This window comes from Streptomyces atratus (genome assembly GCF_900119365.1).
In the GTDB taxonomy this organism is placed as follows: Bacteria; Actinomycetota; Actinomycetes; order Streptomycetales; family Streptomycetaceae; genus Streptomyces; species Streptomyces atratus_B.
In genome coordinates, this window is record NZ_FPJO01000010.1 from 213,816 (window position 1) to 269,764 (window position 55,949).

The window sequence follows — 55,949 nt, forward strand, 5'->3', positions numbered from 1 at the left end:
TGCATCGTCATTTCCGGGGCTGCCTTGTTGCACGCAGCATAGGCGCCTGATGGGGCGGATTCCGGTCGGGGCGACCGACGCCCCGACCGGAAATATTACTAGCCAGTACACCCAGTGGTTCACCCATGAGCAAGCGCTCGGAACTGTGATATGCCCAACGTCGGCGCCCATGTGCCGCCTGGGCGGGATCAGTCTCGCAGAGCGTTGAAACGGCCCTGGTGATAGAGCAGCGGACGACCGCCTCCGGCCGGGTCGCCGACCACGGCCTGCGCGATGACGATCCGGTGGTCCCCCGCCGGGACACGGGCGACCACGCGGCAGACCAGCCACGCGAGTACGCCGTCGAGCACCGGCACTCCTTCGGGCCCACTGCGCCAATAGGTGGACGGGCCGAAGCGGTCGGCGCCGCTGCGGGCGAAAGTGGCGGCCAGCTCCTGCTGGTGCTCGCCGAGTATGTGGATGCCGACATGCTCGGCCTCGGCCAGGACCGGCCAGCTGGAGGACGAGGTGCCGACCCCGAAGGAGAGCAGCGGCGGCTCGGCGGCGACGGAGTTGAGCGAGGTGGCGGTGAAGCCGACCGGCCGGTCACCTGCGGCGGTGATCACGGCCACACCGGCGGCGTGCTGCCGGAAGACGGAGCGGAGGAGTTCGGGGGAAGCCTGGCGTGTGGTGCCGAGCTCGGGCGAAGCCGTCATGGAGATGTCCTTCCACGGAAGAGGCGTACGGGGCCGTTGTTGCTCAGGCACCCGGACAGCGCGCACTCGCGTTGCGGGCGAGATCCACGTGGACCCGGCCGTAGAGAAGGGGTTCCGGCGGCATAGCGTCAGACTGACGATGCGTGGTGGGTGCAGTCAAGAGTGTTCCGCCATGTGGGAGATGCGTCACGGTCCGTCACATCGCCTGCCCCAGCGCGGCGACCACGTCGACGGTGCGTGGCTGCCCGACCGCCCGGCGGACGATCCGGCCGGCCGCATCGAGGACCAGCACGGTCGGTGTCCGGCTGATCCCCAGCTCCCGTACGAGAGTGAGATGCGCCTCGGCGTCGATCTCCACATGGGCCACGCCGTCCACCATGCGCGCCACCTCGCCGAGGGTGCGCCGGGTCGCCCGGCAGGGCTGGCAGAACGCGCTGGAGAACTGCACGAGGGTTGCCCGCTCACCCAGTTCGGCGCCGAGCCTGGCCGCATCCAGCGGTCCCCCACGAGTCTGCCCGTCCACCCTCGGCCTCCTGTCAGAGCTCATCGCAAGAGGTCAGCGCCACCGGCCCGCGAGACATTCCCGGAGGTTCCACGTGACGAGAATCTCGCGCCCCGAGCCCTCGGAGACTGGCCACCGCGTCGCGCATGGGGCACGATCGGCGCAATGCCGCAAACCTACGGCTGCGTAACTTCCGCCGGGAGAACCCTCCTCAGGCGCTGAAGAAGGGTCTTCCCCAGATGGCAGAACTCGTCTATCGGCCGGTCATCGGCGCCGCTCGTACGCTTTTCAAGGCGCTTGACCTGAAGATCGACACCCAGGGTTCCGAGCACATCCCGAAGACCGGTGGCGCGGTACTGGTGAGCAACCACATCAGCTATCTGGACTTCATCTTCACCGGGCTCGCGGCCCTGCCGCAGAAGCGGCTCGTCCGCTTCATGGCGAAGGAGTCGGTCTTCCGCCACAAGGTCTCGGGACCGCTGATGCGCGGCATGAAGCACATCCCCGTCGACCGCAAGCAGGGTGAGGAGGCGTACGCGCACGCGCTCGCCTCGTTGCGCTCGGGCGAGATCGTCGGTGTGTTTCCCGAGGCCACCATCTCGGAGTCGTTCACGCTGAAGAGCTTCAAGTCGGGCGCCGCCCGGCTGGCCCAGGAGGCCGGCGTACCGCTGATCCCGATGGCGCTGTGGGGGACGCAGCGGCTGTGGACCAAGGGCCGGCCGAGCAATTTCAAGCGCAACCACGTGCCGGTGACGATCCGGGTCGGCGAGCCGGTGGAGGCGCCCACAGACCAGTACGCGGGCGCGATCACCCGGCGGCTGCGGGAGCGGGTCCAGGAGCTCCTGGAGGCGGCCCAGCGCGCCTATCCCGTGCGCCCGAAGGACGCGAGCGACACCTGGTGGGTGCCCGCGCACCTCGGCGGTACGGCCCCGACCCCCGCCGAGGTGCGGGAGAAGAGCTGACGCGGCCGAAACGTCACTCCGGGGCGCGGACGCCGATCCGCGCCCCGGGGTGCCGTCTCCCCGGCTCGGAGCGCCGCGGGAAGGGTGCGCCACAACTGCGGGCGGTTCTCGGCGGACCGCGATCAGCCCGTGCACGGGGCCCGGGCCCCGTCGTCGTCGGCGAGCGCCTGGTGGCAGTGGGCGGTCGGGATGCCCGCCGCGCGCAGGAGGGCGGCCAGGGCGTGGGACTTGGCATGCCAGATGCCATTGCGTGTCGCGAGGACGTCGGAGGCGCGCCAGGCGACCCGCATGTCACCGGAATCGGCGGAGTGCGCAATGGTGTCGCGTACAAAGACATAGGCGGCATCCGCGTATGCATATGCGTCGGTGGTGTCACCGTGAAGCTCGGCGACCGTCTCCTGCACCAGCGGATGCTCGTGGTCGATGGCCTCGTCGGCGGCGAGACAGGCGGAAATTTCCGGGACCTGCTGGATCAGCTCCATGGCCGCCGAGCGCAGGTATGCGGCCGACCAGCTTCAATGACCTTCCGATCGACCGCATACCTATTCAGCTTGGCTACTTCGCCATCTCTTCCTTCAGCGCGAGGACGAACGCGTCGACGTCGTCCTCCGTCGTGTCGAAGGCGCACATCCAGCGCACATCGCCGGCCGCCTCGTCCCAGAAGTAGAAGCGGAAGCGCTTCTGCAGCCGCTCGCTCACCTCGTGCGGCAGCCGAGCGAAGACAGCGTTGGCCTGGACGGGGTGGAGGATCTCCACACCGTCCACCGCGCGCACGCCCTCGGCGAGCCGCTGAGCCATCGCGTTGGCATGCCGGGCGTTGCGCAGCCAGAGATCTCCGGCCAGCAGCGCCTCCAGCTGTACGGAGACGAAGCGCATCTTCGACGCGAGCTGCATCGACAGCTTGCGCAGATGCTTCATGGCGCGGACGGCATCCGGGTTCAGGACGACGACGGCCTCGCCGAAGATCGCTCCGTTCTTCGTGCCGCCGAAGGACAGGACGTCGATGCCGACGGTGTTGGTGAACGTACGCATCGGTACGTCCAGCGACGCCGCGGCGTTGGCTATCCGGGCCCCGTCCAGATGGACCTTCATGCCGTGTCCGTGGGCGTGGTCGCAGATGGCGCGGATCTCGTCGGGGGTGTAGACCGTGCCCAGCTCGGTGTTCTGGGTGATCGAGACGACCTGCGGCATGGCGCGGTGCTCGTCGTCCCAGCCGTACGCCTGCCGGTCGATGAGCTCGGGGGTGAGCTTGCCGTCCGGAGTGGGCACGGTGAGCAGCTTGAGGCCGCCCACCCGCTCCGGGGCGCCGCCCTCGTCCACATTGATATGGGCGGACTCGGCACAGATCACGGCGCCCCAGCGGTCGGTCATCGCCTGGAGGGAGACGACGTTGGCACCGGTTCCGTTGAACACCGGGAAGGCTTCGGCGGTGGGGCCGAAGTGACTGTGCATGACGCGCTGGAGGTGCTCGGTGTACTCGTCCTCGCCGTAGGCGATCTGGTGACCGCCGTTGGCGAGGGCGAGTGCCGCGAGGATCTCCGGGTGCGTGCCCGCGTAGTTGTCGCTGGCGAAGCCGCGGATCTGCGGATCGTGGTGGCGCCGCGCGTCGGTCCTTACGGTTGTGGGGTCAGCCACAGGCGCTTTCCGTTCACTTCCGGGGCGGGCCGGTCCCAGACGCCGGCGATGGCATCGGCCAGTTCCTTGACGTCGGTGTAGCCCGCGAATTTCGCATTCGGGCGCTCGGCGCGCATCGCGTCGTGCACCAGTGCCTTGATGATCAGGATCGCAGCCGCCGTCCTCGGCCCTTCGTCGCCCCCCGCCTTGCGGAACGCGTCCGCCAGCGCGAGCGTCCAGGCCTCGGCCGCCGCCTTCGACGCGGCATAGGCCGCGTTTCCCGCGGTGGGCTTGCTCGCCCCGGCCGCGCTGATCAGCACATAGCGACCCCGGTCGCTGCGCTGCAGACCTTCCTGAAAGGCCAGCGAGGTGTGCTGGACCGTACGGATCAGCAGCTTCTCCAGCAGGTTCCAGTCGGCGAGGTCGGTCTGGGCGAAGCTCGCGCTGCCGCGCCAGCCGCCGACGAGGTGGACCAGGCCGTCGATCCGGCCGAATTCCTTCTCGGTCCTGTCCGCCCATTCGCGGGTGGCATCGAGGTCCAGCAGATCGACCGTGTCACCGGTGACGGTGGCGCCGCCGTGGGCGTAGCGCGCGGCGTCGACCGCCTCGGCCAGGCGGGCGGCGTCCGCGTCGGAGGCGACGACGGTCGCACCGGCCTCGGCGAGCCTCATCAGTGTGGCCCGGCCGGCCGGGCCCGCGGCCCCGGCCACCGCGACCACGGCACCTTCGAGAGCACCGCTCCCGTTGCCCCTGCCGTTTCCGTTCATGGCCACCGCCTCCTCAGACCCGGCGCTCACGCGGCTGCCTGCTCGGCATCCGCGGCGGTGATCCCCTTGGTCGAGGCGATCACATTCTTCAGCTTCTTGGACAGCGCCTCATAGAACATGCTCAGGGGAAACTCGTCCGGAAGCACATCGTCGACGAGCTTACGCGGCGGCTGAGACAGGTCCAGGGCGTCCGGGCCCTTGGCCCAGCGGGAGCCCGGGTGCGGGGCGAGGTAGGTCGAGACCAGATCGTACGCGGCGAACCAGTGGACGAGCTTGGGGCGGTCGATGCCGTCGCGGTAGAGCTTCTCGATCTCGGCGCAGAGCTGGTTGGTGATCTGCGGGGCCCGGTCCCAGTCGATCTTCAGTGTGTTGTCGGTCCAGCGGACCACGTCGTGCTTGTGGAGGTACGCGAAGAGCAGCTGGCCGCCGAGGCCGTCGTAGTTGCGGACGCGCTCGCCGGTGACGGGGAAGCGGAACATCCGGTCGAACAGCACGGCGTACTGCACGTCACGGCCCTGGGCGAAGCCGTCGGCCTCCAGCTTCACGGCCTCCTTGAAGGCGGTGAGGTCGCAGCGGAGCTCTTCGAGGCCGTACATCCAGAACGGCTGGCGCTGCTTGATCATGAAGGGGTCGAAGGGCAGGTCGCCGTGGCTGTGCGTCCGGTCGTGGACCATGTCCCAGAGCACGAAGGCCTGCTCGCAGCGCTGCTGGTCGGCGACCATGTCGCGGATGTCGTCGGGCAGTTCGACGCCGAGCAGTTCGACCGAGGCCTCGGTGACCCGGCGGAAGCGGGCCGCCTCGCGGTCGCAGAAGATACCGCCCCAGCTGAAGCGCTCGGGGGCTTCGCGCACGGCGATGGTCTCCGGGAAGAGCACGGCGGAGTTGGTGTCGTAACCCGAGGTGAAGTCCTCGAAGGTGATGCCGCAGAACAGCGGGTTGTCGTAGCGGGTCGCTTCGAGCTCGGCCAACCACTCGGGCCAGACCATCCGCAGCACGACCGCTTCGAGGTTGCGGTCCGGATTGCCGTTCTGCGTGTACATCGCGAAGACGACCAGGTGCTGCAGTCCGTCCGTGCGGTCCTTGGCCGGCTGGAAGGCGAGCAGCGAGTCGAGGAAGTCCGGCACACCGAAGCCGTCCGCGGCCCAGCGGCGCAGGTCCGCGGCGAGGGCGCGGTGGTACGCGGCGTCGTGCGGCAGCAGCGGGGAGAGCTCCTCGACCGCGGCGATCACACGGTCGAGCGTCGACCGGGCGGCCTTGGGGGACGGCGCACCCTCGGCCTCGAAGTCGATGGAACCGTCCTTCGACTGCCAGGGGCGGATCTCCTCCACGGCGCTCTTGAGCGCGGGCCAGGCGGGATGATCGACCACCCGCTGATCCGTGGCTATGCCGCTCGCAGTGGCGTCCTGCACAAGAATTTCCGTCATAACACTTCCTCCACAGGAGAACCTCGCGTTAAGCAACCGTATCCATGTGCGGTTCCTTGAGACAAGTGGGCCCCAGAAAATTATCCTGCCGACCCCCATGGTCACCGCGATTCTTCCTGCACGGACCGTTCCCGGCAGCTACTTCCGTCGGCCGGGTGCGCACCGCAGGTGTCCGCCCCTCTCCTCTTCCCCGACGCCGTTAGGCTGCCGAATCGCCGTATGCCGTAGCGCCTCGTGGGTAGGAGCCGCGCGCGGGAAGACGCCGTCGACGGAAGCGGGTTGCCTTGTCTTTTCTCACCATCGGACATCGCGGAGTGATGGGTGTCGAGCCGGAGAACACCCTGCGCTCGTTCGTCCACGCCGAACGGGCCGGAATGGACGCGATCGAACTGGACCTTCATCTGACCGAGGACGGCGCACTGGCCGTCATGCACGACGCCGATGTGGACCGCACGACGGACGGCACGGGGCCGATCAACGAGAAGACCCTGTCCGAACTGCGGGAACTCGATGCCGGACAGGGCGAACGGGTGCCGGTCTTCGAGGAGGTGCTCGACGCCGTACGGTCCCCCGTGCAGGCCGAGATCAAGGACGCGGCCGCGGCCCGCGCCCTGGCCGAAGTGATGCTGCGACGCGGTCTCACCGACCGGGTCGAGGTGTCCTCGTTCCATGACGAGGCGGTGGCCGAGATCGCCCGGCTGGTGCCGGGGGTACGGACCGTGCTCATCGCCAGCCGCTGGCAGGGCGACGTGGTGGACCGGGCGAAGGCGGTGGGTGCGGCGACGCTGGCGCTGAACATCCGTCGCCTCACCCTGGAGGTGACCGAACTGGCGCACGCCGAGGGGCTGAAGGTCATCGGCTGGGTGGTGAACACCCAGGACCATCTGCGGCTGGCACGCGCCCTGCGGTTGGACGGCGCGACCACCGACTACCCGGAGATCCGCCGCGCCGGCCGCTTCACCGCCTGATCGGAGCAGGGTCCCGGAGCCGTCTCTCGGCTCAGACCAGGTCCTTGACCAGCAGTTCGAAGGCGAGGTCGTCGCGCTGCGGAATACCGAAGCGCTCGTCGCCGTACGGGAACGGGCTGAGCTTTCCCGTACGGCGGTAGCCGCGCCGCTCGTACCAGGCGATCAGCTCCTCGCGCACCGAGATCACGGTCATGTGCATCTCACACACGCCCCAGCTCTCCCGGACGGTGCGCTCGGCCTCGGCGATGATCACCTTGCCGAGCCCGGCCCCCTGAAGTCCGGGACGGACCGCGAACATGCCGAAGTAGGCGGCGTCGCCGCGGTGTTCGAGCTGGCAGCAGGCGATGAGCGCACCGTCGCGCTCCACCACGAGCAGCCGGCTGCCGGATGTCTGAAGGACCTGCCGTACACCGTCCGGGTCCGTCCGCTGCCCCTGCAGGATGTCCGCCTCGGTGGTCCATCCGGCCCGGCTGGAGTCCCCGCGGTACGCCGACTCGATCAGCGTCACCAGCGCGGGCACATCGGCGTCGGCGGCGTCGCGGAAGGTCAGCTGTCCCGGATCCTGGGCGGGGGCTGTGTCCATGGCGGTGGCTCTCCGTTTCTGTCCTGTGGCCGTGCCGGAGCAGCGTAACCCGGCTGTCCCGAACTAGATTCGGGCACATGGTTCATGTGCTGAGCAGCCGGATCCTGTTGCGCCCGGCCGACCCCGAGCGATCGCGGATCTTCTACGGGGAGTCCCTCGGACTGCCCGTCTACCGGGAGTTCGGCACCGGCCCCGAGCGGGGCACGGTCTACTTCCTCGGCGGAGGCTTCCTGGAGGTGTCCGGACGCGCCGCCGGACCGCCGGTGCCCGGCCTCGAACTGTGGATGCAGGTGGCGGACGTGCGGGCGGCGCACGAAGAGCTGTCGGCCCGCGGCGTCGAGGTGCTGCGGGAGCCGGTGCGCGAGCCCTGGGGGCTGGTCGAGATGTGGATCCGCGATCCGGACGGGCACCGGATCGTCATGGTGGAAGTACCGGCGGACCATCCGCTGCGGTATCGCCCCTAGATCCACTAACGGCTTCGCCGCGCGCAGTCGACGAGCACGGGCAGGGCCTTCTCCAGGCCGCCGTCCCGGTCGGCGAACGGGAGCCGCACGTGGTGGCGGAAGCCGTCCACGGCGGAGAAGGCCGGGCCGGGGACGATCAGCACGCCGGCGCGACGGGCCAGCTGGGCGGTTGCCTCGGCGTCGGCGCCGGGGATCTCCACCCAGAGCGCGGAGCCCCCGTCGGGCCGTTCCCATCGCCAGCCGGTGTGCTGGTCACGCAGGAGCCGTTCGGTCTCCGCCAGGCGTTCGCGCAGCCGGGAGCGGCGCCGGGCCCGGGCCTCGGGCAGTTGCCGGAGCAGGTTCACGGCCAGCATCTGGTCCACCACCGGGCAGGACAGGTCCACGGACTTCTTGATGTCGGCCAGGCGGCGGATGACGGTGGTGGAGGCGCGGATCCAGCCGAGCCGGAGGCCGCCCCAGAAGAGCTTGGACAGGGTGCCGACGGTGGCCGTGGCGGCGGGCGGCAGCAGGCCGGCCAGGGAGACCGGCGCGGCGTCGTGGTGCAGGGACAGTTCGGCGTAGGCGTTGTCCTCCACCGTGTACAGGCCCTGTTCGGCCAGTACGGCGGCCCAGGCGCGGCGGGTGGGCTCGTCCATGCCGAGGCCGGTGGGGTTGTGGAGGGACGGCTGCAGATAGACGAGGCGCGGGCGGACATGGCCGGCCAGCCGGGCCAGTGCGCGGGCGCCGTGGGCCCCGTCGGCGGGCAGCGGGACCAGCCGGGCGCCGCGGGCGCGCAGCGCTTCGAGGGCGCCCCGGTAGGTCGGGTCCTCCACGATCACCGTGTCACCGGGCTCGACCAGGCCCTGGGTGATCAGCCAGACGGCCTGCTGGGATCCGGCAGTCACCAGGATCTGTTCCGCAGCGGTCGGCAGGCCCGCCGAGCGGTGGTACTCGGCGATCCCCTCGCGAAGCTCGGGCAGCCCGTACGGGAGGTAGCCGTCGCCGGCCAGCGCGGCGGTGAGGTCGTCGGCGGACAGGTCGCCGACCGCCGCCGCGACCGCGGACAGGCCGTCCAGCGCGCCGCTGGACAGGTCGATGCCGCCGTCCCTGGTCCCGAAGCTGGCCAGCCGTCCCTCGGTCGCGGGTTCGCCCATCGAGCCCGAACCCCGCAGCCGGGAGCCGCTGCCCTGCCGGCTCTCCAGCCACCCCTCGGCCTCCAGCAGGCCGTACGCGGCGGTCACCGTACTGCGGCTGACCCCCAGCGCCGTCGCCAGGGCGCGCTGCGAGGGGAGCACCGTGCCCGGTGCCACGTCTCCGCGCTGCGCCAGTTCGCGCAGCGCCTCCGCCAACAGCTGCGGCATCGCGCCCGTGCCTTCCTTGGACCACCCGGTCAGCAGGCGGGACAGCCGGGTGGGAGGAATCCGGTCCATGCCCCCCATCATCGCCCGCCGCAGGCCAATTGCCGTCAAGTGGTCTTTGCCACCCTCCGGCGGCTCGCACATGATCGGGAGAACGCCGTTGCAAAGGAGCAGGAACATGGCGACCGTGGTGCTCGTCGGGACACTGGACACCAAGGGGGCGGAGTACGCGTGGCTCTCGGCGCGGCTTCGTGAATCGGGATGCGACGTGGTGCTCGTGGATGCCGGGGTGATGCCGTCACCCGTCGGCAGCCCCACGGGTGACATCGACGCCGCGGCCGTCGCGCGCCGCGCCGGGCACGGTCTGGAGGCGCTGCGCGCCGCCGGGGACCGCGGTGCGGCAGTGACGGCCATGGCCGAGGGCGTCGAGCGGATCGTCGGTGATCTGCACCGGGAAGGGCAGCTGCACGCGGTGCTGGCCGTGGCCGGGAGCGGTGGGTCCTTCATCGCCGCGCGTGCCATGCAGGCGCTGCCCATCGGCGTTCCGAAGGTGCTGGTGTCCACCATGGCCAGCGGGGACGTGTCGCCGTACGTGGGCAGCAGCGACATCACCATGATGTACAGCGTGGTCGACGTGGCGGGGATCAATTCCGTGTCGTCCCAGATCCTGGGCAACGCGGCGGCCGCGGCGGCCGGCATGGCCATCCACCACGAGCAGAGCCTGAAGCGGTCGGAGCCCCACGGGCGTCCGCTGATCGGCGCCAGCATGTTCGGCGTCACCACGCCCGCGGTCGATGCCGCCCGCCGGCGGCTGGACGAGCTGGGCTACGAGGTCCTGGTCTTCCACGCCACGGGCGCGGGCGGGCGGGCACTGGAGAAGCTCGCCTCGGGCGGGTTCCTCGCCGGTGTCCTTGACCTGACCACCACCGAGCTCGCGGACGAACTGGTCGGCGGCGTGCTGAGCGCCGGCCCCGACCGGCTCACCGCGGCGGGCCGGGCGGGCCTGCCGCAGGTGGTCGCGCCCGGCGCACTGGACATGGTCAACTTCGGCGCCGCCGACACCGTCCCGGAACGCTTCGCGGACCGCCGCCTCCTCGTACACAACCCCACCGTCACCCTGATGCGCACCACGCCCGACGAGATGGCCGAACTCGGCGCCTCCATGGGGCACAAGCTGGCCTCGGCGCACGGTCCGACGGCGGTGCTCTGGCCGCTGGGCGGTGTCTCCGCCGTGGACGCCCCCGGCGGCCCGTTCCACGACCCGGAGGCCGACGCGGCCGGGCTGACTTCCCTGCGCACGGCCCTGCGGGGCAGCGCCGTCGATCTGCGTGAGATCGGCGCCCACCTCAACGACCCGTCGTTCGCCGTCGCCGCCGCCGACCACCTGCACCAGCTGATCACCACCCAGAGCCGTTCGCACCCGGACGTCTGAGCCCTCAGAGCCCGAGCCGCGAGAACACACCCACCGAACAGGAGCCCATCAGTGAACCGCAAGGAAGCCCTGGCCCGCCTGACCGAGCAGGTCCGGACCGGCCGGGCCGTCATCGGCGCGGGCGCAGGCACCGGCCTGTCCGCCAAGTGCGCGGAGGCCGGCGGCGTCGACCTGCTGATCATCTACAACTCGGGCCGGTACCGGATGGCCGGCCGGGGCTCGCTGGCGGGCCTGCTGCCCTACGGCGACGCCAACGCCATCGTGCTCGACATGGCGGGCGAGGTCCTGCCCGTGGTGCGGGACGTCCCCGTGCTCGCCGGGGTGTGCGGCACCGACCCGTTCCGGATCATGGGCAACTTCCTCGACCAGCTGAAGACCATCGGCTTCACCGGCGTACAGAACTTCCCCACCGTCGGGCTGTACGACGGCAAGTTCCGCGAGAACCTCGAAGAGACCGGTATGGGCTTCGGCCTGGAGATCGACATGATCCGCCAGGCCCACGAACGCGATCTACTCACGGCGCCCTACGTGTTCGACCCCGAGCAGGCAGCCGAAATGGCGCGGGCGGGTGCCGATGTGCTCGTCCCGCACGTCGGGCTGACCACCAAGGGGTCCATCGGCGCCTCGACCGCGCTCACGCTCGATCAGGCCGCCACCGCCGTGCAGGAGATGCACGACGCGGCCAAGCGTGTCAATCCCGACATCGTCGTGCTGTGTCACGGCGGGCCGATAGCCGAACCCGAGGACGCCCGCTACATCCTGGACCACACCTCCGGGATCGCCGGGTTCTTCGGCGCCTCGTCCATGGAACGACTGCCCACGGAGCGCGCCATCACCGAGCAGGCACGCGCCTTCAAGTCCCTCACGCTCGGCTGACGAGGGGCGGAAAGCACAGCGCGCGGCGGGAACACTCCCTCCGCGCGCTCCCCTGTACCTCAGTGCGCCGCGTACGACGGCCCCTGCCCGGGCATCGATCTGGAGCGTGCGGCAATTGGGGGTGGTGCGCTGTGCACGGACCGGCGGTGTCGGGCTGGCTGCTGATGGCGTTGTGCGCGATCACGGGTGCGTACTGCCTGCTGCGCACCCGCAGCGATGCCGGGGAGGGGCGCAGAACGGCGCGTGCGGAGGCCCTGATGGGATTCGGCATGGCCGCCATGGCGGTGCCTGCGGCCGTCGTGACACCCCCCGCGTGGGCATGGGCGGTGTACGCGGTGCTGTTCGGCGCGGCTTCGCTCCGTGCGCTGTGGTTCTCCCGGCGCAGCAGGCACCATCTGCACCACCTGGTCGGGTCCGCGGCGATGGTCTACATGGCGCTGACGATGGCACCCGGCGGCGCGGCACACGGCGGGCACACGGGCCACGGGGTCGCGGCGACGGCGGGGGGCGTACCCCTGCTGACCGGGCTGCTGCTGGCCTACTACACGGTGTACGTGCTGCGGTCGGGGGCCCGGTTGATACCCGTGGCCGCCGGGGGTGCCGCGGCGGCCGGCGGCGGTGGCTCTGCCGGGGGCTCCTGGGCTGCGCGGCCCGAGCTGGCGCTCGCCTGCCGGCTGACGATGGGGATGGCCATGTTCGCGATGCTGCTCACTTTGTGAGACAGCCGGCCGGGCAAACCGTGGTGTGCGTCACTTGCCGTGCACAGCCATACCCGTGGGTACCGCGCCCCTCATAGGCTGACGTCATGTTGGTCTCCCTCGCACTGCTGCTGCTCGGTGCACTGGCCGCCGTCCTGACCCCACGGCTGATGGCCAGGGCCCGGTGGCCGGAGCGCGAGCCCGTGGTGGCGCTGTGGGTGTGGCAGTGCGTGGTGGCCGGGGTGCTGCTCTCCTTCGCGCTCTCCATGACGTTCAGCGCTGCCGCCGCCTGGCAGGCGGTGCGCGGCCATGTGTTCGCACCGGCGCCGCGGGCCGTGGTGGAGGCGTACGCGCTGGGCGGGCACGGGCGGTGGTCGGCCGCCATGGCCGTGCTGCTGGCGCTCGGCGGGGTGTGGTCGGCGGTGATGCTGACCAGGGAGATCCACCGGGCCCAGGTGCGTCGCAGGCAGCGGCGCGCCGAACTGCTGGTGCGTGCCCCGTTGCTGCCCGGCGAGGAGCCCGGCAGCGGGCGTCTCGTGGTGCTGGAGGGAGAGCGTCCGGATGCCTGGTGGCTGCCGGGTGCCGCGCCCCAACTGGTCATCACCACCACGGCACTCCGGCGCCTGAAAGGCCGTCAGCTGGACGCGGTGCTGGCCCATGAGCAGGGGCACGCGAACGCGCGGCACGACTGGCTGTTGCACTGTTCCGGCGCGCTGGCGACCGGGTTTCCGCAAGTGCCGGTGTTCGCGGCCTTCCGCGACGAGATGCACCGGCTGGTCGAACTGGCCGCGGACGATGTGGCGTCGAAGCGTTTCGGACGGCTGACGATCGCCCTGGCCCTGGTGGAACTCAACGAGGACCGGGGCGTGTTCGGCCCCTGCCCGGCGCCGGACGCACAGCTGCCGCTGCGGGTGAACCGGCTGCTGACCCCGGCGGACCGGCTCACCGCGGGCCGTCGGCTCCGGCTGACCGCGGCGGCCGCTCTGGTGCCGGTGGTTCCGCTTCTGGTGGCCTTCATTCCGGGACTCAGTGCGCTGCGATAGCCAAGGGCGGCGGCCGTCCGCGAAGATCACCCCATGCCGTCCCCACAACTCTCCCCGCCCGCCCGCACCCGTTCCCGTGTCACACCTTTCGGGGCGGGTGCGGTCTGTGCGGTTCTCGCACTGGTCGTACTGATCCTCGTCGCGGTGCGCTGGTCACCGCTGATGGCGCTGGACCGTGACGTCGCGGACGCCCTGCACCGCAGGGCGGTGACCGAACCCGGCCTGGTGCACGTCAACCGGATCCTGACCGACTGGGCATGGGATCCGTGGACCATGCGCGCCCTGATCACGGTGGCCGTGGTGGTGCTGTGGTGGCGAGGGGCGCGGGTGCCCGCGGTGTGGGTGGCGGCGACGAGTGTGCTGGCCACCGTGGTTCAGCAGGGGCTGAAGTCGGCGGTCGGCCGGGAGCGTCCGCACTGGCCCGACCCGGTGGACTCGGCCCACTACGCGGCGTTCCCCTCCGGTCACGCGATGACGGCGACGGTGAGCTTCGGTCTGCTGCTCTGGCTGCTGCGACGGTACGGCGCCGGGCCCCGGCTGTGGCGGACCGCGCTGGTCGTGGCGTGCGTCTCGGTCGTCGGGGTGGGCCTGACCCGGCTCTATCTGGGTGTGCACTGGTTGAGCGATGTACTGGGCGGCTGGCTGCTGGGGGCGGCCCTGGTCGCCCTCTCGATCGACGGATTCGCCCGGTACGAGCGGCGCGGCGGCCCACGCCGGCCCCGTAGTTCCTGAACCGGCGCGGTACGACCCCGCCCCGCCGCGCCCGTACCGGGACCGGCCCGCCTTGCCGCGGCACCCCCGCACCGGGGAGGATCGCAGCCATGCAGATCAAGGGTGTGCTCTTCGACTTCTCCGGGACCCTCTTCCGCATCGAGCCGGTCCGGTCCTGGTTGCGCGCGGTCCTCGCCGAGCGGGGGGTGACGGTGGGCGAGGCCGACTTCGAGCGGTACGTGAGCGAGCTGGAGGCTGCCGGGGCGCTGCCGGGCGGCCCGTCTCCCCGGCACGTCCCCGCCCGGCTCGCCGCCGCGTACGCCACCCGTGACGAGAGCGCGGAACTGCACCGGGAGGCGTACACCGGCCTGGCCCGGCAGGTGGAGCTGCCGGATCCCGGGCTGTACGACGCGCTGTACGAGCGGCACCGGACACCCGCCGCCTGGCGGCCGTACCCGGACGCGGCGGAGGTGCTCGGCGCGCTGCACGACAGCGGCACCCGGATCGGGGTGGTCAGCAACATCGGCTGGGACCTGCGGCCGGTCTTCCGGGCGCACGGCCTGGATCACCTGATCGAGGCCTATGTGCTGTCGTACGAGCACGGCGTACAGAAGCCGGACTCACGGCTCTTCCACACGGCCTGCACATTTCTCGGGCTGGATCCGGCGGAGGTGGTGATGGTCGGCGACGACCGGCACGCGGACGGCGGGGCCGCCGCACTGGGCTGTGACGTGCGGTTTGTGCAGCATCTGCCGGTGGAGGAGCGGCCCGGCGGACTGCGGACGCTCGGACTGGTGCAGGGCGTTGCCTGACAGACATGTGAGAGATGTCCCTGACGCCCAATGGGTCTGATTGTCACATCGGGGCCTTAGCCTGTAGGTATGTCCCGTTCTCCCTGCTCCTCCGACTCCACGCGCACTGCCGCCGAGGTGAACAAAGAGATCCGCGACCTGTGGCAGCGCTCGGGCGGCCGCCTGTCCCCGGAGGACGAGGAGCAGTACCAGCGCCTGCTGGTGGAGTGGGCCGCGGCGACGGGCGGCACCGCCAGGACGGCCGCCTGACGCGGCGCGGCGCCCCGCACAGCGGGGGAACCGCCCTGCGGGACGCCTTCGGGTGCTCTGTGGAGCCGGCTGTCGCCGGCCGGGTGGAGGATCCGGCCGGTCAGCGGTCGAAGTACTCCGGCTGCGTCTGAACATTGAGCTCGTCCAGCCGCACCCGCTTCGCCGGATCGGTCCGCCGGTCGTCGAGCTTCAGGACGTCGAAGCCCTTGGCTATGTCGTTGGAGTAGATGTAGCCGTTGTAGTAGTACGCCGACCAGGGGCCGGCCGTGGTGACGGCATCGGTGCTGACCGGGCCGCGCTCGAAGTAGCCGATCTCCTTCGGCTTCGACGAGTCGGTGAAGTCCCACACCGACACCCCGCCCTGGTACCAGGCCTGGACCATCAGGTCGCGTCCCTCGACCGGGATGATCGAACCGTTGTGGGCGACGCAGACCTCGGTGTCGGCCTGCGGACGGTCGATCTTGAAGTAGCTGCGGAAGACCAGCTTGCGGTGGTCTCCCCTGCCGGCGATGTCGTAGATGCCGTTGGCACCGCGCTTCGGGCCGATCTCCTCGTTGCAGGTGGCCGCGCCACCGCCGCCGAGCTCATCGGTGAAGACGACCTTGTCCGTCGTCCGGTTGAACGTCGCCGAGTGCCAGAAGGCGAAGTTCACATTGTCCTGCACCCGGTCGATGATCTTCGGGTTCTCCGGGTCCTTGATGGAGAACAGCAGGCCGTCTCCCATGCAGGCACCGGCGGCCAGGTCCTTCGAGGGCAGCACGGTGATGTCGTGGCAGCCGGTGGTCTTGGAGACGCCCGGGTTCTGCGGAGCACCCGGGTTGCCGCCGTCCGGGAAGAGCACCGGGAAGTTCACGACCGCGGCCTTCTCGGGCGCGTTGCGCGGCACCTTGATGACGGAGATCCCGTCGTGCGGCGGCCGGCAGTCGGGGAACGCCTCACTCGGTGAGTACGAGGAGACGTACACGTACACGTTCTTGCGCTCGGGGACCAGGGTGTGGGTGTGCGATCCGCACGCGGTCTCGACGGCGGCGACGTACTTCGGGTTGCGCTTGTCGCTGATGTCGAAGACCTTCATGCCCTCCCAGGAGGACTTCTCCGTGGCGGGCTGGGTGGTGCTGGTGCAGGAGTTGTCGCTGCGCGAGGAGTCGGTGGACAGGAAGAGCAGGTCGCCCGAGACCGAGATGTCGTTCTGCGAGCCGGGGCACAGGACCTGCGCGACGGTCTTCGGGGACCTGGGGTTGCCGATGTCGAAGATCCGGAAGCCGTCGTAGTTTCCGGCGAAGGCGTACTTCCCCTGGAAGGCCAGGTCCGTGTTGAGGCCCTTGAGCGCGTCCTTCGGAACGTTGGCCAGGTGGGTGATGTTGTCGCTCTGGACGATCTCGTCCACGCCGGGCACCTCGCCGCTCCTGATGGCGGCCGTGGCTTCGGCCCGCTGGGCGGCGGAGACCTCGGTCCGGGCCGCGGCGGTGTCACCGGGGTCGGGCGTCGCGGCCGCGGGTCCGGCCATCAGCAAAGTGGCCAGCAGGCCGGCGGCGGCCGTCGCCACACCCAGGCGTCTGCGCCGCACCGGGCTCGTGTGCAACGAATTCACTGCGTCCTCCCATGGATCCGAACGTAGTTGAACGGTTCACGGACCTCGGCAGTATCGTCCTTCCCATGGTGATCCCGACAGATGGCAACAGAGACGTGATGAGAGTTTCCGATCACCGCAGTGCGGAAGCGTGTCAGGACGATTGACAATCGCCCATATGGCCATGGAGGTCCACTTGTTGATCCGCCGTCAGACCATGTGTGTACGCAGATCCGTTCTCATCGCGGCGGCCGTGTCCGCCACCCTCGCCCTCACCGCGTGCGATGCGGGGGACGGTGGGAGCCGCACGAAGGCGCAGGCCGGCGGCGGTCCTTCGGTGGTGGCGCCGGGAAAGCCGGGCGAGCCCGCACGGACTCTCTCCGCCGAGGAGGCCGCGGAGGCCGCCGGGGACGACACCCCCAACTCGGCCGACCACCGCTATGCGCAGATGATGATCCAACACCACGCCCAGGCACTGGAGTTGACCGCACTCGTCCCGTCCCGCTCCGACTCGTCCTCGGTCAAGCGGCTCGCCGAGCGCATCACGGCCGGCCAGAAGCCGGAGATCGGCGCCATGGAGGGGTGGCTCACACACAACGGCGGCGACCGGCGGAAGTCCGCCCATGACCACTCGGCGATGCCCGGCATGGCGACCCCGGCACAGCTGAAGGAGTTGCGCGAGGCGGACGGAGCGGCCTTCGACAGGCTCTTCCTCAAGTTGATGATCACCCACCACCGGGGAGCGATCACGATGGCGACCGAGGTGCTCGCGGAGGGAAACAACGTACAGATCGAGGAGATGGCCGGGGACGTCGTCGCCCAGCAGACGGTGGAGATCGACAGAATGCGCACGATGTCGTCCTGACGCGGCCCGGGCGCGCCTCTCCCCCGCTCCGCCCGCCGGTGCCATGCTGGAGGGGATCCTCCGGGAAGAGGTGCGCCGTGCTCCGTGTCGCCGTCGTCGGCTCCGGCCCCAGCGGGGTCTACACCGCCCAGGCCCTGGTCACACAGGACCGGGTTCCCGATGTCCGGGTCCATGTGCTGGACCGGCTCCCCTGCCCGTACGGCCTGGTGCGCTACGGAGTCGCCCCGGACCACGAGAAGATCAAGTCGCTGCAGAACAGCCTGCGGACCGTACTGGAGCACGAGCGGATCACCTTCCTCGGAAACGTCGAGGTGGGCGGCGGCGGGATCCCGCCCGAGCGGCTTGGCGAGCTCTACGACGCGGTGGTCTACTGCGTCGGGGCCGCGACCGACCGCGCGCTCGCCGTCCCCGGCGAGGATCTGCCCGGCAGCTGCTCCGCCACCGAGTTCGTCTCCTGGTACAGCGCGCACCCCGACGCGGCCGCCGACGGCTTCGCGCTCCGGGCGCGTTCGGTCGTGGTGATCGGGGTCGGCAATGTGGCGGTGGACGTGGCGCGGATTCTCGCGCGCAGCGCGCAGGAGCTGCGTCCCACCGACGTACCGCACGGTGCGCTCGGCGCGCTGGCCGGCAGCAGCGTGCACGAGATCCACATGGCGGGCAGGCGCGGGCCGTCACAGGCCAGGTTCACCACCAAGGAGCTGCGCGAGCTGAGCGGGCTGCCACAGGCCCGGGTCGTGGTGGACGAGGCCGAGCTCGCCCGCGATCCGGCGTACGCCGATCCGTCCGCCCGGGTCCCGGCTCCGTCCTCGCCTCCGAACGCGCCGCCTCCGACGGCGGCGGCGCGGCGCAATGTGGAGGTCCTGCGCGGGTGGGCCGCAGCCGGCGACGCGGGGGCGGGCACCGGCGGGCATCCGGTGCGCACCATCCACCTGCGGTTCTTTCTGCGTCCCGTCGAGCTGCTGGAACGGCACGGCCGGGTGGCCGGGGTGCGCTTCGCCCGTACGGTGCCGGACGGCAGCGGGGGCGTGCGCGACGCCGGTACGTACGAGGACATCCCCGCTCAGCTCGTGCTGCGGGCGATCGGCTACCGCGGGATTCCGCTGCCCGGCCTGCCCTTCGACCCGGTGCGCGGGACGGTGCCGCATCTGGCGGGGGGGGTGCTGCGGGACGGGGTGCCGTCGCCCGGGGAGTACGTCGCCGGGTGGATCAAGCGGGGGCCGACCGGGGTCATCGGCTCGAACCGGTCGTGCGCGAAGGAGACGGTGGCTTCGCTGCTCGACGACGCCCCACTGCTCGCCGGGCGCGCCTCGGCGCCCGATCCGGTGGCGGCGCTACGGGCGTGGGGGCTGCGTCCGGTGGAGTGGGACGGCTGGCTGTCCATCGAGCGGGCGGAGACGGCGCTGGGCAGGTCGCTGGGCCGGGAGCGGGTGAAGATCCCGGACTGGGCGGGGCTGCTGAGTGCCGCGCGGAGTGGCGGCCGGGGCGGTGGGTGAGGCTATCGGTCCTCGCCTATGCGCTGGACCTGGCGGTTCGCCGCGTCGAGGACACGGCTGAGGAGCCCGGGGAACAGCGCCTCCAGATCGTCGCGCCGCAGGCCGTTCATCTTGGCCGTGCCTCGGTAGATCTGCTGGACGATCCCGCTCTCGCGCAGCACCCGGAAGTGGTGCGTGGACGTCGACTTGGACACCGGGAGATCGAAACAGGAGCAGGTGAGTTCGGACTCGGCTGCGGCCAGCTCGCGGACGATGCGCAGCCGCATCGGGTCGGAGAGCGCGTGGAGCACCCCTTCGATACGGATCTCGTCCCGCGTGGGGTGGTCGAGCACACGGCCGCCGGCCTCGGTGGCGCTGGCGGCAGGGGCGCTGGCGGGGGTCACGACGGCTCCACTTCCTGGGACTGTTCCAGTCTTCCATGATACGAGACCCCTCGTAGTTCGACATTCGCCGGACGGTGAGCCCGTCGCGCCTCAGCCCGTGCGGCCCGTACACGCTGCCGCCTCGCGAGCGTCGATGAGCCCGATGCCCCTCGCCACCACCGCACGCACATCGGGATCGCGAGGTCCTGAAGAATCGACCGGGCCTCCCGTCACCCGCGGAGCAGGTCCGGGTTCTCGGCGAGCGAGGCGAGATGGGCGGCCGGGTCGGCGACCAGCTTGCGGGCCGTCAGGTCGAGCATCCCCGCCACGCCCGTGACCTCCGCCGCGACGGTGCCGTCCTCCTTGAGGATCTGCTGCGCGACCGTGAACGTCTTCCCCTCGCCGTATTCGAACCGGCAGGTCACCCGTACCCGGTCGCCGCCGCGGAGCTCCCGCAGGAACTTCACCGTCGTCTCCAGTGCGACCGGGCCGACGCCGCTGGCCAGCAGCTTGTCCTGCGGCAGGCCGGCGGCGCGCAGGAGCTCCCAGCGGGCGTGCTCGGCGTACTGGAGATAGACGGCCTGGTTCAGATGTCCCTGTGTGTCGAGCTCGTAGCCCCGGACGGTCACGTCAACAAAGAAGGTCATGAACGCCCCAACTCCGTTGGGCCTTCCGTCATTCCCCGTGTCCGCGCCGCCCGCGCCGCACCTCATTGGGTCGCCGCACCCGGCAAGGGCGATCTGCGCGTGTACGTCTCTCCTCGACGTTGTCGAAACCGACGACGGCGACGTCCTCGGGGAGTTCAGCGAGCCGATCTGGTTGATGAGGTTCTGGATGACGGCCGGCAGCAGTACGCCCCAGAGGGGACCGCTGATCGACCCGGCGCCGCCGGCGAGGAGGGTGCCGCCGATGACGACGGCCCTCGACTCGCTGGCCGCCCTGCTCCTGCTCCGCGGGAGGCGGGCCGGGGTGGACCTCATGTGCGCGATCACGGCGACCGATCTGGCGGCCAACTGGTATGCGGCGTACGGAATCCAGCACATCGGCGTGTCCGCGCAGCCGGGTTTGCTGCGCCTCGCCGCGTTCACCCTGTTCGTTCTCGTGACGGGCCCTTTCGTCCGCGCCCGCCTCGCGCCCGCCCCCGGGTGAAACACGGCGCGGACATACCGCACCTGACATACCGCACCGGCCCGGGGCCCGTGACGCTGCGCGTCGTGCGGGGCCGGCCGGGCCGGTGCGGCAGGAGTGGTGGTCCGAGTGGTCAGACCGCGCGGAGATACTGTTCCGGCTTGCGGAGTTCACCACCCAGCTCGCGGGCCGCCTCCTGCGCCCACGACGGGCTGCGCAGCAGCTCGCGCCCGAGGAGGACGGCGTCCGCCTGCCCCTCGGCGAGGATCTTCTCGGCCTGCTGCGGCTCGGTGATCAGGCCTACCGCCGCCACGGGCAGCGAGGTCTCGGCCCGGACCCGCTCGGCGAAGGGGACCTGATACCCCGGCCCGGTCTCGACGCGGGCGCGCGGGGCGTTTCCGCCGCTGGAGACGTCCAGCAGATCGACCCCGTGGGCCCGGAGCAGCGCGGCCAGCCGCACGGTCTCGTCGACGGTCCAGCCCTCGCGCTCGTCCTCGTCGTTCTCCGTGAGCCAGTCCGTCGCGGAGATCCGGAAGAAGACCGGCAGCTCCTGCGGCCAGACCTCGCGCACCGCGTCGACGACCTGCAGGGCGAGGCGGACGCGATTCTCGAAGCTGCCGCCGTACTCGTCGGTGCGCCGGTTGCTGTGCGGGGAGAGGAACTGTCCGATGAGGTAGCCGTGGGCGCCGTGCACCTCGACCACCTCGAAGCCCGCGTCGAGTGCTCGGCGCGCGGCCTCGCGGAACCGGTCGACGACGCCCTGGATCTCGTCCGCGGTCAGCTCGTGCGGCACGGGGTGACCGTCGTCGAACGGCAGCGCACTGGGGGCGACGGGCGTCCAGCCGTGCGCCTCCGGCCCGACCGGATGGCCGCCCAGCCAGGGGGCCGCCGTGGAGGCCTTGCGCCCGGCGTGCCCGAGCTGGATGCCGGGGACGGACCCCTGCCCCTTGATGAACTGCGTGATCCTGCGGAGCGCGGCGACCTGGGTGTCGTTCCAGATACCGAGGTCACCGGGGCTGATCCGGCCCTCGGGGCTGACGGCCGTCGCCTCGGTGAGGATGAGCCCGGTTCCGCCTATGGCCCGCGCCGCGAGGTGGGCGAAGTGCCAGTCGGTCGCGACACCCGCGTCCGGCCCGTTCGGTGCGGCGCTGTACTGGCACATGGGCGCCATCCAGATCCGGTTGGGAATGACGAGCGACCGCAGGGTGTAGGGCTCGAAGAGGGCACTCACGTCGGACTCCGTTTCGACGGGTACGGAAGAATCGCTAGTACGATACATCCCGTACTACGACACCCGTCAAATTACGACGTCTCCCGTACAAGGCTCGGGCCGGGACGGTTTCGGCGGGGCAAGTGGGGTCGGTCAGTGGCTCCCGCCGCGCCGCCGGAGTGTGATCTCGGCTTCCGCGTCATAGCCCTGGGTCCAGCTGCGGCCGGCACCCGACTTCCAGGTGACGTGGGCGGTCGCCCCGTCGACCCTGATGTCGTCCACCGTCATGGCCCGGTCACCGTCCCGCACGTCCCCTCGACGCAGCTCGCGCGCCCGGACCGTGACGGGCTGCGCCGACGCCGCACTGTCGGCCTCGTCCGCCGCGAGGGCGAGCGCCGCCGCCAGCTCGCGGGCGCGGGCGGGGGTGCAGATCAGCGACAGCTCGCCCGAGGGCGCCGTGGCCCTGATCCCGACCCGCGCTCCGACGGGGTTCACCTCCAGGCCCGCTCCGCACCCCTGGGCGTCCTCGATCCCGCTCGTCATCGCTCCATCGTCCCTTCGCCCGGTTCGTCCGCCCGGCACACTCGCGGCCGGCGTCGTGCCGACTCCTCGGTGAAGTATCCGGTGCCGACGGCGCGGCGCGCGGAGCGCTTCGGGCGGGATCGTCGACGTGCCGGAGGACCCGGTCGAGGTGGGCGAACGCCTCGGGCGTGGCAGTCTCGAACACCGAGGAAGTCATGGGCGCCAGCCGTTCGAAGGTGGCCGCCACCTGGGCACGGGTATTGCGTTGCGGGCCGGCCGAGGCGCTGCGTAACGTCGTCGGCCATGACGACCCTTGCCCTGCGCACCGCACGACTGCGCCTGGTGCCGTACACGCCCGCCGACGAGGAGGACTTCGTCGCGCTGTTCCAGGACACCCGGGTCTCCCGCTGGATGGGGGAGGGACCGCAGACCGAGGCCGAGGACCGCGCGCTGTTCGGACGGATCTTCAGCAAGGTGTACGCACAGGACCTGTTCGACGTCTGGGCGGTCCGGCACGAGGACCGGTTCGTGGGCCATGCGGAGATCAAGCCGTCCCCGGAAGCGGGCGGCCACGAGATCGTCTACGCACTGGCCGCCACCGCGTGGGGGCAGGGGTTCGGCACCGAGATCGCGCAGGCACTGACCGGGTACGGGTTCGACAGGCTCGGGCTCACCGAGGTGCATGCCACGGTGGCCGCCGAGAACGCCGCGTCCCTGGTGCTGCTGGAGCGGATCGGTTTCCGGCACGTCCGGGACATCGCGGAGGACGACGGCGGCACGACCCGGGTCCTGATCCGCTCCCTCGCGTCCGAAGCCGCCGGAGCCGGTCAGCCCCGGTAGACGTCCAGGCGGCCGCACATGCCGAACTTCCCGTACGCGGAAGGCTGTTCGGAGTGGACACAGGCGTCGGCGAGATAACCGCCGTCGCCGCGTGCCACGGCGTCCAGCTGCTCGCCGGTCACCTCCGACGCTGCGGCGGCCCCCCGCCGCCAGCGCTCGCGCCAGTCCTCGGCCCTCGGGCGTACGAGTGCGGCCGCGGCCCGGTGGAAGGCGGCGAGCGGCTCGGGGTCGCCCGCCTCGGTGGCCCGGCGCAGGGCGAGAAAGCCCTCCACGGCGAGATCGCGGCGGGCGCGGGCGGCCCGTTCCTGCTCCGCCTCCGAGCCGTCGGCGGGCAGGGCCACCGCCGCCCGATAGGCATCGGGGTCCGCCAGGCGGTCCGGCGGCAGGGTGAGCACGGCGTCGCCCGCCTCCGGCAGCCCGCTGTTCTCCATGAGGACGACGATGCGCAGCCCGCCCCCGTTGACGAGCCGGTGGATCGTGCCCGGCGTGAACCACACCAACGCGCCCGGCTCCAGCGGCGTCTGACGGAATCCCGAGGCGGTGAGGGTCTGCACCGAGCCGGTGCCCCCGACCACCACGTACCCCTCGGAACAGGTGAGGTGGAGATGGGGCGTCCCCCCGCGCAGGCCGTCCGCGGTGGGCCAGTCGTACACCCGCAGGTGGGACACGGCGACGGCGCCGGGCAGCCCTTCGAAGGTCGGCACAGCTGCTCCTCGGTCTCTCTGCCATGAGGCCCACGTGTGGTGCGCATGAGGGACCATCAGTTTCGGCAAGCGCTTTCTACTCCTGCTGAACCGTACCCCCGCCGGCTTCGATGCAACAGGGTCCGGGTGTCAGGCGGCTGCCTTGCGGGCCACTGTCAGTGGTCGGGTGCAGACTGGCCCTTATCCGACACAACGGCGTTTCGGGAGGTCCGGTCATGACCGACGTACTGCTCACCGTGGGCACCCGCAAGGGACTCTTCATCGGCCGCAGGCACGGTGGCGCGTGGGAGTTCGACGGCCCGCATTTCAATGCCCAGGCGATCTATTCCGTCGCCATCGACACCCGCAGGCAGGTCCCACGACTCCTGGTCGGCGGTGACAGCGCGCACTGGGGCCCGTCCGTCTTCCGCTCGGACGACCTGGGCAGGACCTGGGTCGAGCCACGACAACCGGCCGTGAAGTTCCCCCGGTTCACCAAGGCCTCGCTGGAGCGGGTCTGGCAGCTGCATCCGGCCGGCCCCGAGGCGCCCGATGTGGTGTACGCGGGGACCGAGCCCGCCGCACTGTTCCGTTCCGAGGACGGCGGGGAGTCCTTCGAGCTGGTCCGCCCGCTGTGGGAGCACCCGACGCGTTCGAGATGGGAGCCCGGCGGGGGCGGTGAGGGGCTGCACACCATCCTGACGGATCCGCGGGATGCCCGCGCCGTGACCGTCGCGGTCTCCACGGCCGGGGTGTTCCGCACGAAGGACGGAGGTGCGAGCTGGGCCCCGTCGAACAAGGGGGTGTCCGCGGTCTTCCTCCCCGACCCGGATCCGGAGTTCGGTCAGTGCGTCCACAAGGTGGCGAGGGACGCGGTCGATCCCGACCGGCTCTATCTCCAGAACCACTGGGGAGTGTTCCGGAGCGACGACTCCGGGGACAACTGGACCGACATCGGGCAGGGCCTGCCGTCGGACTTCGGTTTCGCCGCGGCCGCGCACCCGCACCGCGCGGACACCGCGTACATCTTCCCGATCAACGCCGACGCCGACCGGGTACCCGCCGAGCACCGCTGCCGGGTGTTCCGCACCGGCGACGCGGGCCGCACCTGGGAGCCGCTGTCGGCGGGCCTGCCCGAGGAGGCGCACTACGGCACGGTGCTGCGCGACGCGCTCTGCACGGACGACGCCGACCCTGCAGGCGTCTACTTCGGCAACCGCAACGGCGAGGTGTACGCAAGCGCGGACGACGGGGACAGCTGGCAGCAGCTCGCCTCACATCTGCCGGACGTCCTGTGTGTGCGGGCGGCGGTGATCGGCACCTGAACCCGATCACCGGCCCGCGGTCCGCCTTGGCGTGTTCCGGTCGGCCATCGGACCAACTCGGCTCCCCGAAGCATCAGTTCCGCGTCATCTGACGCGGCATGAGGCAACCCCTGAGCTTCACTCTCCGTCCTCCGGGAGTGGGGGCCCGGAGATCTCCGGGGAGTTCGAGAAGGCCGATGACCAGGAGGACCACCTTGATCCGTGTCTCGCGCACGGTTACCGCCGCACTGGCGGTACTCACCCTGACCGTGGGATGGCCGGAGCCGGCGCGCGCATCGCCGCAACCGGCTCACACACAGCGTTCCATCGATTCCATATCTTCCGCGGCGCCCTCCGCGCCGCGGCAAGAGCCGGACGGCCGGCTCCCGGCGGGCTGGCGGATCACCGGTACGGGAGCCGGGAAGCAACTCGTCTGGACCTCGCCCGACCCCGTGCCCATGGGTGATGCCCGGGTCGAGTTCTACGCCGGGGACAAGCTCCTGGGCCGGCCGGTGGCCACGCGTGACCGGCGGGCATTCCGACTGAGACTCGACGGCGCGCGCATCGCACCGGCGACGGGTCTCAAGGTGCTGGCGGGCGGTCGCCGTCTCGACGCGTCCGGAGCGCGGCGGGCCCCGGACGCCCGCAGGACCACCGAGGCGGCGCAGCCGGCGGCGCCCCTTCCGGCGAACCCGGTCGACCCCGGCGTACCGGGCAAGTACCGGACGGTCAGCGGTGAGTACGCCCTGAAGTCGGTGCGGATGCCCGGCTTCGCCGCTCCGGTGGAGATGCGCGCCGCGGTGGTGTCACCGGTCGGCGCGCCGGGACGGCGTCCGCTCGCGCTGTTCCTGCACGGCCGGCACTACACGTGTTTCGACGCCGAGGGCGAACAGGGCACCTCCTGGCCCTGCGAGGCGGGCACGCAGCCGGTGCCGAGCCATCGGGGCTATCTGCGCGACCAGAAGCTCCTGGCCTCCCAGGGCTATGTCACGGTGTCCATCTCGGCCAACGGGATAAACGGGCAGGACGACATCGTCGACGACGGCGGCGCCCAGGCCCGCTCGTCCCTGGTGCGGCTGCACCTCGCCCATTGGGCGGACTGGGCCCAGGAGCGGACCGGGGCCCCCGCGGCCGTGCGCGCCGCACCGCCCGCCGACATGTCCAAGGTGCTGCTCATAGGCCACTCCCGGGGCGGAGAGGGCGTCAACCGGGCCGCGCTCGACAGCCTCTACCGGCCGCCCGCGGACCAGGACGGCTACCGGGGCCCGGTGCGCTGGCGGATACGCGGCACCGTGCTGATCGGTCCCACGATCTTCGGGCAGAACCCCGTTCCCGATGTGCCGTCCATGACCATCCTGCCGGGCTGCGACGGCGACGTGTCCGACCTCCAGGGCCAGATCTACGTCGACGGCACCCGCGGCGTCAGCCGGGGCGCCGCACTGCACAGCGCGGTCTACATGGTCGGCGCCAACCACAACTTCTTCAACAGCGAGTGGACGCCGGGGCAGGCGAAGGCGCCCGCCGAAGACGACTTCTGGGCCGGCGACACCCCGGACCCGGTGTGCACGCCGGGCAAGAAGGCCCGGCTCACCGCCGCCCGGCAGCAGGCCGCCGGTGCCACGTACATCGCGGCGGCGGCCCGGCTGTTCGTCGCGGGTGACGACCGCGTACGGCCGCTGCTGGACGGCTCGGACCGGCGCGCGCCCTCGGCCGGCCCGGCGCGCGTGCTCAGCCACGCGGTCGGCGGGAAGCGGACGCCCGCGTTCCTGCCGGACACCTCGATGGCCGTGAGCGGTGGCCGGGTGTGCGCACAGGTGGATCCCGATCCGGGCCGTGCCTGTCTGCCGCCCGAAGGGAGCGCCGTCTCCCCGCACTTCGCCATGTGGGACACCGCGCGGGAGCCCGGCCGTTACGCGGTCGCGATGCGCTGGTCGAAGCCGGGCACCCCGGTGAGGATCAGCCCCGCCCGTCCGGTTTCCGTGGCGGGTTCCGAGTCGCTGGCGCTCCGGGTGATCGTGCCGCCCAACACCGACGGCACCCGCCTGGACGTCGCACTCACCGACACCAGGGGCCGACGGGTGACGCTCGGCGGGACCCGGATCGACGGACTGCCGGGCAGCGACCGGACCGCGTCCCACTGGGGCCGCGAGATCCGGGTGCCGCTCTCCGCCGCCGTGCGGAACAAGGTGGACCTGAAGCACGTGAAGACCCTGGAACTGACTCCGCGCAGCAGGTCGGGGCAGGCCTGGCTGGTCGACGCATGGGGCTGGCGCCCCGGTACGCCCGCGGTCCGGGCGGCCTCGCTGCCACGGGTGGACATCGGCCATCCGACGGTCGAGGAGGGTGACTCCGGGGTCCGTAGCTATCGCATCCCGGTGCGGGTCTCCGGACACAGCAGCGGCCGGGTCCGGCTTTTCGTCGCCGAGCCGGGCCAGGACGGGCCCGACTACCGGACGGTGACGGTGCGTCCGGGCAGCCACGCCCTCGATGTGCCGGTCGAGGTGCGGGGCAACACCCGCTTCGGCTACGACATCACGCACAGCGTGTTCGTCAAGGCGGTTCGCGGCGCGGTCGTCGGCTCCCACCTCGGCGGGCTGACCGTGAAGAACGACGATCCGATGCCCGAGGTCGAGGTGAAGCCGGTCGCGGACCAGGTCACCGAGGGGCAGAGCCTGCGCTGGCGGATCTCGCTCTCCGAAACCGCCGATGTCGACATGGGCTCCGTCGGTTTCGACATCGTGCCGGTCGGACAGGGGGCGGAGCTGTCCACCCTGGATGTCGACGGGTCATGGCTGCGGGACACGTTCGGCGAGTCGCCGAGCCCGGCCCGGCCGCTGTCCAAGGTGGCGGAGATGCCGTATCTGCCGGTCAGCGTGCCCGCCGGTGAGCTGAGTACCGAGTTGACCGTGCCCACGGTCGCCGACGGGCTGAAGGAGCCGGAGGAATCCCTGCGGCTGCGGATGATCACCTACGACGACTCCTGGGAGCCGCAGGAGGGGCCGGTGTTCACCGGCACGGTGCGCGACGCGTCCTGACCCGGGACACACACGGCGCGCCGTCCGTGAACGTGGCACCGGCCCCGTGCAGGAGCCGGTGCCACTCGGGAATCGACGAAAGTGTGTGATGCCCGGACCGCTGACCCTAGGGCAGCCGCCAGTCGACTTCCTGGGCCCCCTGGCGCAGCAGGAGTTCATTGGTGCGGCTGAACGGGCGCGAGCCGAAGAAGCCCCGGTCCGCCGACATGGGCGAGGGGTGCGCGGACTCGATCGCCGGGAAGCCGTCGAGGAACGGCCGCAGGTTGCGGGCGTCGCGCCCCCACAGCACGGACACCAGCGGCTTGCCGCGTGCGGCCAGGGCCCGGATGGCCTGTTCGGTCACTTCCTCCCAGCCCTTGCCGCGGTGCGCGCCGGGTTTGCGGGGCGCTGTGGTGAGTGCCCTGTTCAGCAGCAGTACGCCCTGCCGCGTCCAGGGCGTCAGGTCGCCGTTCGACGGACGCGGAAGCCCCAGGTCCGTGTGCATTTCCCGGAAGATGTTCTCCAGGCTGCCGGGAACCTGAGGCACCTCGGGGGCCACGGAGAAGCTCAGCCCCATCGCCATTCCGGGTGTCGGGTAGGGGTCCTGACCGACGATCAGGACGCGTACCTCGTCGAAGGGCTGCTGGAACGCGCGCAGCACGTTCGCCCCGGCCGGCAGATAGGTGCGTCCCGCCGCCACCTCCGCGCGCAGGAAATCGCCCATCGCTGCGATGCGTCCGGCGACGGGGGCGAGTGCCTCGGCCCAGCCGGGCTCGACTACTTCATTCAACGGTCGTGGTGCCACGGAACGTCACTCTACCGGCGTACACGAACCGCCTCCGACCTCGAACTCGTACTCCCCCGGCCCGGGCTCGCGGTACTGGGGATAGGCTGCCGCCGTCCTTCCCCTTCCTTCCTGGAGTCGGCCCATGAGCGCACCGCGGCGATCACCGGAAAGCCCTGCCGCCGGCGTGCGCGCGGACGGGACGGCGGCCGCATCGGGGCCGTTTGTGCTCGGCGTGGACTCGGGGGGTTCGGGGCTGCGCGTGGCGCTGGGCGCCGTCGGCGCGTCCGGCCCGGTGGCGACGACGGTCTGCGCCCGCCCGGTGCGCACCGGACCGGCCGGGATCGACGCGGGCCACCTGCTGGAACAGCTGCTGCCCGCCGTCCGCCGGCTGCTGGAGCGGTGCGGCGGCCGGGACGGTTCCGTGATCGACGCCGTGGCGATCGGCGCCGCCGGCATGGCGACGCTCGGCGGACAGTTGCGCGCGGAGCTCCCGTCGGCCCTGGAGGACGCGCTCGGGGTGCGGCGGCTGGCGCTGGCCGCCGATGCGGTGACCGCGTACGCCGGGGCGGTCGGTCAGCGCCCGGGGGCGGTCGTCGCGGCGGGCACGGGCATGATCGCGCTGGGTACGGATCTGACGGACTGGCGACGGGCCGACGGCTGGGGTCATCTGCTGGGCGACAGCGGCGGCGGGGCCTGGATCGGCCGGGCCGGTCTGGACGCCGCGATGCGTGCCCATGACGGCCGGCGCGGCGGGTCCGACGCTCTGCTGTCCCGGCTGGAGGCAGTGTTCGGGCCGGCGCCGGAGCTGCCCGGGCTGCTGTATCCGCGTACCGACCGGCCTGCCGTACTGGCCTCGTTCGCACCCGAGGTCGCCGCGTGCGGCGGCCACGATCCGGTCGCCGCGGGGATTCTGCGCGAGGCCGCGGAACACATCGCGGAGGCGGCCGCGGCGGTGTGCCCGGAGGCGGGCGCCGATGGCGAGCCGTGCGAAGTGGCACTGACGGGTGGCCTGTTCCGGATGGGCGAGCCGCTGCTCGCGCCCTTGCGCGAGGAGTTGTCCCGGCAGGTCCCGCAGGCACGGGCGGTCCCCGGTTCGGGTGATCCATTGACCGGTGCACTGTCCATCGCCCAGGCGCTGGCGACCGGGGATCTGCGGCTGCCCCGCCACCCGACGCTGCTCCGGGTCCTTGAGGAAGGGCCTGGGCAGAAGCCCGAGTAGACGCCGACAGAGCAGGACAGTCGACCAGTAAGCCGCCCATCGGATAAAAGCGGACAGATAACGCCTGTCCGGGCCCTCCCCGAACAGAGCCGCACCCAAAACCAGTAGCATGCGGCGCCATGAGCACCCCCACTGGGCCCGCTTCCGGCCTGCCTGTACGAATGCCGCGACCTCGCCAGTCCGGACGGCACCGCCGCCCGGAGCCCGTGGTCGCACCCGAGGGCGCTGCCGCGCTCGTTCTCGCCGTTCCCGGTACCCCCTCTCCGGCCACCCGCAGTCTGGCCGAAGAGGTGATCAGCATCGCCCGTTCCGAGCTGCCCGGCCTCAATGCCCGGATCGGCTACCTCGACGGTGACGACGCCGAGTACCCCACGCTCTCCGCCGTCCTGTCCCACTGCGCCGCCGAGCGCGTCGCGCGCTTCGAGCAGGCGCAGGCCGCGGGCCGTGAGGTCGCCGAGCCCGAGGGGCCGTCCGCCGTCGTCGTGCCGCTGCTCGCGGGGCCGGACAGCGCCCTGATCCGGCGGATACGGCAGGCCGTGATGGACAGCGGTACGCAGGTCGAGCTGACCGATGTGCTCGGCCCGCACCCGCTGCTCGCCGAGGCGCTGCACGTGCGGCTCTCCGAGGCCGGTCTGGCCCGCGCCGACCGGGCCAGGCTCTTCACGGTGGCCACGGCCGCCGACGGCATCGTGCTGGCCACGGTGGGCGGCGACGAGGCGGTGCAGGCGGCCGGGATCACCGGCATGCTGCTGGCCGCCCGGCTCGCGGTTCCGGTGATGGCCGCGGCGCTCGACGTCGAGGGTTCCGTCGCGTCGATCGCCGAGCAGCTCACCGACTCCGGCTCGGCGCAGCTCGCGGTGGCTCCGTACCTCGTCGGCCCGGAGGTGGCCGAGGGGCTGCTGGACGCCGCCGCGAAGGAGGCGGGCTGCGCGACGGCCGAGCCGCTCGGCGCGTACCCGGCGATCGGCAAGCTCGTGCTGTCGATGTACATGACGACGCTCGGCATCACGCCGGTCGCGCCGCAGGGCGCCCAGGCGCACTGACGCGTCGCCGGGTGCGCCCGGCGGACCGCCGGTCCACGAACGCCGGACGAGCCCGGAGAACCGGGCCCGTCCGGCGTTCGTGCTGTGCGCGGCACGACGTCAGGCGAAGATCACGCAGGATGCGGCAGGGGCGTCGAGCGAGCCCGCGCGGCTCGGAATGCCGCTCTCCGGGTCGATGTCGAACCAGGTGACGTCGCCGGACCGCTCGTTGGCCGCGTACAGCCGTCGGCCGGTGGGGTCGAGTGCGAGATCGCGCGGCCAGTGCCCGCCGCAGTCCACGGTCGTGACCAGTGCCGGCTTCTCGCCGGTCGCGTCGAGTGCGAGAACCGAGATGCTGTCGTGCCCCCGGTTGGCGGTCCAGAGGAACCGTCCGTCGTGCGAGACGACGACCTCGGAGGGGTAGGTCGCCGCGTCGTCGTCCTCCGCTCCCGCCGGCAGCACGGACGTCTCCCCGATCGGCTCCAGGACGCCCGCGGCGGCGTTCCACCTGCATGCGGTGACGGTCGGTTCGAGTTCGTTCAGGACGTAGGCGTGGCCGCCGGCGGGGTGGAAGGCCAGATGGCGCGGGCCCGTGCCCGGCCGCAGTGCCGTCTCGCCGTGCAGCCGCAGCATCCCGGTCGTGGTGCCGAGTGCGCAGATCCGTATGGAGTCGGTCCCGAGGTCCACGCTGAGCACCCAGTTCCCCGACGGGTCGGGCAGCACCTGGTGGGCGTGCGGGGCCCGCTGCCGGTCGGCGTTCGGACCGCTGCCCTCGTGCTGGAGCACGGAGGCGACCGGGCCGAGGGAACCGTCCGGCCGTACGGGCAGGACGCTGACGCTGCCCGCGTCGTAGTTGGCGGTGAGCAGATGACCGCCGGCGAGCGCGAGATGGGTGGGGCCGCCGCCGTCCACCGGCCTGATCCCGTCGATGGGCCGCGGCACGTCGCCGGTGATGTCCAGGGCGGCTGCCGCGCCGTGCTCGGTCTCGCTGACCGCGTAGAGAGCGCCGCCACCCGGCCCCGGTCCGTGGCCCAGGGCGAGATACGAGGGGTCGGGGACCGTGTCCGTGGCGCCGAGGACGGTCAGCGCCCCGGTCCCGTCGTCCACGGCGGCGACGGTGATTCCCCGTCCGCCCGCCGAGGTGAACGACCCGATGAATGCCCGTACCGCGCCGTTGTCGCTGCCCACCGCACTGCCGGTCACCGCGTTTCCCCTCTCCGCCGACTGATCACGACGGTCCGTGCCGTCGTGATCTTCCTCGGCGACGGTAGCAGTCACCCGTCAGGTCCAGACCAGTGCCCCGGCTGCCGGCGGCGCCCACGAGAACGTGTCCGAGGGCGATTCACACGCCGATCAGCGGAGCTCGCGGGTCGCTGCGCAGCGGTGCGGCGAGTCCGGCCAGCGCCCGTTCCAGGCCGTGCAGATGGGCGAGCGCGGGCTCGGCCGCGGCCGTGTGCGGCGGGACGTCCGGTACGCCCGCCCGGTGCCGCGGGTCGGGGGCCGTCAGAGCCTCCACGGATGCCTCGACCCGCCAGCAGGCGGCGGCGAGGCGGGCGTCGTGGGATGCCTCCGGGTCCGCCGCGACGGAGGCCAGTCCGCGCACCTCGCGTGCGCAGTCGTCCAGCAGGGCGAGGACCTGACCGGCACGGGCCTTGCGGGCGCGCAGCGGGCTGAGCGGGTGCACCAGCGGGGCCAGCGACATCCGCACCCGGCCGAGCAGTGCCTCCAGCTCGGCGATCCGGGGTGCGGGATCGGCGGTCGGCGATCCCGAGAGCCGGGCGGCGGCTTCCGCGGTGCAGGCGTGCACACAGCGCAGGGCCCGCTGGATCCACGCGTCGGTCGTGGCGTGTGTGGTGACCGGCAGCACGAGCAGCACCGCGAGCATCGCGCCGAGCGCGCCCGCGCCGGTCTCCGTCAGACGCAGCACCAGCAGGGCGGGGTCCAGCACGCCGAGGAGTCCGTAGAGCGCCCCGGCCATCACCGTCACCGAGAACACCATCCAGGTGTAGGAGACCGCGGCGGTGTAGAAGATCCCGAAGACGCCGGCCGCGACCACGACCGCGGTGGGCACGGGCGCACCGTGCAGCGGTACGACGACGGCCAGGCCGATGGGTATGCCGACCAGTGTTCCCAGCACTCTGCGGAAGCCGCGCACCAGCGTCTCGCCGCGCGAGGCGGTGTTCACGAAGACCCACCATGTGGCGCCCACGGCCCAGTACCAGCGTTCCTCGGAGAGGACGAGTCCGGCCATCAGTGCGAAGGCGGCGCCCGCGGTGGCCTGGATCGCCTGGCGCGTGGTCGCCCGGCCCAGCCCCGTGCCGGTCACGGGGGCGGGGACGACGGGGGCGGGCTGCCGCCGCTCGTAGCACCACAGCCCGAAGCGGACGGTCGACGAGACGAGCAGGGAGAGCGCGACCGCCGAGTACAGCTCGGGCAATTGGCCGGGCAGGGTGTGGAGGAACTGCGTGGTGAAGAAGGCCATGAACGCGAACACGCCGAGCGAGTGGCCGCGCGGCCCCCATCGCCGGGCGTACACGCCCGCGCCGATGACCGCGAGGAAGGCCACGTCCCGGGCCACCGGGTAGTCGTGCAGCCCAGCCGCGAGGGCCAGCACGGGAAAGCCGGCGACGGGCAGCAGGGCCGTGGTGACCACCTGCCCCCGCACGGTGGTGTCCAGCACCGTGAACAGGGCCAGCAGCGCGGCGAGGCCGCCGGTGACGGCCGCGACGAGGGAGTGTCCGGCCAGACCGCACACCGCCACGGCCAGTCCGATACCGAGGACGGCCCGGACACTGCTGCGCAGCCTCGTCCGGCCCGGGTCCGGGGCAACGAACATCCTCTTCAGCACCAACTTGCTCCCGCTTCCGCGCACCGGCCCTGTACACCGGCTCCGTACACCGGCATGAAAAAGGCGCCGCGGAGATCCGCAGCGCCATCGACGGGTACATCACAACATCCTTGCGGCCCATGGCTCAACCCGGACAGAGATCACTGAGCCATTGGCACAGCAACCGTCGGGTTTTCTGCGCCATGAGTAGGCCAACGGACCGGCGGCCCACCGGCCGTGGCCGGTGGGCCGCACCGCCCCGCGGCGGCTGCCTACTCCTCTCCCGACAGGGGTACCCCCTGCTGCTCGACGGGGGTAAGAAGCCGGGTCAGATGACGGGCCGAGGCGTCCCAGGACCAGGACTCCCGGACCCACTCACGGCCCGCGGCGCCCATCGCGGCCCGGTCGGGGTCGAGGAGAATCCCGGTCAGCGCCCCGGCGACGGCGGCGGGGTCGGTGCCGTCCACGACCCGGCCGGTCCTGCCGTCGAGGACGGTGTCCGGAGCGCCGCCCGAGTCGCCGACGACCACCGGCAGACCGCTCGCCGCCGCCTCCAGGAACACGATCCCGAGCCCCTCCGCCTCCAGCCCCGCCCGCCGGGTGCGGCACGGCATCGCGAAGACGTCCGCCGCGGCGTAGTAGGGCGGTGTGTCGGTGTGCGAGACGCCGCCCGCGAAGCGGACGGCCCCCTCCCCGTGCCGCGCCGCCAGCTTGCGCAGCCGGGCCTCGTCGGGCCCCTGGCCGACCACCACGAGCACGGCGTCGGGCACCTTGTCCCGGATCAGCGGCAGGGCCCGGATGAGGGTGTCCTGGCCCTTGCGGGGGACGAGCCTGGCCACGCAGAGGATGACGCGCTTGCCGTCCAGCCCGAGTGCGGTGCGCGGATCGGGTCCGGCGTCGGCGCGCGGCCGGTACACCTCCGGGTCGACCCCGGGAACGAGTCGGCTCATGCGCGCCCGCGGGCCCAGTGCGGGCTCGATCCGGGCGCGGGTGTACTGGCCCAGATAGGTGACCACGTCGACACCGCCGCCTATCCGGCGCATGAGCCCGCGCGCGCCGGGCGTTCTCGCCCACCAGATCTCGTGGCCGTGAGTGGTCGCCACGATGCGCCGTACGCCACCGCGGCGCAGGGCCGGCGCCATCAGGGCCAGCGGTGCGGCGGCGCCGAACCAGACCCGGTCGCAGCCGTGGGCCCGGGCGATCTCGACGGCCCTGCGGGTCACCCGGCCGGTCGGCAGCAGCATGCGGCTCGGATCCCGTACGACGGGGAACGGCAGGCCCGCGTCGTAGGCGGTGTCACCGGGTTCGTGCGAGGTGTAGACGACCACGTCGTCGTCCGGTACCCGGGTGGCCATCGCGTGCACAAAGGTCTCGATGCCGCCCTGACGGGGTGGGAAGTCATTGGTGATGACAAGGGTGGAGCCCATGGACTGTTCGGTTCCTTCGGTTGGTCGGAATCGGCCGGACCGCCGGGAGAAGGCAGCCGGATGCCCGGTCGCGGGCATGGCGGCTCGCCGAGCGGGCCTGGGCCGTCCGGTCGGTGTGTCGGTTCTGTACGTGTCGGAGCCGCACCGCTCCCGCCGTTTCCGGTCGTGCGGGAGCCAATGGCGGGTGCGGACGGGGTGTTACGCGGGTGCGGACCCGGTGTCGCGCGGGTGACGGGGCCGGATCAGTAGCCGGTCGGGCGGACCAGGCCCGTCTCGTAGGCGTGGACCGCGGCCTGGGTGCGGTCGCGCAGTCCCAGCTTGGACAGGATCCGCCCCACGTGGGACTTCACGGTCTGTTCGGCGACCACGAGACGCTCGGCGATCTCGGTGTTGGACAGGCCCTGCGCGATCAGGGCCAGCACCTCGGTCTCACGTTCCGTCAGTTCGCCTGTGCGGGCCTTCAGCTGGGCGCGCGGAGCGGCACTCACCCGGGCGAACTCGGCGATCAGCCGCTTGGTGATGTTCGGGGCGAGCAGGGCCTCGCCCTCCGCCACCACCCGTACCGCATGGGCGAGTTCTTCGGCCGAGGCGTCTTTCAGGAGGAACCCGGACGCGCCCGCGCGCAGCGCCTCGTAGACGTACTCGTCGAGATCGAAGGTGGTCAGGACGAGCACCCTGACGGTGGCGCCCTCGGCCCCGGTGACGGTGCGGGTCGCCTCGATGCCGCCGAGCCGGGGCATGCGGATGTCCATCAGGACGACGTCCGGGTCGAGTTCGGCCACCTTCTCCACGGCGTCGGCGCCGTCCACCGCCTGGCCGACGACCTCGATGCCTGTTTCGGCGTTCAGCAGCACCGTGAGGCCCTGCCGGACCATCATCTGGTCGTCGGCGATCAGAACGCGGATGGCCGTCATCGGATGTCCTCGGCAGGCTCGGCGGGACCGGTCGGCTCCGCGGGGGGCAGTGCGGGCAGTATCGCAGTGACTTCGTACCCGCCGTCGGGAGTCGCTCCGGTGGCGAGTTCGCCTCCCAGCATCGTGGTGCGCTCGCGCATGCCGAGCAGGCCGTGGCCCTCGCCCGGGGTGGGCGAAGCGGCCCGGTCCGGCGCGGTGTTGGTGATCCTGGCGGTGACCCCGGACTCCTGGTGACGGATCTCCACCCGCACCCGCGCGCCCGGTGCGTGCCGCATCGCGTTGCTGAGCGCCTCCTGGACGATGCGGAACGCCGACAACTCGACGCCCGGCGACAGCGGACGCGGCTCCCCGGTGGTCTCGGCGGTGACCGTGAGCCCGGCGCCGCGCGCGTTGCCGATCAGCTCGTCCAGCCGTTCGAGGGTGGGCTGCGGGGCGTGCCGCGCGGCCTGCGGCAGGGGGTCCTCGGAGCGCAGTACGCCGAGCACCCGGCGCAGTTCGGTGAGCGCGTCGACCGCGTTCCTGCGGATGCCCTCGACGTTCTCCCTCAGCTCGTCGGACGGGTTCTCGACCAGGTGCGGGACGACCTGCGCCTGGATGGAGATGACCGACATGTGGTGCGCGACCACGTCGTGCAGCTCGCGTGCGATGCGGTTGCGCTCCTCCAGCAGGGTGCGTCTGGCACGCTCCTCGGCGGTGAGCTCCTCCTGCTCGACCAGCCGGGTACGGGCCACCGCGAGCCCGCGCAGCGCGATGCCCATCACCACCGCGATGACGAGGACGCCGATGGCGAGGCGGATGTCGTTGGCGCTGCGCCAGGGGGTGCTCGCTCCGCACAGGAGCCCCGCCAGCACGGTGATGGTCAGGGTCTCGGCGGCGATCCGGGGGCGCAGCCGCAGCGCGAGCAGGAACAGCACCCCGGCCTGCATCGCGATCCCGGCCCCGCTCCAGGGGAACGCGCCGCTCCACGGGACCCGCGTCCCGAGGCCGACGTTGGCGGCGAACGGGGTGAGCAGCACCATGACGAGCATCGACGCCCACCAGGCCTGGAGCGGGCGGTACAGGGCAATGACGATCGCCACCGACTGGACCCCGGCGAACAGGACGCCGAGCTGAATGCCCATCCCGAAGTCGAAGGCGTACTGGTTGCTGCCCGCGACGAGCACCCCCACCACGACCATCACCAGCGGCACCATGATCACCGGCCGCCACTCCAGCCAACGCGGTTTCCCCGACTGCCCGTTCGGGTCGACCGCCGTGGTCGCGAGGTCCTCACGCAGGGTACGGGGCAGTGCCCGCAGTACCCGCGCCGAACGCTTCACCATGTCCCCCCGGTTCACAGCTCGCACCTTAGACACGTCGTGCCGCCATCGATCCGGCGGGGCGCCCCTCGCGGACTACCAGCTTCTTCGTCCGCGTCGGCAGCTGCCGTTCGTAACCGCGGAACGCCAGCCAGCAGATCAGCAGCGCCACGGCGAACACCGGCAGCCAGGCCAGCCGGGCAAGTACCCAGCCGGGTCCGTCGGGCAGGGTGTGCAGGCCCGGCAGCACCCCGCCCGCCGACAGGCCGGTCGCGGTGACCGCGATCATCGCGGTCTGGTGCCACAGGAACACCGTCATCGCCGAGAGGTTCACCGTCGCCACCGCCGCCCACAGAGCGGGGCGCCTCAGCATCCGGCGCAGCGGGCCGAGCAGCAGCAGCGCCGCCCCGCACTGCGCGAGGCCGAAGGTGACCACGGCGAGGGTCGGCGGGTCGAGATTGGAGATCTCCACACCAGGCACTCCTACCATGCTCGCGGGGTAGCCGCCCCACCGGACCAGTGCGGCGGTGGCCGCGGCTCCGCCGAGCAGCAGCGTCCAGCCGGTGCGGCGGCCGAGCAGTTCGCCCCGGGCCCAGGCCGCGCCCAGGCAGTACGGCACGAGCCAGCCGGCCGCCACGTTGACCGAGGCGAATCCGCCGGGCGCGTCCAGGCCGAAGCGGTAGAGGTCGACGACCATGACGACGGCGAACGGCCACAGCGGATGGAGCCTCGCCACCAGCGGGGTCGCCGCCGTCAGCGCAGCGAAGACCACGATGAACCAGAGCGGGGACCACACCAGCTTGCACAGTGCGCGCACGGTGTCCTGGTCCACCCCGGCGAAGAGCATCGCGCACGCCGCCACGGACCATACGACCGGCACCACGGCCATCGGACGCAGCAGCCGGCCCATCCGCGCACGGAGCCACCGGCCGTAGCCCTCGCCCCGGGCGCGGGCGGCGGCATGACTTCTCGCACCGACCAGTCCGCCGACCAGGAAGAAGACCGCGAGGGTCTGGAACAGCCAGGAGACCGGGGTGAGTCCGGGCAGGTACCGGAGCGGGCTCGCGCCGTGCACGGTGCCGCTGTCGACGACCAGCGCGGTCACCAGCCAGTGGCCGAGGACGACGCCGAGGATGGCGATGGCGCGCAGTGCGTCGACGGCACGGTCGCGGTCGGCGGGGGTGGCGGATTCGATCCGCCGGGCGAAGTCACGCATGGCGCTCTCCCGGGGTCTTGGCGGATCCGGCCGCGCCGGCCACGATCCGGGCGATGTTCCTCAGCGGTTCGGAGCCGGTCTTCAGGTAGTCGCTGTGGCCGCCGGAGCCCGCCGCGAAGATTTCGGCTCCGAACCCGGGCGAGACCGGGTCCGTTCCGAACCCGATGTCCACGAAGGGCAGTCGGAGCTCGACGTGCGGTACGTCCGCGATCCAGTCGTCGCCGCCCCGGCCGGCCCAGACGGTGGCCTTGGTGCGCAGGGCGGTGGCGTTTCGGTAACCGGTGCCCGGGCTGCCGTACAGCACGATGTCGGCGACCCGTAATCCGTGCGCGGCGCGTGCGCAGACGACGGAACCGTAGGAGTGACAGAGGACGGTGGTGCGGGCCGCAGGCTTGATCTGCCTCAACTCCCTCATGAATCGCACCAGTTCGGGGGCCGCCTCGGTGGCGCGCCCCGAGGTGAGGGAGGCCGGGCTGACCGTCGCCGGCGTCCGGTATCCGAGCCAGGCGATCACCGCGGACCGCTCCCCCAGTTCCTTGCGCAGGGCGAGAGCACCGTTGCGCAGGCGCCAGTAGTGGTCGATGCCGATGCCCGCGCCGGGGACCAGTACGGCGATCCGTTCCGCGTGGGACAGATCGCCGACGACCTCGACGCCACGGCCGCCGTCGCGGCCGTCGAAGGAGAGGAAACTGCGGGCCGGGCCGGCCATCGTGTGCAGCGCGGCAGCCCGTTTGTGGTCACCGTGACGGGCCGCCGCCCGCTCGGCCGCCCCGATGTCGGCCCGCGTAGCGGCGTACCGCTCGGCGAGTGCCTCCGGTGCGGCGGTACGCAGTGGGCCCCGGACGGCCGGAGCCGGCGCGGGTACGGCCGCGGGGCCCGCCGCGCCCGAGAGCGGAACGGCCACCGAGGCGGCCACCAGCGCGGCGAGCAGGCCGCGGCGCAGGCGGGATCTGCGCGGATGGGACGGCATGGTGGGGTTGTTCCTTCCGTACCTGATGGCTTCGGTGCTTCGGGTACAGAAGGTATGGACGGGGTCCCGTAGTCGGCGTCCCACCGGGGTGCGAACCTTTTTCGTAGCTCTCAAGGACTACGGGTATGACACGCGGCCAGTACCGGGCCGGCTCGCTCCGAACGGGCCTCGGCTGTGCCGTTGGTACAGTCGCAGCCCGGATCGTCGTACCAGGAAGAGGCCAGCGGACCATGGCGGTGGACGCCCTCGACACCCGTATCCTCCGGCTGCTCATCGAGCAGCCGCGTACCAGCGTCCGTGAGTACGCGCGCATCCTCTCCGTCGCCCGGGGCACTCTCCAGGCCCGGATCGACCGGCTGGAGCGGGACGGTGTGATCACCGGGACCGGGCCGGTGCTGTCCCCCGCGGCGCTGGGCCACCCGGTGCTGGCCTTTGTCCATCTGGAGGTCACCCAGGGGCATCTCGACGAGGTCGGCGAGGCGCTCGCCGAGGTGCCGGAGATCGTCGAGGCCTTCTCGACCACGGGCGGCGGGGATCTGCTGGCGCGGGTGGTGGCCCGCGACAACGGGCACCTGGAGGATGTGATCCAGCGGCTGATCCAACTGCCCGGAGTGGTCAGGACACGCACCGAGGTGGCGCTGCGGGAACGGGTGCCGCACCGGCTTTTGCCGCTGGTCGAATCGGTGGGCCGTACGGCGGCGGGCGGCCGGAAGTGATCAGCGGCTTGGCATGCTCGGCGCCATGAGTTCTCCGCATCTCCCCCTGACGGTCGTCGTCTTCGGTCTCGACGCCACGCCGGCGGACGGCGAGCCGCGCATGCGGCGGGCATGCGCTGCGCCGCGATTTCCCAGGTGCCCGCGACGGCCGCCGGCGATCCGCGAGTTCACCACGCAGGCCGCGCAGGACTGGCTGTTCAAGGAAGTGGCGGCGATCGAGGATCCCGGTGAGCGCGAGCGGGTCTTCCAGGAGCGGGTGGCCGAGTTGTACGAGCACGGCAAGGCGGTCAACGCCGCGGCGGCGCTGGAGATCGACGCGGTGATCGACCCGGCGGACTCGTGTGCCTGGATCCTCGCCGCGCCGGACGGCTGGGCACCGGAGGACACCGCACCGCCCGGCGGTCGACGCCCGTTCGTCGACACCTGGTGAGAAGGCCGCGGCCGCACGGGAACCACGCGGTCGGCGGCCGTCCGCCGGAGCCCGGAGCCGCGAGGTCCGGCGGCCCGATATCCTGATCTTGCCGCGCGCCCCCCACCTCGCCCCGATCCCGGTCGGGTCGCCGCCCGTGGCAGCAGAAGCGGCCCACAATTCGAGATTGGTGCACAGGTGCTGGTAGCTGGTCGGTACCGGTTGATATCCCCCATCGGCCGCGGCGGCATGGGTGAGGTGTGGCGTGCCGCGGACGAAGTGCTCGGCAGAGCGGTCGCCGTGAAGCTGCTGCTGGGCGGCCACGCGGACGAGTCGGCCACCGCCCGGTTCCGGCTGGAGGCGCAGACTGCGGCCCGCCTGAGCCACCCTCATCTGGTGGCCGTGTTCGACTTCGGGGCCTGGGAGGACCGCTTCTACCTCGTGATGGAGCTGGTCGAGGGCAGGAGCCTGGGCGCTCTCCTCACCGCCGAGGAGCGGCTCGGCGCCGAACAGGTCGCCCGGATCGCCGGGCAGGCGGCCGCGGGACTCGCCGCCGCCCACCGCCAAGGCATCGTGCACCGTGACATCAAGCCCGGGAACCTGATGCTGGACGCCGAGGGGTCCGTCAAGATCGGCGACTTCGGCATCGCCCAGTTCGTCGACGACCCGTCCGCCGCGCTGACCACCACCGGACAGATCGTCGGCACCAGTCTCTATCTCGCCCCGGAGCGCGCCCTGGGCCGTACCGCCGGTGCGGCCTCCGACATGTACTCCCTCGGCTGCGTCATCTACCAACTCCTGCTGGGAGACCCGCCGTTCCGCTCGGACACGGCGACCGCCACGCTCTATCAACATGTCGATACGGCGCCCGTGCCGCTCAGACAGCGGGGCGTCGACGTGTCCCCGGCCTTCGACTCCTATCTGCTGGGGATGCTCGCGAAGCAGCCCGAGGACCGGCCCGGCGCCCAGCAGGTCGCCGAGTGGTTCCAGAGCGATGCCTGGCGCGGGCAGCCGGAGCCCCTGCCGCTGTACGCCCCGGCTCCACCCCCGGCGAACGGTGCACCGCACGCTCCCGCACCGGCGGGGACGGGCATGCCGCGCACCCCGGCAGCCGCTCCCCCGTACGGCGCCGCCCCGGCGCCCGGCTCCACCGAGCAGAGCGCGGGCGTGACGACGTACCGGCTGCCGCAGTCCGGTGGCCGCAGACGCCGTCCGGCGGACCGGTCCGCCCCCGCCCGGCGGCGTACCGGCGCCCGGGAGGCGATCAGGCGCCGGCCCAGGGTGGCGAGCGCCATCGCCGGTACGGTCGCCTTCATCGCGGCCGTGTACCTGGGGATGACCCTGTTCTCGCCGGATTCCGGCTCTACCGACACCCCGGACTCGGAGCCGACCGCATCCACCGGGCCGCAGTCGGCCGCCCCCTCGGCCGCGCCGGAGCAGCCGGCCCGGCAGGCGCAGGACGAGGAGGGCGACGAGGAGGACTGACCCCGTCAGCCGGCCGGCTGACGGAGATTCTCCTCGACCTGTCCCCGCAGTTGTTCGGGCCGGGACCAGGGCAGCCAGTCCCCGGACGCGTCCCGGCCGGGGCCGACCTTGGTGGCGATGACCAGGTCGTCCGGGTAGGGCCCCAGTGCCCGGTTGATCAGCTCGTTCGCGGAGCGCAGCGACGAGAAGTAGAAGGCCGCCGTGTCGATGTGGTTGACGCCGAGCTCCACAGCGCGGCGCAACACGGCGAGGGCCCGGCCGCGGTCGCTCGGGGCCGCTCCGTCGTCGAACACCGCACCCGTCTGCGTCAGGCGCATGGCGCCGAATCCGAGCGGTTGACGGTGAGGCCGTCGAGCCGCCAGGTGCCCGCCGCCGCTGCCGCAAGGGTCTGCGTGGTCATGATCCGAGCCTTTCCGTCCGTATCGCGCAGTGGGCTCCGTCGGGACGGAAGAGCTCCACCCGCGAAGCAGACTTGCAATCAATCCCTTCTACCGATAAGCTACTTGTGATATCTGTCTTCTCGTCAAACTTTGCCATCCTTGCAGGGTACTGGCAGCCATCTGTCCTGTACAATCCCGCACCGGTCAGCGATCCGCGTGTCAAGCAACCGTCAGGACCCTTCGCCCCGGCGTCAGCGCTTCGTCAACAGACACCGGCGGGACCGGCGGTCACGCATAGTGTCACTGCCATGCGACGCCACATCACCCGCAGCACCCCCGGCCACCGCATCGGCCCGTGTCCGCCTCTTCCCGGCACGACAGCTCACGACCAGGGCTGGACCGCCGATCTGCGGTTCGCGATCCACTGCTCCGTGGCGCTCCTCGGGCTGCTGCTGGCCGTCGACACGGCGGCCGGCCGTCTCGGCTGGCCGCGCGTCCTGCTGTGGACCGGACTGGCCGCCCTGTTGTGTGCGGTCCTGGTGCCGCCACGGGTCCGCGCGGGTGCCGGATGGCTCTCTTCCCGGGGCCTGTTGCGCGAGCGGACCGTGCGCACCGACCGGCTCGTCTCGGTGCGCTGGTCGGACGGCGTGGCCCAGCGCATGGTGCTCCTTGACGCCGACGGCCGCCGGGTCGAGGTCGACCCGGCGGTGTTCCTCGCGAACCCGGCACTGTGGCACCGGCTGAACGAGGATGCCCGCGGCTGCGTGGAGCGCGGGACGCTGCGGTGCGGGGTGACTGCACTGCGGCAGCTGGCCGACCGCATCGACCGCAGGCACGCGCGCACGGTGTTCACGATCTCCGGACTGGAGTAACCACCCCGCACAGTGGCGCCGTTGCGGGGGCATGACCCGGATACGGCTGACGCACCCTGAATGGGCCCGCGCCCTCCCTCACGGCACCGGCGGCTCCGGCGCACGAGGAATCACTACCAGGGAAATACAAGGGGGCCGTGCGCCTGCACGCGACTCGGGCGCCGCCAATTCATCCTCATCGTTTTCGTTTGACACCGTGTCATCGAGCGCAGTGACGACACCACCAACAGGTTGGTCGATGAGGGTTTCTACCTCTACGGGTTCAAGGCGGTCAACTCCTCGACCGGTGGCGACAAGCCGCTGGTCTGGTTCGTCACCGACGACTACGCGACGACTGCGGACATCACTTGGCAAGAGGAGTACCAGGCCTACACCTCACGCAGAGAGATCATCCCCGAAGGCGCGATCAGCGGCATCAACAGCTACGACATCGCCCTCGGACAGACCCTGACGGTCGACAACATGTCCGGTACCGGCACGATGGGGGCAGTCCAGGCTCGTCGCGCCGCATCACGGTCGACAACGAAACGACCCGGCCCCTCACATCCGTTCAGGAGCCCGGGGTCATCCCGTGGCGGGTCTGCGGCGCATCCGGGTCACGCCCCTTGTGCGATCCCACCACCGCGGCTTGACCAAACTTGCCAAGTCCCCGTACATTCCCCGCACTTCGTTGACGAGTCCATTCGACGCGGGCACCGGCAAGGTGCTCGACAGCTACGACGACGTCAAGGCAGGCACCGGCAACAGCCAGTGGAACGGCCCGTCTCCGCTGGCCATCGACACCACCGCCTCGGGCAGCAGCTACTCGCTGCGCGACCCGAACCGGCCTGGCCTGAGCTGCGCCGACTACAGCACGGGCAGTGTCTTCACCAAGTCCAGCGACTCCTGGGGCACCGGCAACGCCTCCAGCAAGGAGACCGGCTGCGTCGACGTCATGTGGGCGGCGCAGCACGAGTGGAACATGCTCAAGGACTGGCTCGGCCGCAACGGACACAACGGCAACGGCGGCAGCTGACCGGTCGAGGTCGGGCTGAACGACGTCAACGCCTACTGGGACGGCTCCTCGGTCTCCATCGGGCACAACAACGCCAACCAGTGGATCGGCGCGATCGACGTGGTGGGCCACGAGTTCGGCCACGGCATCGACCAGTACACGCCCGGCGGCGCCAACAACGAGTCCGGTCTCGGTGAGGCCACCGGCGACATCATGGGCGCCCTGACCGAGGCGTACACCAATGAGCCGGCCCCGTACGACGACCCCGACTACACCGTCGGCGAGAAGATCGACCTGGTCGGCAACGGGCCGATCCGGATCATGTACAACCCGGGGCAGATCGGCGACCCGAACTGCTACAGCTCCTCGATACCCAACACCGAGGAGCACGCGGCGGCCGGTCCGCTCAACCACTGGTTCTATCTGCTGGCCGAAGGCTCGAACCCCGGCGGCTCCAAACCCACCAGCCCCACTTGCAACAGCTCGTCGGTCACCGGTGTCGGCATCCAGAGCGCGGGCAAGGTCTTCTACGGCGGAATGCTGCTGAAGACGAGCGGGATGACGTACAAGCGCTACCGTACGGCCACGCTGACCGCGGCGAAGAACCTTGCTGACCATCCGTCATGTTCCTTTTACCGCACGCGAGATGGGGCGTTCCGGGCGCGTGTGCCTCGGTGACCCGGATGATTCACCCGGGAGCCGCATGAACGGGTCGCCCGCCGGGCATATGACGGATGAGCGACAGGGGGTGGTGGCAGTGGGCCGCATCAGGATCGTCCGACGACCGCAGCTGCCGTCCCGGCCGCCGCCCCTCGACCTGAGGACCCCGTCCGGCCGCCCGCTGCCGTACTGAGCACGGGTCCATCCGCTGTCCGGGGCTACGGATCGCCCGCCCCGCTCGTCGGAATGCCAGGGGCCTCCTTCGGCGTGATGATGGGGCAGGAAGTCGTCGCGGCGGGCGGCAGCAGCCGGAGGCGTCGCGTCGGCCGATGCGGAAGGGACGGCCGCCATGCACGCATCCCCGACGAGGAGACCGGCCTCGGTGCCGACGCTCGCGCTGGCGCTGCTCATCGGGGCAGTGGCCGGCTGCGGGGGCGGCGGGGGCACGGCCTCCTCGCCCAGCAGCGCCGTGCCGCCCACGTCCGCCGGAGCGCGCGCCCATGTGCTCGCCGCGAAGGTCGACAACGTCGGTCCGGCCCGCCCGCAGACCGGGCTCGACAAGGCGGACATCATCTACGTGGAGCAGGTCGAGGCCGGTCTCAGCCGCATACTCGCCGCCTATTCCTCCCGGCTGCCGTCGGTGGTCGGCCCGGTGCGCAGCGCCCGGGAATCGGACCTGGAGCTGCTCCGTCAGTTCGACCGGCCGACGTTCGCCTTCTCCGGGGCCCAGTCCAAGCTTCTCCCGGCCATCGCGGCGGCCCCGCTGGACCCGCTGTCCCCCGCGAAGGACCCCGACGCCTTCTTCCGGGGCAGCGGCCACGCGGCCCCGCACAACCTCTACCTGCGCCCCGGCAGGACATCGCAACCCACCACCGGGGTGAACGCGGCCGAGGACATCGGGCTGCGCTTCGCCACCGCCGCGCCGGGCGGCAGGTCCGTCGCCGCCCGTACGGTCCGCTACCCGGCGGCGAGCTTCGCGTTCACCTGGTCCGCCGAGCGGGGCCGGTGGCTCGTGTCCATGGACGGCGCCCCGGCCCTCACGGCCGAGGGGGCCCGGCTCGGCGCGGCCGATGTGGTGGTGCAGTACGTGACGGTACGCCCCTCGCTGTTCCGGGACCGGTGGGGCAGCACCTCCCCGTACACCGAGACCGTGGGCTCCGGCTCCGCCCTGGTGCTGCGTGACGGCAAGGAGTACGACGTCCGCTGGTCGCGGCCCGCGGCCGAATCCACTACCTCCTTCACCACCCGGGACGGCGAGCGGATGACCTTCGCTCCGGGCCAGGTCTGGATCGTCTTCGCCCAGAAGTGAAACGGCCGGCGGGCCCGGCCGCACCGGAGTTACGGGAAACCGCAGGGTGGCGGGTGCGGAGAACAGCATCCGGTTCGGCGGCAATCCCCGTACCGGCGCCGGTCGCCGATTCCTAGCGTTGCCGGTGGGGCGCGGCGGACTTCCCGCGCCTCATCACAACGGCCGGGAGTCGGTTCATGGAATTCGTCATTCTGGGTCTCCCCCAGGAACCCGCGGGCGGTGTGGCGGGCTGGGCAGCCGGCCTCGTCGACACCATGGGAGGTCCGGGAGCGGGCCTCGCCATCGCCCTGGAGAATCTCTTTCCGCCGCTGCCCAGCGAGGTGATTCTCCCGCTGACCGGGTTCGCGGCGGGGCAGGGTGTCATCGGTCTGGCCTCCGCGCTCTTCTGGACCACACTGGGTTCGGTGGTGGGCGCGGTGGTTCTGTACTGGATCGGAATGCTCTTCGGCCGCGACCGCATACATGCGATCTGGGCGCGGCTTCCGCTGGTGAGGAGTTCCGATCTGGAGCGTACGGAACAGTGGTTCGCCCGGCACGGCACCAAGGCCGTCCTCCTCGGCCGTATGGTGCCGATCTTCCGCAGCCTCATCTCCGTGCCGGCGGGCGTGGAACGCATGTCGCTGCCGCTCTTCGTGGCACTGACCGCCGCGGGCAGCCTGGTGTGGAACTCGGTGCTGGTGATGGCCGGTTACTGGCTCGGGGACCGGTGGGATCTGGTGGAGACCTATGTCGGGGTGCTGTCCAAGGCCGTTCTCGTCCTGGTCCTGGTGGCCTTCGCCGGGTACGTGGCGATGCGGTTGCGGCCCCGCGGCCGGGCACAGCACCGCCGGGTCCCGTGAGCCCGGCGTCCGGGGCCCGCGCTCCGGCGGTCTCCTCCGCCCGGTCGGAACGATCTTGCCGTGATCATGCCGCGCGGTTAGGGTCGGCAGGTGTGGAGGGGGACTTCGCGGACGGTGCGACCGGTCATGTTCCGGGGCTGACCGGCCCGTGGCGCGAGGAGGCGGGGGACGCCGTGGCGCACCCGTATCCATGGCCCCGGAGAGCCGCGGGCGCGCTGCTCGGCTGCTTCACCGCCCTGGCCGGGCTGCTGTACTTCGCCGTACCGGGCGCGCTGTCGCTGCCGTTCGCGCTGTGGCCGCGTACCCGGCCGCGCGCCCTGGCCCTGCTGAGCGCCGGGGCGCGTGGGCTCACCGGTCTGGAACGGGTCCGGCGCAGTGTCTTCTACGGTGACGTGTTCCCCGCGCACCATGCCTGCGACCGGGACGTCCTTCGCTATCTGGCCGCCCGCACCGGCGCGGGAATCCTGTTCGCCGGGGTGGTCGCACTGCTGGGGTACGGGGCCGTACTGGCCGGACTGCTGGCCTCGGGCATCGCCCGCGACCCCGCCGACTGGCTGCGTCTGCTGCCCCAGGCGGCACTCGGCGGTCTCCTGCTCTTCCTCGACCTCCAGGGGCTCTTCTCGCTGAACGCACTCGACGCCCGGCTGGCACGCGATCATTTCGGGCCCTCCGAGCGGGAGTTGCTGAAGCGGCGGATCGCCGAACTGGCGGACAGCCGGGCCGGGGTGCTCCGGGCGGTCGACGCGGAACGCAGGCGCATCGAGCGCGATCTCCACGACGGTGTTCAGCAGCGGCTGGTGGCGCTGGCCATGCTGCTGGGCCGGGCCCGCCGCAACCGGACGCCCGAGCAGGCCGAGGCGCTGCTCCAGCAGGCCCACCAGGCCTCCCAGGAAGTCCTCACCGAACTGCGCGAAGTGGCCTGGCGCGTCTACCCTTCGGCCCTCGACGACCTGGGCCTCGAAGAGGCTCTCGGCGGGGTGGCCCAACGCTGCGGCATACCCCTGCACATGGAGTTCGCGCTGCCTCTGCCACTGCCCCGGCCGGTGGAGACCGCCGCCTACTTCGTGGTCTGCGAGGCCGTGACCAACGCGGCCAAGCACTCCGGGGCCACCCGCATCCGGGTGGCCGTCGAGGGCGACGGGGGCCAAGTGTCCGTGTCCGTGCGGGACAACGGCACCGGTGGCGCGGACCCGCTGGGCGGCGGACTGTCCGGGCTGCGCAGCCGGGTGGACGCGCTGGACGGCCGGCTGCGCATCGACAGCCCCTGCGGGGGCCCCACCACGATCACCGCGGAGTTGCCGTGCGCGTAATGCTCGCCGAGGACTCGACCCTGCTCAGAGAGGGCCTGGCCCTGCTGCTCGCGGAGGAGGGGCATGAGGTCCTCGCCTCGGTGGGTGACGGCACCGCTCTCGTCCGGGCGGTCGAGGCGGACCCGCCGGACCTGGTCGTCGTGGACATCCGGATGCCGCCCACCCACACCGACGAGGGGCTGCGGGCCGCGCTGGAGATCCGCGAGCGCTGGCCCCTGGTCGGTGTGCTGGTGCTCTCCCAGCACGTGGAGCGCAACTACGCGGTCCGGCTGCTGTCGCAGAACGCCGAGCGGGTCGGCTATCTGCTCAAGGACCGGGTCGCGCAGGTCGACGAGTTCCTGGAATCGCTGGAGCGGATCCACGCGGGCGGGGCGTCCATCGACGCTGAGGTCGTACGGCAGTTGGTGGTCCGGACCACGCACGTCGACCCGTTGGCCAGGCTGACTCCTCGGGAGCGCAGCGTCCTGCAGGAACTGGCGCAGGGCCGCAGCAACGCGGCCATCGCCCAGCAGCTGCACATCTCGCTCAGTTCGGTCGAGAAGAACCTCAACGCGGTCTTCGAGAAGCTCGATCTGCCGCGCGCCACCGGCTACAGCAGACGAGTGCTGGCGGTCCTGCGCTATCTGGAGTCGTGACAGCGCCCTCCGGGGGCCGGCGCCGGCGCGCTCAGCTCCGCCGGGCGGCGGCGTACCGGCTCAGGAAGAGGGCCTCGACATGGGCCATGTGCTGGATCTCGGTGGGGTCGACGCTCTCGTTGGGGGGCGTGGATGAGGCACTGCGGTTCCTCCACGCCCATCAGGATGATCTCGGCCCGCGGGTACGCGCCGGCGAAGACGTTGCACAGCGGGATGGAGCCGCCCTGGCCGAGGCCGGCCATCGGGGACGAGGGCGGCGAGGGCGTCCGGGGCCGGCCCGCCGAACATCCCGGAGTGCGCCTCTCCCCGGAGCGTGGACACGGTCACCACCAGACTGGCGAGACCCCGCAGGGAGGTGGTCACGGTCGGCTGTCCCACGGCGGCGTTGCCCGTGTCGCAGATCAGCAGGGCGTCGGCCAGGAACTGCTCGCGGTGCCGCTCGACGTACGCCTCCATACCGCCGGCGCCCTGTTCCTCCGAGCTCTCGGCGACGAAGCGCAGCCCGACGGGCAGGTCGTCCCCGAGGGCCCGCAGTGCGGTGAGGTGCATGACGATGTTGCCCTTGCAGTCCGCGGTGCCGCGTCCGTACCAGCGGCCGTCGCGCTCGGTGAGCGTGAAGGGCGGCGAGGTCCAGGCGGCGTCGTCGAGCGGCGGCTGGACGTCGTAGTGGCAGTAGAGCAGCACGGTCGGCGCTCCGGGCGGCGGCGGGCGGTGGCCGAGCACCGCGGCGCTGCCGTCGGGCGTCTCGGCGAGGTGCACGTCGTGGAGGCCCGCCTCGGTGAAGGCGTCGGCCACCCACTGGGCCGCCTTCCGGCACTCCTCGGGCGGGTACTGGCGGGGGTCGGCGACGGAGGGGATCGAGACCAGTTCGGTGAGATCCGCCTTGGCGCGGGGCATCAGGGCGGCGATCCGGTCGGCCAGTTCGTGCTCGCTCATCATTGTCTCCCGGTCGTCGGGTCCGGACCGGGTGGTCCGGTTCTCGTGGTCCTTCGGGCGTCGTCCTTCGGGGCGTCCGGGTTCAGCGCCGGACGGTGTTGTCGGTCCTGAGCCGGTCCACGGTCCTGTCGAACGCTTAGATCGTCATCGCGAACTGGCACCACACGGCGAGGAATCCGAGCGGCTTCGACAGCCTCTCGCTGACCCATCGGTAGACACCGCCGTTCCACCCCGACGCCAGCTCGGCGGAGACCAGTGCCATCGGCATCAGGAACACGATCGCCGGGACGATGTACGGCACTCCTTGCGGCGGCAGAGCGGTGCTGGCGGGAAGGGGCGACGGAACTCATGCGGCACGCGTGCGGTCGCGTACGCCGCGGAGCCCGGGTGTACGGCCGCCCGGCGGGGCCGGGTGACGCGGCGTCGGCCGGTGCGGCGGCACCGGCGTGCCCTCGGGGAGGCCGGGATCGTGCAAGGGTCTTCGACTCGCCGTACGACGCTCCATCAGACCGTCCCTTTCACCCGAGCGGCTGGCCGGCAAGGGTAAATTGTCATGGTTTCAGCACGTTCGCATCTTGGGCTTCCACCCGGAAGGGGCCGGATTTCCGGACCGGGTTCCGCGTCGGCCGTGCTTGATCGATGATGAAGCGGATGGCTGCCGTCCCCGGTACGGCACCGGTTCCAGGAAGGGGTTCCATATGCGGGAAACGACGCCGGACCGGTCTCCGTCGGACGTCCGGCCCGACCACGGCCCTGACGAGGAGGCCCAGGTGATCGTGGTGGGGGCGGGGCCCGCGGGATCGGCCGCGGCCTTCCACCTCGCCAGGGCGGGTGTCGATGTCCTGCTGCTGGAGAAGTCCCGCTTCCCCCGGGAGAAGGTGTGCGGGGACGGCCTGACTCCGCGTGCGGTGCACCAGCTCATCAGGATGGGCGTCGACATCAAGGCTCCGGGGTGGACCCGTTCGCGCGGCATGCGCTGGGTGGCCGGGGACCATCAGGTGCACATCGACTGGCCCGCGCTCGGCCGCTACCCGGACTTCGGCCTCTCGCGCAGCCGGCACGATTTCGACGACATCCTCGCCCGGCACGCCGTCGCCGCCGGGGCGCGGCTGCGCAGCGGTGTGAAGGTGACCGAGCCCCTGACCGACCGGGCCGGCCGCATCACCGGTGTCACCGCCACGACCGCGGAGAAGGAGCCCCTGGCCTTCCACTCGCCGATCGTGATCGCCGCGGACGGCGCCTCCGCCCGCCTCGCCCTCGCCATGGGTCTCCAGCGGGACAGGAACAGGCAGATCGCGACGGCCGCCCGCCGCTACTACCGCAGCCCCGAGCGCTCCCGGGAGGAGTATCTGGAGCTGTGGGCCGACCTCCGGTTCCCCGGCGGCGATCACTTCCTGCCCGGCTACGGCTGGATCTTCCCGATGGGTGACGGCCGCGTCAACGTCGGTCTGGGTGCACTGCCGCACCGGCGGCACGGAAAGGCGGACCTGCGTGCCACCTTGGACGAGTGGCTGGCCCGTACCCCCGAGGCCTGGGGACTGCGCGAGGAGAACGCCGAGGGCCCGGTCCGCAGCGCGGCCCTTCCGCTCGGCTTCAACCGCCATCCGCTCTACACCCGCGGACTCCTGCTCGTCGGAGACTCCGGAGGCATGATCAGCCCCTGGAACGGCGAGGGCATCGGCCAGGCCATGGAGGCCGGCGAGGTCGCCGCCGAGACCGCCACTCTGGCCCTCGCCCTTCCGCGGGGGCCCCGGCGCGAGCAGGTGCTGCGCGGCTACCCCGTCGAGATGAACCGCCGCTGGGGGCGCTACTACCGCCTCGGCAACACGGCCGCCGACCTCGTCTTCAGCCGGTCCGGCTTCCAGCCCGTCCTCAACCGTTACGTCATGGGGTCGCCGTTTCTGCTGAACACCCTGGCCCGGCTGCTCACCAACCTCACGGACAAGCCCTCGCACGACCTGATCGACCATCTGCTCAACGGCGTCGTGCGCCTCGTACCGGAACCGAAGGTGCGGCGCAGGCGCTGAGACCGCGCGTGCGAACGGCGTACTGGGGAGGGCCCGTCGGCGCTCCCCGGTTACACCGCTCACCCAGCGGGCCGTAGCTGCCGTCGCGGTTCGGGTCGGTCAGCACCGCCTGGGCGCCCCAGCGGCCGCCCGCCCCTCTTTCAAAACCGCGGCAATGCCGCTCGGCAGGCAATCCTTCTGGACGTAGCCGCGCAACCCGACGACGCCGACGTGCGCGGCCGAAAGGCCGCTGACGGGGAGTTCCGCGGTCAGCTTCTACCGTCTTTGGGTGGGGTTCATCAGCCAGGTCACCGTACGGCTGACGTCCGACAGCGACAGGATACCGACGAGTCCGCTCTCGTCCATCACCAGAACCCGGTACTCGGCACCGGGCTCCATGCGGGGCAGCAGATCCGCCAGCGAGTCGTCCGGACCCGCGACGCTGGTCCGCGACAGCGGCACCATCACCTCGGACACCGTCACCGTTCCGCTCGTCTCAGGCGGCACCTGCCTGGCGCTGTCCAGCGTCACCAGCCCGACCGGTGCCGCGTCCTCGTCGGTCACCGGGAACGCCGAGTGCCGGTACCGGTAGCGCGGATTGGCCAGCAGTTCCGCGACCGTCAGGTGCGCGGGCACCGTGAGTGGATCCTTTGTCATGGCGTCCCGCACGGGGACACCGGCAAGCACGCCGCGCAGCTGCGCCTGCCGCCCCTCAGCGGTGGCGGCCGCGACGAGGAACCAGCCGATCAGGGCCAGCCAGAGGCCACCGAACCCTCCGCCCCTCATGAACACCACAAGCCCCAGCGCAATGAGCAGCCAGCCAAGGGCGCGTCCCGCCGCAGTGGCCCCCGCAGTCGCCCGCAGCCGGTCTCCCGTACGCCACCAAAGGAAGGCCCGCAACAGCCGCCCGCCGTCGAGCGGAGCGGCGGGAAGGGCGTTGAAGACGGCAAGCAGCAGATTGATCCCCCCGAGCCAGGCCACGACTTCGACCAGAAGCCCGGGTGCGGACGCCAGGGTGAGCAGCCAGGTGCCCAGCACGAAGAGTCCACCCAGCAGAAGACTGACCAGTGGGCCGACACCCGCGATCCGCAGTTCCGCCGCCGGGCTCGACGCCTCCGATTTCAGCCGGGCCACCCCGCCCAGCAACCACAGCACGATGTCGTCCACGACCACCCCGTTGCGCCGCGCCACCACCGCGTGTGCCAGTTCGTGGGCGAGCAAAGAGGCGAAGAAGACCACGGCAGCCCCCAGGCCCGCCACCCAGTACAGCACCGGGGCGTGGCCCGGATACACCTGGGGAAGACGGCCCTGTGCGAGGCCGAACGCGATGATGCCGAAGATGAACAGCACGCTCCAGTGGACCCCGACCCGGACCCCCGCGATCCGCCCCAGCGTGAAGGTCGCCCGCACAGCGTCTCTCCCCTGCTCGAATCCTCCCCAGGACAGACCGGCGGTGACCGCCCCCACCGGGTGCGTCCATCACGACGTCCTGGGATCTTCGTGTGAGTGCTGCGAGTCCGCACACGAGCCGCATACGAGAAAGGGCGGAAATGGCACCCTTCCTCCGTCCATCCTCGCCCAGGAAAGCCCGATCCGGGCCCCGGCACAGGCCCGAACAGGCGTCACCTGCGGCCATCCGGCCCCAGCTCACCCGGCCCCGGACTCCGGGAGATCGGCCACCCGCCGTCCGTCGTCCCTGGCCGGGCAACCGGGCCCGTCCTGGGGGAGGCGGCCGTCGCGGAATGCAGGGGCGGCGTAGCGCAGCAGCACTCCCGCTCCGCCACAGGCGAGCCGCGCCCATCCTGCGACAGGAACCGTCCGACCCGTCCGGTACCGACCTGGTCACGGGGCCCGTAGCCTCCGGAGGGCTCCGAACGGCCCTTCTGCGCGCACCGCCTCCCGGAGCCATTCTGAACGAAGACAGCGAAAGACCGCAGAGAGCGAGGTGAGCCACGATGAAGGCCCATGAAGGTGACGTGCTGCGATTCACCGGCAGGCTCGTGGGAACGCCCGAACACCACGCCACCGTCTTGAAAGTGCTCGGCCGGAACGGCGAACCTCCCTACCGGGTGCGCTACGAAGACGGTCACGAGACAGAGATCTTTCCCGGCCCAGGATGCGTGATCGAGACCCGACCGGCGCACGAAGCGGCGTTCGGGCAGCCGCACCGGGACAGGCGATGACCGGGCGCGCCGGAGGCGGGGAGTCCGCGCGGCCCAGGTGTGGCGCGAAGCTGCCGCTGCGTCGGTCGCCGCGAGGCACGCCAGCGACACGACCGGAGAGCGCCGGGGACCGCGAGAACGGACGCGGGTCGTCGCTGCTGCCCAAGTCGGGCTGGAAGCGCGTCGACACCATACGTGTACGCCGTCCGTTCGTCTGACACGGACGGTCCGGCCCACTTTCCCAGGCGCGGCGCAGTACGCCGCGCTCACGGACAGCGGTGGCTTCGTGAGGCCAGAAACCTGTACAGCATCCTCACCCGGGAGGGCACAGTCCGCACCCAGGACCAGAACGGGTGCGCGCCCCGCAGCGGCGCGCACCCGTTCCCCACCGGGGTGAGGATGGAGGTACGGCGCACATCGCGTTGCTCGCCGTCCCCCGCCGTGCTGCGCCGGGGCAAGGAGGCCGGATCGTGTACTTCATGGATCGTCGGGACGCCGGCCGGCGGCTGGCGGCCCTGCTGAAGCACCTCAAGGGTTCCGACATAGTGGTGCTGGGGCTGCCCCGCGGAGGGGTCCCGGTCGCCGCAGAGGTCGCCCGCGCCCTCGGCGCACCGCTGGACATCTGCCTGGTGCGCAAACTCGGCGTGCCCTTCCAGCCGGAACCGGGCATGGGAGCCATCGGTGAAGGCGGCGTCCGCGTGATCGACGACGAGGTGGTGCGTACCGCCCGGGTCACCCAGGACGAGCTGGCCGAGGTCGAGGCACGTGAGCGGGAGGTGCTGGAGAGCCACGCCCGACGCTACCGGGGCGGGCGGGAACCGCTCGGGCTGGAACGCCGTGTGGCGCTGGTCGTCGATGACGGGGTGACCGCGGGTTCGACGGCACGAGCGGCCTGCCGGATCGCCCGCGCACGCGGGGCCGCGCGGGTCGTGCTCGCGGTCCCCGTGGCACCGCACGACTGGACCACGCGGCTCGGTGCGGACGCCGACGAACTGGTCTGCCTGCACACGCCCCGGGACTTCTACGCCGTCGGTCGGTTCTACGCCGACTTCTCCCAGACCGACGACGACGAGATCGTCGCCTGCCTGGAGGAGGCCCTCGCCCGCCCGGTGATCAACCGCCGGACTCCGCCGGGTCATGCCCTGCCCGAGGACCGGGAAGCCGATGTGCGAGCGGGTCCGCTGGCACTGCGGGGACAGCTCACGGTTCCCGAGGGCACGCTCGGGATCGTGGTGTTCGCGCACGGCAGCGGCAGCAGCCGCCACAGCCCGCGCAACCGGTTCGTCGCTGCCGGCCTGAACCGGGCCGGCCTGGGCACCCTGCTGTTCGACCTCCTCACCGAGGAAGAGGAGACCGACCGGGCCAACGTCTTCGACACGGGCCTGCTCGCCCGTCGGCTCACAGACGCCACCGGATGGCTGCGAGAAC

General features: G+C 71.6%; 52 protein-coding genes and 6 pseudogenes (1 of these 58 only partly in view). 30 read left to right on the top strand and 28 right to left on the bottom strand.

Annotation, left to right across the window (positions count from 1 at the left end; translation table 11 throughout):
• Positions 1-188: 188 nt before the first annotated feature.
• The 3 genes from BT364_RS19300 to BT364_RS19305 form a co-directional block, all read right to left on the bottom strand.
• Positions 189-695 (bottom strand): flavin reductase family protein, encoded by a 507-nt coding sequence (locus tag BT364_RS19300; RefSeq protein WP_072486420.1) that lies wholly within the window; start codon positions 693-695, stop codon positions 189-191.
• A 43-nt stretch (positions 696-738) separates the two neighbouring features.
• Complete coding sequence (locus BT364_RS44265; protein ID WP_371268620.1) at positions 739-819, bottom strand: putative leader peptide; 81 nt, start codon at positions 817-819, stop codon at positions 739-741.
• A 72-nt stretch (positions 820-891) separates the two neighbouring features.
• A complete protein-coding gene (locus BT364_RS19305) occupies positions 892-1,218 on the bottom strand; it encodes a TlpA family protein disulfide reductase (protein WP_072486421.1) in 327 nt (108 codons plus the stop codon).
• 218 nt (positions 1,219-1,436) lie between these two features.
• On the opposite strand from BT364_RS19305, the gene BT364_RS19310 reads away from it, so the two are divergent.
• Positions 1,437-2,159 (top strand): lysophospholipid acyltransferase family protein, encoded by a 723-nt coding sequence (locus BT364_RS19310; RefSeq protein ID WP_072486422.1) that lies wholly within the window; start codon positions 1,437-1,439, stop codon positions 2,157-2,159.
• Positions 2,160-2,270: 111 nt separating this feature from the next.
• Here BT364_RS19310 and BT364_RS19315 read toward each other — a convergent pair.
• The 4 genes and pseudogenes from BT364_RS19315 to BT364_RS19330 all read right to left on the bottom strand — a co-directional run.
• Positions 2,271-2,641 (bottom strand): annotated as a pseudogene (locus tag BT364_RS19315) (transglutaminase domain-containing protein); the annotation flags it as partial.
• Between the two features lie 73 nt (positions 2,642-2,714).
• Positions 2,715-3,794 (bottom strand): threonine aldolase family protein, encoded by a 1,080-nt coding sequence (locus BT364_RS19320; protein ID WP_072486423.1) that lies wholly within the window; start codon positions 3,792-3,794, stop codon positions 2,715-2,717.
• Complete coding sequence (locus tag BT364_RS19325; RefSeq protein WP_072486424.1) at positions 3,773-4,540, bottom strand: SDR family NAD(P)-dependent oxidoreductase; 768 nt, start codon at positions 4,538-4,540, stop codon at positions 3,773-3,775. The genes BT364_RS19320 and BT364_RS19325 overlap by 22 nt, the downstream gene beginning before the upstream one ends.
• A gap of 26 nt (positions 4,541-4,566) precedes the next feature.
• Positions 4,567-5,964 (bottom strand): DUF6421 family protein, encoded by a 1,398-nt coding sequence (locus BT364_RS19330; protein WP_072486425.1) that lies wholly within the window; start codon positions 5,962-5,964, stop codon positions 4,567-4,569.
• Between the two features lie 317 nt (positions 5,965-6,281).
• Between BT364_RS19330 and BT364_RS19335 the strand changes: the two genes are divergently transcribed.
• Positions 6,282-6,932 (top strand): glycerophosphodiester phosphodiesterase, encoded by a 651-nt coding sequence (locus BT364_RS19335; RefSeq protein WP_072486426.1) that lies wholly within the window; start codon positions 6,282-6,284, stop codon positions 6,930-6,932.
• Positions 6,933-6,963: 31 nt separating this feature from the next.
• Here BT364_RS19335 and BT364_RS19340 read toward each other — a convergent pair whose 3' ends face one another.
• The gene (locus tag BT364_RS19340) at positions 6,964-7,515 is read right to left on the bottom strand and encodes a GNAT family N-acetyltransferase (protein WP_072486427.1); all 552 of its coding nucleotides are present in this window, start codon (positions 7,513-7,515) and stop codon (positions 6,964-6,966) included.
• Between the two features lie 77 nt (positions 7,516-7,592).
• On the opposite strand from BT364_RS19340, the gene BT364_RS19345 reads away from it, so the two are divergent.
• On the top strand, positions 7,593-7,979 hold the full coding sequence (locus tag BT364_RS19345) for a VOC family protein (protein ID WP_072486428.1): 387 nt from the start codon (positions 7,593-7,595) through the stop codon (positions 7,977-7,979).
• A gap of 5 nt (positions 7,980-7,984) precedes the next feature.
• Here the strand turns inward: BT364_RS19345 and yczR are convergent, their stop codons facing one another.
• Positions 7,985-9,388 (bottom strand): aminotransferase-like domain-containing protein, encoded by a 1,404-nt coding sequence (gene yczR, locus BT364_RS19350; protein ID WP_177328171.1) that lies wholly within the window; start codon positions 9,386-9,388, stop codon positions 7,985-7,987.
• A 106-nt stretch (positions 9,389-9,494) separates the two neighbouring features.
• Here yczR and BT364_RS19355 point away from each other — a divergent pair, with 106 nt between their 5' ends.
• The 7 genes from BT364_RS19355 (at position 9,495) to BT364_RS19385 (ending at position 15,137) form a co-directional block, all read left to right on the top strand.
• On the top strand, positions 9,495-10,748 hold the full coding sequence (locus tag BT364_RS19355) for a Tm-1-like ATP-binding domain-containing protein (protein WP_072486430.1): 1,254 nt from the start codon (positions 9,495-9,497) through the stop codon (positions 10,746-10,748).
• 51 nt (positions 10,749-10,799) lie between these two features.
• On the top strand, positions 10,800-11,624 hold the full coding sequence (locus BT364_RS19360; protein ID WP_072486431.1) for a phosphoenolpyruvate hydrolase family protein: 825 nt from the start codon (positions 10,800-10,802) through the stop codon (positions 11,622-11,624).
• 131 nt (positions 11,625-11,755) lie between these two features.
• A complete protein-coding gene (locus tag BT364_RS19365) occupies positions 11,756-12,343 on the top strand; it encodes a DUF5134 domain-containing protein (RefSeq protein WP_072486432.1) in 588 nt (195 codons plus the stop codon).
• A gap of 86 nt (positions 12,344-12,429) precedes the next feature.
• The gene (locus BT364_RS19370) at positions 12,430-13,365 is read left to right on the top strand and encodes a M56 family metallopeptidase (protein WP_072486433.1); all 936 of its coding nucleotides are present in this window, start codon (positions 12,430-12,432) and stop codon (positions 13,363-13,365) included.
• A gap of 33 nt (positions 13,366-13,398) precedes the next feature.
• Positions 13,399-14,097, top strand: coding sequence for a phosphatase PAP2 family protein (locus tag BT364_RS19375; protein WP_072486434.1), 699 nt, complete (start codon positions 13,399-13,401; stop codon positions 14,095-14,097).
• An 89-nt stretch (positions 14,098-14,186) separates the two neighbouring features.
• Positions 14,187-14,888 carry an HAD family hydrolase gene (locus tag BT364_RS19380; RefSeq protein WP_072486435.1) on the top strand — a complete coding sequence of 234 codons (702 nt, stop codon included), beginning with the start codon at positions 14,187-14,189 and terminating at the stop codon, positions 14,886-14,888.
• A 69-nt stretch (positions 14,889-14,957) separates the two neighbouring features.
• On the top strand, positions 14,958-15,137 hold the full coding sequence (locus tag BT364_RS19385; protein WP_072486436.1) for a hypothetical protein: 180 nt from the start codon (positions 14,958-14,960) through the stop codon (positions 15,135-15,137).
• A 100-nt stretch (positions 15,138-15,237) separates the two neighbouring features.
• Here the strand turns inward: BT364_RS19385 and BT364_RS19390 are convergent, their stop codons facing one another.
• A complete protein-coding gene (locus BT364_RS19390) occupies positions 15,238-16,728 on the bottom strand; it encodes an LVIVD repeat-containing protein (RefSeq protein WP_072486437.1) in 1,491 nt (496 codons plus the stop codon).
• A 157-nt stretch (positions 16,729-16,885) separates the two neighbouring features.
• Between BT364_RS19390 and BT364_RS19395 the strand changes: the two genes are divergently transcribed.
• Entirely contained in the window at positions 16,886-17,572 is a 687-nt protein-coding gene (locus tag BT364_RS19395; RefSeq protein WP_072486438.1) for a DUF305 domain-containing protein, read from the top strand.
• 77 nt (positions 17,573-17,649) lie between these two features.
• The gene (locus BT364_RS19400; RefSeq protein ID WP_072486439.1) at positions 17,650-19,065 is read left to right on the top strand and encodes an FAD-dependent oxidoreductase; all 1,416 of its coding nucleotides are present in this window, start codon (positions 17,650-17,652) and stop codon (positions 19,063-19,065) included.
• A gap of 2 nt (positions 19,066-19,067) precedes the next feature.
• Here the strand turns inward: BT364_RS19400 and BT364_RS19405 are convergent, their stop codons facing one another.
• The 3 genes and pseudogenes from BT364_RS19405 to BT364_RS42280 all read right to left on the bottom strand — a co-directional run.
• Positions 19,068-19,448: an ArsR/SmtB family transcription factor gene (locus BT364_RS19405; RefSeq protein ID WP_072486440.1), complete on the bottom strand. Its 381-nt coding sequence runs from the start codon at positions 19,446-19,448 to the stop codon at positions 19,068-19,070.
• Between the two features lie 209 nt (positions 19,449-19,657).
• Positions 19,658-20,074, bottom strand: coding sequence for an acyl-CoA thioesterase (locus BT364_RS19410; RefSeq protein WP_072486441.1), 417 nt, complete (start codon positions 20,072-20,074; stop codon positions 19,658-19,660).
• 150 nt (positions 20,075-20,224) lie between these two features.
• Positions 20,225-20,347: pseudogene (locus BT364_RS42280) on the bottom strand (ABC transporter permease); the annotation flags it as partial.
• Between BT364_RS42280 and BT364_RS19415 the strand changes: the two are divergent.
• Complete coding sequence (locus BT364_RS19415; protein ID WP_177328172.1) at positions 20,337-20,576, top strand: hypothetical protein; 240 nt, start codon at positions 20,337-20,339, stop codon at positions 20,574-20,576. The pseudogene BT364_RS42280 and the gene BT364_RS19415 sit on opposite strands and share 11 nt — an antisense overlap.
• A gap of 112 nt (positions 20,577-20,688) precedes the next feature.
• On the opposite strand, the gene BT364_RS19420 is transcribed toward BT364_RS19415, so the two are convergent.
• Together BT364_RS19420 and BT364_RS19425 are read right to left on the bottom strand one after the other, a co-directional pair.
• Positions 20,689-21,786 (bottom strand): NADH:flavin oxidoreductase/NADH oxidase, encoded by a 1,098-nt coding sequence (locus BT364_RS19420; protein ID WP_072486442.1) that lies wholly within the window; start codon positions 21,784-21,786, stop codon positions 20,689-20,691.
• Between the two features lie 132 nt (positions 21,787-21,918).
• Complete coding sequence (locus BT364_RS19425) at positions 21,919-22,308, bottom strand: hypothetical protein (protein WP_072486443.1); 390 nt, start codon at positions 22,306-22,308, stop codon at positions 21,919-21,921.
• 282 nt (positions 22,309-22,590) lie between these two features.
• Here BT364_RS19425 and BT364_RS19430 point away from each other — a divergent pair, with 282 nt between their 5' ends.
• Positions 22,591-23,127 carry a GNAT family N-acetyltransferase gene (locus BT364_RS19430; RefSeq protein WP_072486444.1) on the top strand — a complete coding sequence of 179 codons (537 nt, stop codon included), beginning with the start codon at positions 22,591-22,593 and terminating at the stop codon, positions 23,125-23,127.
• On the opposite strand, the gene BT364_RS19435 is transcribed toward BT364_RS19430, so the two are convergent.
• Positions 23,115-23,831, bottom strand: coding sequence for a cupin domain-containing protein (locus BT364_RS19435; protein WP_072486445.1), 717 nt, complete (start codon positions 23,829-23,831; stop codon positions 23,115-23,117). The genes BT364_RS19430 and BT364_RS19435 overlap by 13 nt on opposite strands.
• Positions 23,832-24,046: 215 nt before the next feature.
• On the opposite strand from BT364_RS19435, the gene BT364_RS19440 reads away from it, so the two are divergent.
• Together BT364_RS19440 and BT364_RS19445 are read left to right on the top strand one after the other, a co-directional pair.
• Complete coding sequence (locus BT364_RS19440) at positions 24,047-25,135, top strand: WD40/YVTN/BNR-like repeat-containing protein (protein ID WP_072486446.1); 1,089 nt, start codon at positions 24,047-24,049, stop codon at positions 25,133-25,135.
• 194 nt (positions 25,136-25,329) lie between these two features.
• Positions 25,330-28,149: an alpha/beta hydrolase gene (locus BT364_RS19445; RefSeq protein ID WP_079179536.1), complete on the top strand. Its 2,820-nt coding sequence runs from the start codon at positions 25,330-25,332 to the stop codon at positions 28,147-28,149.
• Between the two features lie 106 nt (positions 28,150-28,255).
• On the opposite strand, the gene BT364_RS19450 is transcribed toward BT364_RS19445, so the two are convergent.
• Positions 28,256-28,933: a uracil-DNA glycosylase gene (locus BT364_RS19450; protein ID WP_072486448.1), complete on the bottom strand. Its 678-nt coding sequence runs from the start codon at positions 28,931-28,933 to the stop codon at positions 28,256-28,258.
• Positions 28,934-29,057: 124 nt separating this feature from the next.
• Here BT364_RS19450 and BT364_RS19455 point away from each other — a divergent pair, with 124 nt between their 5' ends.
• Positions 29,058-30,134, top strand: coding sequence for an N-acetylglucosamine kinase (locus BT364_RS19455; RefSeq protein WP_079179537.1), 1,077 nt, complete (start codon positions 29,058-29,060; stop codon positions 30,132-30,134).
• A gap of 119 nt (positions 30,135-30,253) precedes the next feature.
• Positions 30,254-31,177 carry a sirohydrochlorin chelatase gene (locus BT364_RS19460; protein ID WP_079179538.1) on the top strand — a complete coding sequence of 308 codons (924 nt, stop codon included), beginning with the start codon at positions 30,254-30,256 and terminating at the stop codon, positions 31,175-31,177.
• A 99-nt stretch (positions 31,178-31,276) separates the two neighbouring features.
• On the opposite strand, the gene BT364_RS19465 is transcribed toward BT364_RS19460, so the two are convergent.
• From BT364_RS19465 to BT364_RS19495, 7 genes are all read right to left on the bottom strand, one after another.
• Positions 31,277-32,344 carry a lactonase family protein gene (locus tag BT364_RS19465; protein WP_072486490.1) on the bottom strand — a complete coding sequence of 356 codons (1,068 nt, stop codon included), beginning with the start codon at positions 32,342-32,344 and terminating at the stop codon, positions 31,277-31,279.
• Between the two features lie 154 nt (positions 32,345-32,498).
• Positions 32,499-34,004: an FUSC family protein gene (locus BT364_RS19470; RefSeq protein ID WP_072486451.1), complete on the bottom strand. Its 1,506-nt coding sequence runs from the start codon at positions 34,002-34,004 to the stop codon at positions 32,499-32,501.
• Positions 34,005-34,255: 251 nt separating this feature from the next.
• A complete protein-coding gene (locus BT364_RS19475; protein ID WP_072486452.1) occupies positions 34,256-35,410 on the bottom strand; it encodes a glycosyltransferase family 4 protein in 1,155 nt (384 codons plus the stop codon).
• Positions 35,411-35,652: 242 nt separating this feature from the next.
• Positions 35,653-36,324, bottom strand: a complete 672-nt coding sequence (locus tag BT364_RS19480) for a response regulator (RefSeq protein WP_072486453.1) — start codon at positions 36,322-36,324, stop codon at positions 35,653-35,655.
• Positions 36,321-37,646 (bottom strand): sensor histidine kinase, encoded by a 1,326-nt coding sequence (locus BT364_RS19485; RefSeq protein WP_072486491.1) that lies wholly within the window; start codon positions 37,644-37,646, stop codon positions 36,321-36,323. Before BT364_RS19485 ends, BT364_RS19480 begins: the two co-directional genes overlap by 4 nt.
• A 25-nt stretch (positions 37,647-37,671) precedes the next feature.
• Positions 37,672-38,838 (bottom strand): acyltransferase family protein, encoded by a 1,167-nt coding sequence (locus BT364_RS19490; RefSeq protein WP_072486454.1) that lies wholly within the window; start codon positions 38,836-38,838, stop codon positions 37,672-37,674.
• Entirely contained in the window at positions 38,831-39,808 is a 978-nt protein-coding gene (locus BT364_RS19495) for an alpha/beta hydrolase (protein WP_072486455.1), read from the bottom strand. Before BT364_RS19495 ends, BT364_RS19490 begins: the two co-directional genes overlap by 8 nt.
• A gap of 230 nt (positions 39,809-40,038) precedes the next feature.
• Between BT364_RS19495 and BT364_RS19500 the strand changes: the two genes are divergently transcribed.
• The 3 genes from BT364_RS19500 to BT364_RS19510 all read left to right on the top strand — a co-directional run bounded on the left by BT364_RS19500 (position 40,039) and on the right by BT364_RS19510 (position 42,418).
• Complete coding sequence (locus BT364_RS19500; RefSeq protein ID WP_072486456.1) at positions 40,039-40,524, top strand: Lrp/AsnC family transcriptional regulator; 486 nt, start codon at positions 40,039-40,041, stop codon at positions 40,522-40,524.
• Between the two features lie 25 nt (positions 40,525-40,549).
• Complete coding sequence (locus BT364_RS42285; protein ID WP_218172447.1) at positions 40,550-40,954, top strand: hypothetical protein; 405 nt, start codon at positions 40,550-40,552, stop codon at positions 40,952-40,954.
• Positions 40,955-41,182: 228 nt separating this feature from the next.
• Positions 41,183-42,418, top strand: a complete 1,236-nt coding sequence (locus BT364_RS19510) for a serine/threonine-protein kinase (protein WP_256260078.1) — start codon at positions 41,183-41,185, stop codon at positions 42,416-42,418.
• A gap of 17 nt (positions 42,419-42,435) precedes the next feature.
• On the opposite strand, the pseudogene BT364_RS19515 reads toward BT364_RS19510, so the two are convergent.
• Positions 42,436-42,818: pseudogene (locus BT364_RS19515) on the bottom strand (aldo/keto reductase); the annotation flags it as partial.
• A 288-nt stretch (positions 42,819-43,106) separates the two neighbouring features.
• On the opposite strand from BT364_RS19515, the gene BT364_RS19520 reads away from it, so the two are divergent.
• The 6 genes and pseudogenes from BT364_RS19520 (at position 43,107) to BT364_RS19545 (ending at position 49,417) form a co-directional block, all read left to right on the top strand.
• A complete protein-coding gene (locus BT364_RS19520; protein WP_256260067.1) occupies positions 43,107-43,670 on the top strand; it encodes a hypothetical protein in 564 nt (187 codons plus the stop codon).
• 685 nt (positions 43,671-44,355) lie between these two features.
• A pseudogene (locus tag BT364_RS19525) lies at positions 44,356-45,342 on the top strand (M4 family metallopeptidase); the annotation flags it as partial.
• 331 nt (positions 45,343-45,673) lie between these two features.
• A complete protein-coding gene (locus BT364_RS19530) occupies positions 45,674-46,633 on the top strand; it encodes a DUF3048 domain-containing protein (RefSeq protein WP_072486459.1) in 960 nt (319 codons plus the stop codon).
• Positions 46,634-46,809: 176 nt separating this feature from the next.
• Positions 46,810-47,472, top strand: a complete 663-nt coding sequence (locus BT364_RS19535) for a DedA family protein (protein WP_072486460.1) — start codon at positions 46,810-46,812, stop codon at positions 47,470-47,472.
• 92 nt (positions 47,473-47,564) lie between these two features.
• Complete coding sequence (locus tag BT364_RS19540; protein ID WP_079179539.1) at positions 47,565-48,782, top strand: sensor histidine kinase; 1,218 nt, start codon at positions 47,565-47,567, stop codon at positions 48,780-48,782.
• The gene (locus tag BT364_RS19545; RefSeq protein ID WP_079179540.1) at positions 48,782-49,417 is read left to right on the top strand and encodes a response regulator; all 636 of its coding nucleotides are present in this window, start codon (positions 48,782-48,784) and stop codon (positions 49,415-49,417) included. Before BT364_RS19540 ends, BT364_RS19545 begins: the two co-directional genes overlap by 1 nt.
• Before the next feature lie 31 nt (positions 49,418-49,448).
• Here the strand turns inward: BT364_RS19545 and BT364_RS19550 are convergent.
• Positions 49,449-50,353: pseudogene (locus BT364_RS19550) on the bottom strand (M20/M25/M40 family metallo-hydrolase).
• A gap of 139 nt (positions 50,354-50,492) precedes the next feature.
• Positions 50,493-50,648 (bottom strand): annotated as a pseudogene (locus BT364_RS40220) (amino acid permease); the annotation flags it as partial.
• A gap of 403 nt (positions 50,649-51,051) precedes the next feature.
• On the opposite strand from BT364_RS40220, the gene BT364_RS19560 reads away from it, so the two are divergent.
• Entirely contained in the window at positions 51,052-52,380 is a 1,329-nt protein-coding gene (locus tag BT364_RS19560; protein WP_072486462.1) for a geranylgeranyl reductase family protein, read from the top strand.
• A 255-nt stretch (positions 52,381-52,635) separates the two neighbouring features.
• On the opposite strand, the gene BT364_RS19565 is transcribed toward BT364_RS19560, so the two are convergent.
• Positions 52,636-53,769, bottom strand: coding sequence for a site-2 protease family protein (locus tag BT364_RS19565; RefSeq protein WP_072486494.1), 1,134 nt, complete (start codon positions 53,767-53,769; stop codon positions 52,636-52,638).
• A gap of 545 nt (positions 53,770-54,314) precedes the next feature.
• Here BT364_RS19565 and BT364_RS19570 point away from each other — a divergent pair.
• Entirely contained in the window at positions 54,315-54,542 is a 228-nt protein-coding gene (locus BT364_RS19570; RefSeq protein WP_072486463.1) for a DUF1918 domain-containing protein, read from the top strand.
• A gap of 449 nt (positions 54,543-54,991) precedes the next feature.
• Positions 54,992-55,949 carry the 5' portion of a phosphoribosyltransferase family protein gene (locus BT364_RS19575; RefSeq protein WP_072486464.1) on the top strand. The gene runs 377 nt beyond the window's last position, so 958 of the gene's 1,335 nt are visible here — the first part of the coding sequence; it begins with the start codon at positions 54,992-54,994; its stop codon lies beyond the right edge, outside the window.

Bases quoted from the DNA above. Each gene is read 5' to 3' on its own strand.
- BT364_RS19300 (WP_072486420.1), bottom strand. From the start codon at position 695: ATGACGGCTTCGCCCGAGCTCGGCACCACACGCCAGGCTTCCCCCGAA.
- BT364_RS44265 (WP_371268620.1), bottom strand. From the start codon at position 819: ATGCCGCCGGAACCCCTTCTCTACGGCCGGGTCCACGTGGATCTCGCC.
- BT364_RS19310 (WP_072486422.1), top strand. From the start codon at position 1,437: ATGGCAGAACTCGTCTATCGGCCGGTCATCGGCGCCGCTCGTACGCTT.
- BT364_RS19325 (WP_072486424.1), bottom strand. From the start codon at position 4,540: ATGAACGGAAACGGCAGGGGCAACGGGAGCGGTGCTCTCGAAGGTGCC.
- BT364_RS19330 (WP_072486425.1), bottom strand. From the start codon at position 5,964: ATGACGGAAATTCTTGTGCAGGACGCCACTGCGAGCGGCATAGCCACG.
- BT364_RS19335 (WP_072486426.1), top strand. From the start codon at position 6,282: ATGGGTGTCGAGCCGGAGAACACCCTGCGCTCGTTCGTCCACGCCGAA.
- BT364_RS19340 (WP_072486427.1), bottom strand. From the start codon at position 7,515: ATGGACACAGCCCCCGCCCAGGATCCGGGACAGCTGACCTTCCGCGAC.
- BT364_RS19345 (WP_072486428.1), top strand. From the start codon at position 7,593: ATGGTTCATGTGCTGAGCAGCCGGATCCTGTTGCGCCCGGCCGACCCC.
- yczR (WP_177328171.1), bottom strand. From the start codon at position 9,388: ATGGACCGGATTCCTCCCACCCGGCTGTCCCGCCTGCTGACCGGGTGG.
- BT364_RS19355 (WP_072486430.1), top strand. From the start codon at position 9,495: ATGGCGACCGTGGTGCTCGTCGGGACACTGGACACCAAGGGGGCGGAG.
- BT364_RS19370 (WP_072486433.1), top strand. From the start codon at position 12,430: ATGTTGGTCTCCCTCGCACTGCTGCTGCTCGGTGCACTGGCCGCCGTC.
- BT364_RS19375 (WP_072486434.1), top strand. From the start codon at position 13,399: ATGCCGTCCCCACAACTCTCCCCGCCCGCCCGCACCCGTTCCCGTGTC.
- BT364_RS19380 (WP_072486435.1), top strand. From the start codon at position 14,187: ATGCAGATCAAGGGTGTGCTCTTCGACTTCTCCGGGACCCTCTTCCGC.
- BT364_RS19385 (WP_072486436.1), top strand. From the start codon at position 14,958: ATGTCCCGTTCTCCCTGCTCCTCCGACTCCACGCGCACTGCCGCCGAG.
- BT364_RS19395 (WP_072486438.1), top strand. From the start codon at position 16,886: ATGGCCATGGAGGTCCACTTGTTGATCCGCCGTCAGACCATGTGTGTA.
- BT364_RS19410 (WP_072486441.1), bottom strand. From the start codon at position 20,074: ATGACCTTCTTTGTTGACGTGACCGTCCGGGGCTACGAGCTCGACACA.
- BT364_RS19415 (WP_177328172.1), top strand. From the start codon at position 20,337: ATGACGACGGCCCTCGACTCGCTGGCCGCCCTGCTCCTGCTCCGCGGG.
- BT364_RS19425 (WP_072486443.1), bottom strand. From the start codon at position 22,308: ATGACGAGCGGGATCGAGGACGCCCAGGGGTGCGGAGCGGGCCTGGAG.
- BT364_RS19430 (WP_072486444.1), top strand. From the start codon at position 22,591: ATGACGACCCTTGCCCTGCGCACCGCACGACTGCGCCTGGTGCCGTAC.
- BT364_RS19440 (WP_072486446.1), top strand. From the start codon at position 24,047: ATGACCGACGTACTGCTCACCGTGGGCACCCGCAAGGGACTCTTCATC.
- BT364_RS19455 (WP_079179537.1), top strand. From the start codon at position 29,058: ATGAGCGCACCGCGGCGATCACCGGAAAGCCCTGCCGCCGGCGTGCGC.
- BT364_RS19460 (WP_079179538.1), top strand. From the start codon at position 30,254: ATGAGCACCCCCACTGGGCCCGCTTCCGGCCTGCCTGTACGAATGCCG.
- BT364_RS19475 (WP_072486452.1), bottom strand. From the start codon at position 35,410: ATGGGCTCCACCCTTGTCATCACCAATGACTTCCCACCCCGTCAGGGC.
- BT364_RS19480 (WP_072486453.1), bottom strand. From the start codon at position 36,324: ATGACGGCCATCCGCGTTCTGATCGCCGACGACCAGATGATGGTCCGG.
- BT364_RS19485 (WP_072486491.1), bottom strand. From the start codon at position 37,646: ATGGTGAAGCGTTCGGCGCGGGTACTGCGGGCACTGCCCCGTACCCTG.
- BT364_RS19490 (WP_072486454.1), bottom strand. From the start codon at position 38,838: ATGCGTGACTTCGCCCGGCGGATCGAATCCGCCACCCCCGCCGACCGC.
- BT364_RS19495 (WP_072486455.1), bottom strand. From the start codon at position 39,808: ATGCCGTCCCATCCGCGCAGATCCCGCCTGCGCCGCGGCCTGCTCGCC.
- BT364_RS19500 (WP_072486456.1), top strand. From the start codon at position 40,039: ATGGCGGTGGACGCCCTCGACACCCGTATCCTCCGGCTGCTCATCGAG.
- BT364_RS42285 (WP_218172447.1), top strand. From the start codon at position 40,550: ATGAGTTCTCCGCATCTCCCCCTGACGGTCGTCGTCTTCGGTCTCGAC.
- BT364_RS19510 (WP_256260078.1), top strand. From the start codon at position 41,183: ATGGGTGAGGTGTGGCGTGCCGCGGACGAAGTGCTCGGCAGAGCGGTC.
- BT364_RS19520 (WP_256260067.1), top strand. From the start codon at position 43,107: ATGCGACGCCACATCACCCGCAGCACCCCCGGCCACCGCATCGGCCCG.
- BT364_RS19530 (WP_072486459.1), top strand. From the start codon at position 45,674: ATGCACGCATCCCCGACGAGGAGACCGGCCTCGGTGCCGACGCTCGCG.
- BT364_RS19535 (WP_072486460.1), top strand. From the start codon at position 46,810: ATGGAATTCGTCATTCTGGGTCTCCCCCAGGAACCCGCGGGCGGTGTG.
- BT364_RS19545 (WP_079179540.1), top strand. From the start codon at position 48,782: ATGCTCGCCGAGGACTCGACCCTGCTCAGAGAGGGCCTGGCCCTGCTG.
- BT364_RS19560 (WP_072486462.1), top strand. From the start codon at position 51,052: ATGCGGGAAACGACGCCGGACCGGTCTCCGTCGGACGTCCGGCCCGAC.
- BT364_RS19570 (WP_072486463.1), top strand. From the start codon at position 54,315: ATGAAGGCCCATGAAGGTGACGTGCTGCGATTCACCGGCAGGCTCGTG.